Raw genomic sequence first — 57,671 nt, 5'->3', positions numbered from 1 at the left:
TAACCAGCATCTTTAGCCATCTTGATTGCAGCTAAAGTTTCAGTTAGAGAACCGATTTGGTTAAGCTTGATTAGGATTGAGTTAGTGATGCCTTTCTCAATACCTTCAGCGAAGATCTTAGTGTTTGTAACGAATAGATCGTCACCTACTAGTTGAATCTTATCACCTAGTAGTTCAGTTTGGTGCTTGAAGCCAGCCCAATCTGATTCGTCTAGGCCATCTTCGATAGAAACGATAGCTGGGAACTTCTCAGTAAGATCTTTCAGGAAGTAGTTAAACTCTTCTGAAGTGAATTGCTTACCTTCACCTTTAAGGTCGTAGATGCCTTGTTCTTTGTTGTAGAACTCAGAAGCAGCACAGTCCATAGCTAGAGTAATATCTGTACCTAGCTCGTAACCTGCAGCTTCAACAGCTTCTTGGATTGCTTTAAGAGCAGCTTCGTTTGACTCAAGGTTTGGAGCGAAACCACCTTCGTCACCTACAGCTGTGCTCATGCCCTTAGACTTAAGAACTTTAGCTAGGCTGTGGAATACTTCAGAACCCATACGTACAGCTTCACGAAGTGTCTTAGCACCTACTGGCTGAATCATGAACTCTTGAATATCAACAGTGTTATCTGCGTGCTCACCGCCATTGATGATGTTCATCATTGGTAGAGGCATAGAGAACTGACCAGCAGTACCGTTTAGCTCTGCAATGTGCTCGTATAAAGGCATGCCTTTAGATGCAGCAGCTGCTTTTGCGTTAGCAAGAGAAACAGCTAGGATTGCGTTAGCACCAAAGTTAGATTTGTTTTCAGTACCATCAAGGTCGATCATAAGTTGGTCGATTGCAGCTTGATCAGTCGCGTCTTTACCCATTAGTACTTCAGCGATTGGACCGTTAGCAGCAGCAACTGCTTTAAGAACACCTTTACCAAGGAAACGAGATTTATCGCCATCACGAAGTTCAAGAGCTTCACGAGAACCCGTAGATGCACCAGAAGGTGCAGCAGCCATACCAACGAAACCACCTTCTAGGTGAACTTCAGCTTCAATTGTTGGGTTGCCACGTGAGTCAATGATTTCACGAGCTAGAACTTTAACGATCTTAGACATTGTGTTTCCTCTGCTTTATCTTCAAATTAAAAGCTAAATAAAATAGCTGCAACAATAATTATTGCAGCCATCAGTAATCCTTACTTATCAGAATCGCCGCGGTGATGTACACCTGCAGCTTTAACAAAACCTTCAAATAATGGGTGACCATCACGAGGTGTTGAAGTGAATTCTGGGTGGAACTGTGCAGCAACGAACCAAGGGTGGTTCGGAATTTCAATAATCTCAACTAGCTTCTTATCAGCAGATAGACCTGATACTTTCAGACCAGCCTTCTCTAACTTTGGTAGCAAGTTGTTATTAACTTCGTAACGGTGACGGTGACGCTCATGGATTGACGCTTGAGCATACAATTCACGTGCTTTTGAACCGTCTTGAAGATGGCATAACTGAGAACCAAGGCGCATTGTGCCACCTAGATCAGATTTTTCAGTACGCTCTTCGACATTACCTTCACTATCAACCCACTCAGTGATAAGACCAACAACTGGGTGTTTAGTTTCAGTGTTAAATTCTGTTGAGTGCGCATCAGCCATATTTGCAACATTACGTGCAAATTCGATCAACGCAACTTGCATACCTAAACAAATACCTAGGTATGGAATCTTGTTTTCACGTGCATATTGAGCCGTCAGAATTTTACCTTCGATACCACGATGACCAAAGCCACCCGGAACTAAGATTGCATCAAGGTTAGCAAGCACTTCGGTGCCTTTAGACTCAACATCTTGAGAATCGATGTATTTGATCTTCACTGAGATACGGTTTTTCAGACCCGCGTGCTTAAGCGCTTCGTTAACTGATTTGTATGCATCCGGTAGTTCAGTGTATTTACCAACCAGACCAATAGTCACTTCTGCTGTCGGGTTAGCTTCTTCATAAATAACTTGTTCCCACTCAGATAGATCAGCTTCTGGCGCAGTAATACCAAAACGCTTACATACCAAGTCATCAAGGCCTTGAGCTTTAATAAGTTGTGGGATTTTGTAGATTGAATCTACGTCTTTCATTGAGATAACCGCTTTTTCCTGCACATTACAGAACAGAGCAATTTTTGCGCGCTCGTTTGCAGGAATAATACGATCACTACGGCAAACCAGAATATCTGGTTGAATACCGATAGAAAGTAATTCTTTTACTGAGTGTTGTGTTGGTTTAGTTTTCACTTCACCAGCAGCAGCAAGGTAAGGCACTAACGTCAAGTGCATAAACATGGTGTTTTCACGACCTTGTTGTACTGCAAGCTGACGAATAGCTTCCATAAATGGTAGTGATTCAATATCACCTACTGTACCGCCGACTTCAACAATCGCGATATCATGACCCGCAGCACCAGCAATCACACGATCTTTAATTTCGTTTGTGATATGTGGAATAACCTGAATCGTTGCACCTAGGTAATCACCACGACGTTCTTTACGTAGTACATCAGCGTACACACGACCAGCAGTAAAGTTATTACGCTTAGTCATTTTGGTACGAATGAAACGCTCGTAGTGACCTAAGTCAAGATCAGTCTCTGCACCGTCTTCCGTAACGAATACTTCACCGTGCTGAGTAGGGCTCATTGTGCCTGGATCAACGTTAATGTAAGGGTCTAACTTCATCATGGTCACATTAAGACCACGTGCTTCTAGAATAGCTGCCAAAGATGCTGCAGCAATGCCTTTACCTAGAGAGGATACTACTCCGCCCGTAACAAAAATATAATTCGTTGTCATGTTAAACCTGGAAGATTGGTGTAGAGGATAAAGTGTATCTGGACGGGAAATTAGTATACCAGACACCATTTATCGCCACAACGTGAAAAACTATCACACACCCCTAAGATTTTTTTTGTCTCAAATCAAGGAAGTGATATGCGCGTTATTTTCACCCCATTTCGATACTTTTAGCCACTAAAACACCATACCGTTATAGCATAAACATTCTAAATGGGAATAGTTATTTATTGCATTCGCACCGCTTTACTCTATCCCACTCAAGATCTAGCTCAGTTAATGAGCATTGGTCTAGTGACTTACCTTGTTCTAGCACATTTTTTTCAACTTGGCGAAAACGTCGCTCAAATTTTTTATTGGCTTGTTGCAGTGCATGTTCCGGTTTTACCTCAAGATGGCGGCTCAAATTAACCACAGAAAAAAGCAAATCTCCCATCTCTTCAGCTATCTTATGTTGATCTTGTGGCGTTTGAATGACCTCGGCCATAACTTCATCAAGCTCTTCAGTCACTTTATCTACCACGGGACCTAAACTATCCCAATCAAAACCCTGACTAGCACAACGCTGCTGAATTTTATTTGCTCGTGTCAGGGCTGGTAACGCCAACGGAATATTGGCAAGTAAACTATCGTCTTGTGCCTTTTCAGCCCGCTCTTTGGCTTTTTCTACTTCCCAATTTTGCTTTACTGCCGCTTCATCGGCAAACTCAGCCCCACCAAAAACATGTGGATGGCGACGGATTAATTTATCACTGATTCCTGACACTACATCATCAAAATTAAACAAGCCTTGTTCTTTAGCTAATTGGCTATAAAACACCACTTGAAACAGTAAATCACCCAATTCTTCTTTTACATCTATCCAATTTTTCTGTTCAATGGCATCTGCCACTTCATATGCTTCTTCAATGGTATGAGGCACAATTGAATCAAAGTCTTGTTTTAAATCCCACGGACATCCCGTTTGAGGATCGCGTAACTGACTCATAATTTGTAATAGCTGTTCTATCTGAGGGCGGATTTTATTATCCATATTATCTACTCTTTTAAATGGCGCTGTTAGATCACACTAGCAGCGCCATAACATTGATAGTTAATAGTAGAAAACTAATTCAACGATTCATAGTTACTATTATTGATTATGATGACAGCTTCGATGATGGTTTCCTTCATCACTGTCATGATGGCGGCACTCACTGTTATGACGGTGATTACCGTCTTCATTGTCATAGTGATTACAATCGCCATGGTGACTATGATGGTTACAGCCGCCATTATGATGGGGGTAACTATTATCATTATTACTATCGTGATAGCTGTTGTGATTGTGACGATGATTGCAATCGCTACTATTATGATGCTGACAGTGACTATCATGCTGATGAGTACCATTATTGCTTACAACATATTGAGAACACTGACCGTCGTTACAAACGTGATCAATCGTTGATTCAGCAAATACCGACGTTGACAATAAAAGGCTAACAGCCACTAACACCATCTTTAACATATGCATTTTTACAATGTAATTAAATGCTCGAAAATTCATAATTTATCCTAATAAATATTGATTGTTTAGTTATATTCAAAGACAGTTCAATTAAGAACAACTTAGCGTTATTTTATTTTCAAATCCTTTAATGCACTGAATACATAAAATAAAAAATATCAGCTGCTTTATTGCTTCTGTTGGAACATTCATAAAATCATTATCAGGAATAATAAATAAAGCACAAAGTAATATTATATTTAATATACTTTTCTTTGTTATTACATTGAATATCGTATTTTTCATTACAACTCTCCAATAGCTCTATGTAAATAGAACTATAAATATTACTTTAGTAATATCAGTCACACCTATAAGTTAGGATTGACGACATTAATATAAATAGCATTACTTAATCGAAAAATAATATGATATTTTTCGAATATACAGTAAGTAACATATTATTAGCTAATAGGAGGTCGATATATTGATGGTGCTATTGTAATTATCATTTCATCTTGAATGGCTTCAATTGGCGCTAGTTGACTCACGCTTGCTATTTTCAAAGGTAAAGCAGGTATAATATGTAACACACTACTAATATTGGTATGTGTGACTATTTGACAGCATTGGCAATGAGAACAACGAGAGCAATCTTTACAATTCAAGCAACAATCACTATTAGCAGCAATAGAGTCCGATAATATATCTTTGCTTGATATTGAGATACTTGATGATAATTCGGTTGTGATGCGTGGCACTTGATTTATAAATGCAGCATTTACACTGCTACTTAAAAAAAGCACAGTGGTAAACAATATAAGTATCAATTTATGTAATTTTAAAAAATACATAACACATCATCAAAAGTAAGATGGTTAAATATTATCCTGCCACTTTATATGAGTCAATGCTTTTAATTATTTTCATTTTTTATAATAATATCTATATTTATCGAATTATAAAATATCAACCCACAATTATATAAAAACAATATCTATTTAAACGCACTATAATGCCCCTAACCTTTATTTAAATATAAAAATGGGCAGCTAATGCTACCCATTTTTTTATATCTATATTATACAGTTAACCATATAAACGTTTAGCTTGTGCAACATCTTTTACTTGTTCAATTCGATTTAATACTCGCCCTAAAACATCTAAGTCTGTTAATTCAAGTTCAAAGTCCATAATCGACATTTGTTTTTTATAATCAACCCTGCTCTTCATGCCTGCAACTTTAACTTTTTCATTCATTAAGGTATTGGTCAACTCTTTAAGCAAACCGTTACGCTCAGAAGCCGTCACGCGCACAGTAATAGTATAATTACCAATAAAACCACCGCCCCACACCGTATCAATAATACGCTCTGGTGCATGGTGACGTAATTCTTCTAACTGCTCACAGTCATGACGATGAACAGAAATACCTCGTCCTTGCGTCACAAAACCTTGAATATCATCACCAGGGATTGGCTGACAACAACGCGCTAAGTGAGTCATTAAATTATCAACGCCTTCAACGACGACAGAATCACGGCGAGGCTTCTTGGTTGTATGTGACGCTTTTTCACTTGCTTCAGACAGCTTATCAAGCAGTTGTTGATCTTCTTCTTCCGCTGTAGGTTTGTTAATTAGTGCATTTATATGATTGATAATTTGATTAATCCGCAGATCACCACTACCAATACCTGCATACAATTCTTCAGGCGAATTAACATTAAAGCGTTTGCTGGCGTAAGAGTGTGCATCTTTTAGCGTTGCATGAATCTTACTCAGCTCTGCTTCAAGAATTTCTTTACCTGCAATAATATTTTTGTCTCGATCTTGCTTACGAAACCAAGCATGAACCTTGGCTCGCGCACGACTAGAGGTCACAAAACCTTGATTTGGATTTAGCCAATCACGAGAAGGGTTAGGTTCTTTTTGCGTGATAATTTCAACCTGATCCCCCATCTGTAAATGGTAAGTAAATGGAACAATACGCCCTTCTACTTTAGCTCCAATACAACGGTGCCCCACTTCAGAGTGAATATGATATGCAAAATCTAACGGCGTTGCATTTGATGGTAAATCAACCACGTCCCCTTTTGGAGTAAAGGCATAAACACGATCATCAAACACTTGGCTTCGAAGTTCATCAAGCATTTCGCCAGAATCTGACATCTCTTCTTGCCACACCAGTAACTTACGCAACCAATTTATTTTTTCATCATAAGCAGATTGAGCACCACCCGAGGCGGCAGGGCCTTCCTTGTACTTCCAGTGCGCGGCAACCCCTAACTCAGATTCTTCATGCATTTGTTTAGTACGAATCTGAATCTCTATCGTTTTGCCTTCAGGCCCCAATACAACCGTATGAATCGATTGATAACCGTTAGGTTTGGGGTTCGCGACATAATCATCAAATTCTTTAGGTAAATGGCGGTATTTGGTGTGCACAACCCCTAACGCGGCATAGCAATCTTGCAGCTCTTCAGCAACAATTCGTACTGCCCGCACATCAAAAAGCTCATCAAACTCCAAGCTTTTCTTCTGCATTTTACGCCAAATGCTGTAGATATGCTTAGGTCGACCTTGCACTTCTGCACGAATATTTGAAGCTCGCATTGCGTCAGATAAATCATCAACAAAATGCATGATGTAGCCTTCACGATCAATGCGGCGCTCTGAAAGCTGTTTGGCAATTTGCTTATAGACTTCGGGATGTTGATAACGGAAAGCGTAGTCTTCAATTTCCCATTTTAATTGCCCAATACCCAGTCTGTTTGCTAATGGCGCATAAATATTGGCACACTCTTGTGCCGCGACACGACGCACCGCATCAGGTTCATTTTTCACTTCGCGAAGATTACAAATACGCTCAGCTAACTTGATAACAACACAACGGAAATCATCAACCATTGATAACAACATTCGACGAATGCTATCAACTTGTGCTGATTGAGCCGCTTCTTCCGCTGTCGATTTAAGCTGGCTAATGGCACACATTTGTTCAACACCTTCAACCAAATGCAGAATAGTGCCGTTGTAATCTTCTTTTACTTGCTCATGGCTATAACAACCCGCTTCAACTAATGGATATAGCATTGCCGATATTAACGTATCGGCGTCCATGCTTAACGTTACCAGAATCTCAACCATTTCGCGGCCGCGCCATAACAGCAACGGACCATTATCGTGATCGATAACCAGTTCCTGACAACGTAGATAAGTTCCTTCTAAACGTCCAAACGTTTTTGCATCCAAACGTAAACTTTCGACCCATGAGGCTAGCTCAAATATCGTGTTTTCTTTTAGATGTGCTCCACGTACTGCGACCATGTCTCTGTCCTGTTTTCTATTTAATGGCAATAGCAGTAATTACTATAACTATTTTTTCTGCTTTTTTTGAGCCTTTACAAACAATGCCATAGATTCTAAATGCCCAGTGTGTGGGAACATATCCAACATACCAAGGCGCTCTAATTGATAACCTTTTTGCAATAACACTTGGCTATCACGAGCCAATGTTGCGGGATTACATGATACATAAACCACTTTATTCGGTGCTAGCTTAACCACATGATCCATCACTCCAGCAGCACCTGCACGCGCAGGATCGAGTAAAATTTTATCAAATTGCTCTTGTGCCCACACCAATTTAGTCACATCTTGTTCTAAATTCGCTTGATAGAAAGTGGCATTATATTGTGCATTAGCTTGAGCATTGTCTGTCGCGCGTAAAACCATGTCATCAATACCTTCAACCCCAACCACCGCTTTCGCTGATTTAGCTAATGGCAGGCTAAAGTTACCAAGACCACAGAATAAATCTAACACTCTATCCTGAGGCTGAACATCAAGCCATTTAATCGCTTGTGCTACCATTTTAATATTCACATCACGATTGACTTGAATAAAATCTTTAGGTGAAAACGTCAGTTTAAGATCATCAATTTCATAGTAAGGTTGTTCACCATGAGATTGAATAAGTTGATCGGTTTCTGGCGCTAAAAACAACATCACATTGTGTTGGATAGCAAATGCATCAATAAGTGCACTATCGTCAGCATTAAAAGGCGCAAGATGGCGAATTAATACCACGCAGCCATTATCTGCATGGGTCAATTCAATATGACCAACAAAACGACGGCCTTTTAAATTTTGCAATAACGCGCGTAATGACGGTAATAAATCATTCAGCGGCTGAGCTAATACTGGACACAGATTAACATTAACAATGTCATTACTTTGCTTTTTACGGAAACCAAATTGTAACTGACCGTTATTTTCAACACGTACCGCAAAACGAGCACAACGGCGATAATGCAGTGGCTCACTGATAATCGGTGGTTGTTGAATACAATCAGCCTGGTCAATAACAGCAAACTTTTCCATCAACTCACTCAGCGCTTGTTGTTTAGCCGCCACTTGGCCTTGATGCGATAAATGCTGCAAATTACAACCGCCACACTGGTCATAGATCGCACAATGGGGTTTAATACGGGCATTACTGTCTGAAAGACGCTTAATCACTTTAGCACGAGCATAATTTTTTTTATCTTCCGTTAACTGTACTACCGCCGTTTCAGTGGGAAGTAAGCCATCAACAAAGACAGATTTTCCCTGTAGATGACCAATACCAGCACCAAGGTGATCTAAGCGGCTAATCGTGATTTCTTTATGTTTGGTGTCAGTTGTACGTTTTTGAGGCTTAAAAAAGCGTGCCATAGTGTTTTGCTCACCGTTCAGACATTGAGTATTTGTTGCATAGCCCTAGTTTATTTAAACTAGGAATATAGATGGGTGCTAATTCTCCCACAGAATCGCTTGCTTGTAATTAAGAGAACCATGACCAAATATGGACTTCGTGCCAGGGTCTTTACCCTGACATTAGCACCAACACTGATAATCGGCCTGTTATTGAGCGCTTTTTTTACTATGAGCCGCTATCAAGACCTTGAACATCAATTGATTTCAACAGGCACCAGTATCATTGAGCCGTTGGCTATTTCAGCTGAATATGGCATGACCGAAAAAAATCGGGAGGCTATTCGACGCCTGATCGGTTACACCCATCGTAAACATTCCGACATTATTCGAAGCATTGCTGTTTTTACGGATCACAATAAAATTTTTGCGACCTCTAACTTTCACCGTAATTTTGCTTCTTTTATGTATCCAGACGATAAACCTATTCCACGTTTACTTGATACTCAGCTCAACGATAATACCCTTATTTTACGTACCCCTATTTTAACTGAAGGCCAATTTGGTTCAAATACGAGTGCTAGCTCATTAGGGAAACCATTGGGTTATATTGCCATTGAACTTGACCTCAGCTCATTGCGGTTACAACAATATCAAGAAGTGTTTACCGCTCTAATGGTATTACTGCTTGGACTCAGCCTATCGTCTTTGTTTGCTTATCGGTTAATGCAAGATGTGACTCGTCCCATTTCCCATATGATCAGTGTCGTTGATAGAATTCGACGCGGACACCTTGATGTTCGAATCGAAGGTCAGCTCCTTGGTGAACTTGATACCCTTAAAAACGGTATCAATGCGATGGCAATTTCACTGTCTGAATATCATATTGAAATGCAGCAAAGTATTGATCAGGCCACTTCCGATTTACGTGAAACTCTTGAGCAACTTGAAATTCAAAACGTTGAGTTAGACATTGCCAAAAAACGAGCTCAAGAGGCGGCACGGGTTAAGTCTGAATTCTTAGCCAACATGTCACACGAATTACGAACGCCACTGAATGGTGTTATCGGTTTTACGCGTCAAATGCTAAAAACCAAACTCAATACCAACCAACAAGATTATCTACTAACAATTGAAAATTCAGCCAACAACCTGCTCACTATCATCAATGATATTTTAGACTTCTCAAAACTAGAAGCAGGTAAATTATTATTAGAAAATATACCGTTTGATTTCACTGATGCACTTGATGATGTGATGCGTCTACTTGCGCCAAGTGCCCATGAAAAGGGCTTAGAATTAACCCTCAAAATCGACACTCGCATACCACCAAGCTTAATTGGTGATCCACTGCGTATACAGCAAGTGGTCACTAACTTAATCGGCAATGCGGTTAAGTTTACTGAGACGGGCAACATTGATGTGTCGGTTGAGCTTAAGTCTGAGCATGATAATAATATCGAACTGCAATTTATGGTGCGTGATACTGGTATTGGTATTTCAGAGCGCCAACAAGCACAACTTTTCCAAGCCTTTAGCCAAGCCGATGCGAGTATCTCTCGTCGTTATGGCGGCACTGGTTTAGGGCTAGTGATCACCCAAAAGCTGGTCAGCCAAATGGGTGGCCAAGTCAGCCTTACTAGTCGCCTTCACCAAGGTTCGACATTCTGGTTTAGCATTCGCATGCACAAAACAGATTTACCTGTATCACAACTTATTGATACAACCTCATTAGTGGGCAAAAAACTACTACTTATTGAACCCAATATGCAAGCGGCCTCGGTGGTACAGCAACGGTTAATCAATGCAGGGGTTCATGTAACTTATCGCTCAACCATGCCGGAAGATATTGAACACCATGATTTTGCTTTACTGTGTTTATCGCCGAGTGAGCAACCACCAACAGCAGTACTGTTTAATCACGTATTTAAAGCCGAACAAGTTGCCGATAAGGTACTGGTTTGTTTACCAACAACTGAACTTGCATTATCAGAAAAACTGGCGAATACCGGGGTTGAAACTTGTCTTGGTAAGCCGATTGCCTCACGTAAATTATTTGAAGCATTATGTGATAACAGCGATGACCATAATGAGCCTGAACTGCCAGCATTAACCACAACGCCAGAGCCGATTCAAGCATTAACAGTAATGGCAGTGGATGATAACCCTGCCAACTTAAAGTTAATTTCAGCCCTATTAGGTGAGCGTGTTGAGACCGTGATCACCGCAACAGGGGGCAAAAAAGCCGTCGAATACGCCCATCAAAAAACATTTGATCTGATCTTTATGGATATTCAAATGCCCGAAATGGATGGTGTGACTGCTTGCCAAGAAATACACAAAACCGATCTTAACCATAATACACCCATCATTGCTGTAACAGCTCATGCCATGGCGGGTGAGCGAGAGCGCCTAATCAGCGCAGGAATGGATGATTACCTTACAAAGCCCATTGAAGAGCATATTTTGCAGCAAATTTTGGCCAAGTGGATCACTCCAAGCGATCATCAAGGCGTGGTATCTATTTCATCATCACATGCAACGATTGATATTATTCAAACGCAACAAGAAACACCACAAACCATTGATAATAGCATTAATTTCGATTGGTCACTGGCACTTAAACAAGCTGCAGGTAAAGAGGATTTAGCCCGTGATATGTTGCAAATGCTATTGGATTATATGCCAGAGGTGGAATTATTAGTCAATGAAGCATTGGATGGTAAACAAGTTGAATTGTGGACATCAATCCATAAGCTTCACGGTAGTTGTGCTTATAGTGGTGTACCGCGCTTGAAATACCTCTGCCATACCATTGAGACCGAACTAAAAGCGAACGCTACAATCACTGATATTGAACCAGAGCTATTAGAGCTTATCGATGAAATGGATAATGTGGTTAAAGCCTCAAAGCAATACCGACATTAATACTAGCACCATTACATAACTGATTATTTTTAATCGCATTATTTTGCCATAAACAAGATGGCAACAAAAAAGCGCTAGTTGATAAGGCTAGCGCTTTTTATCATCCTATCATCACAATAAGATTAACTTTCAATGATCACCGTTGCTACCGCATAGCGACGCTCATCGGCAATAGTTAGGTGCACATGTAGCCCCCCCATTGCCGTCAGTAATAATAGAGCTTGACCAGAAAAAGCAACTAAAGGTTTACCACGCTCATCATTGGTTACGGTAAAATCTTGAAAAGACACGCCACACGCAATGCCCGTTCCTAATGCCTTAGAAGCCGCTTCTTTAACTGCAAACCGTTTTGCTACAAACCGAGCGCGTAACTTTAATCGATAGTATTGTTCAAGTTCAGAGGCTGATAACACCCGTTCAGCAAAACCATCACCAGCACGAGTGAGTACTTTTTCAATCCGTTCAATTTCAACGATATCAGTCCCTAAACCTAAAATAGCCATTAGCCACGCGCTTCCTGCATCAATGAACGCATATCTGTGACCGCTTTTTCAAGACCATCAAACATTGCACGTCCCATAATAGAATGACCAATATTAAGTTCATACAGTTCAGGTAACGCAGCGATAGCTTTAACGTTATGGTAAGTTAAACCGTGCCCGGCATTAACTTTAATTCCCAAACCAGCCGCATAAGTTGCTGCTTCAGCAATTTTAGCTAACTCTGCAGCTTGAATCTCTTCAGTGGTTGCATCTGCATAATGGCCGGTATGCAATTCAATGAATGGCGCACCTGTCGCTAACGCTGCATCGATCTGGCGTTTATCAGCATCAATAAACAGTGATACTTTAATCCCTGCTGCGGCTAATGCTGTGGTTGCTGCAGTAATTTTTTCACATTGTCCCGCAACATCTAAGCCACCTTCGGTCGTCAATTCCGCACGTTTTTCAGGCACTAGACAGACATATTCAGGTTGAGTCTCTAAAGCAATCGCCACCATTTCATCAGTGACCGCCATTTCTAGATTCATTCGCGTTTGTAATGTTTCGCGTAAGATGCGCACATCACGATCATTGATATGGCGACGATCTTCACGTAAATGCACCGTAATACCATCTGCACCTGCACGTTCTGCTACTTCTGCAGCATGAACAGGATCAGGGTATCGTGTGCCACGGGCATTACGTAATGTTGCGATATGATCAATATTGACACCCAGTAGAATGTTACTCATTTTCCGATGCTCCTTGCTCGAGGAATAAATAATTCCCGACTTTTTAGTGGTTTTGAACCAAGATACGGCTTTAAGGCTATGCGTGTAAAGCGTTTCGCAGCTCGAAGTTGTTCAGGGGTTTCAAAACACCTTGCAGCAATGGCTTTCAATTCATTACCACGAAAAGTTAATTGGCTGATTTTTATTGAGGCAATAAATCCTAATTGTTCGCGGTAGTTATAGGTCATATGATCGTCGACCGCTAACCCACTGCCAGCACAATGCAAAAAATCGATACCGTAACCAAGATGATGTAATAAGGCGAGTTCAAAACGACGCAATGCGGGCTCTGGATTATCCGCTTGTGCAAGCTCACGCAACACATTCAAATAATCGAGAAACAACACCGGATAAGGGGTATGGTTTTCTAATACTCGCGTTAACACTTCATTAACGTACATCGCGGAATATAAAATATAGCTGCGCAGTGGCAAGCCGATACTGATGGGTTCAGCATGGGTAAGGACAGGCATACTCCCTTTACCACTCCATTTTATAAACAATGGCGTGAAAGGTTGTAATGTACCTTTTAGATTAGAGCGCTTACGACGCGCGCCTTTAGCAAGCAGGGTAAGACGGCCATAATCCTCGCTAAACACATCGAGGATCAGGCTCGTCTCACTATAATGACGATAATGAAGGACAAAACAACGCTGTAAGCCCTCCATTACTATCCTTATAGATCGTCAATGTAACCTAAGCTGCGCAATGCACGTTCGTCATCTGCCCAACCTGATTTCACTTTAACCCAAAGTTCTAGATACACTTTGCGTTCAAATAGATCTTCCATATCTAAACGGGCTTCGCGGCCAATAACTTTGATCTTATCGCCGCCTTTACCGATCACCATTTTCTTCTGGCCTTTACGCTCAACCAGAATCAACCCATTGATATCAAAACCATTTGTTTCAGGGTTGAAATCAAAACGTTCAATTTCAACGGTAACTGAATATGGTAATTCTTCACCTGTAAAGCGCATTAGTTTTTCACGAATAATTTCTGACGCCATAAAGCGCTGTGAACGATCCGTTACATACTCTTCAGGGAAGTAGTATTCACATTCAGGTAAATGGTCATGAACAATTTTTTCAATTGCCGCAATGTTGGTGCCTTTCTTTGCCGACATTGGAATAACATCAACAAACGGCATTTTTTTCGCTAACTCCTGCAAATGCGGGAATAACTCATGCTTTTCTTTAATATTATCGACTTTGTTGATCAACAATACTGTTGGCAGCTCACTTTTCATAAGCTTATTCAGTACCATCTCATCATCAGCCGTCCACGTCGTGCCATCAACAAGGAATAGTACTAATTCAACGTCGGTTAATGAACTGCTAGCAGCACGGTTCATTAAACGGTTAATCACACGTTTTTCTTCAATGTGCAAACCTGGAGTATCAATATAAACAGCTTGATACCCATCACGAGTGTCAACACCCATAATACGGTGACGTGTCGTTTGAGGTTTACGTGAAGTGATAGACAGTTTTTGTCCCACTAAACGGTTAAGCAAGGTTGATTTTCCGACGTTCGGTCGACCAACGATGGCAATAAAGCCACAATGTTGTTTATCTGTCATGATTCCAACTGATTAAGTGCAATTTCTGCTGCTGCCTGCTCTGCCTTGCGCCGACTGCCGCCTTTACCGATTACAGGCTCATCCAAACCTGTGACATCACACTGTACAGTGAACTCTTGGTTATGAGCTTCACCTTGTACCTTAGTTACAGTATATGCAGGTAATGGTAAACGGCGACCTTGTAAGCATTCTTGCAGGCGTGTTTTTGGATCTTTTTGGTTGATGCCTGGTTCAATTGTATCAAGACGTGATTTATACCAAGCCAATACGACTTGACGCACTGTCTCAACATCACTATCTAGATAAACCGCGCCAATGATTGCTTCAACACAGTCAGCCAAAATAGAATCACGACGGAAACCGCCACTTTTCAGTTCGCCTGGGCCCAATAGTAAGTAATCGCCTAGTTCGAACTCACGTCCTAACTCTGCCAAGGTCTTACCACGAACTAGTGTTGCGCGCATTCGGCTCATATCACCTTCATCCACATTAGGAAAACGGTGATATAAGTCATCAGCAACAACAAAACTTAAAATAGAATCGCCTAGAAACTCTAGGCGCTCGTTGTGGGTGCCATTAGCACTGCGATGTGTCAGTGCTAATGTCATCAACTCACAATTATTAAACTGGTAGCCCAGCTTGCGCTGGAGCCTATTCGCTGGAGTTGTCATTTTCTCTCGATTATTTAATGCTACCGATACGATTAAAACGTACGCCGGTAGGGATCCAAGATGGAAGTAAACTATCAGGCTTGCGATCAAAATCAAAGCTCATCCAAATAGCTACCGCCTTGCCGACTAAGTTCGCTTCTGGTACAAAACCCCAGTAACGACTATCAGCACTATTGTCACGGTTGTCACCCATAACAAAATATTCACCTTTTGGTACAATCCACTCACCGATCCCTGGGCGAGGTACGTAAGCCATACGGTTATCACGTCGCGATGGATTGATCAAAATATGATGATTTACATCACCAAGGTGTTCGTTATATTCAATCAGACGTGTCATACCTTGGGTAAATTCACTGTCTTTCATGTTCGTTAATTTCACAGGCTTACAAACAGAAGTGCCTTGTGGCTGAATGCATAGTTTTTTGTCAACACTGTAACGAATTAAATCACCTGGTAAACCAACAACACGTTTAATGTAATCAATCTTTGGATTAGGTGGGTAACGGAATACAATCACATCACCACGTTTAGGCTCACCAGTATTTAAAAATTTATGATCAAAAACAGGATCACGTAACCCGTAAGCAAATTTTTGAACCAGAATGAAATCACCCACATACAAGGTTGGTAACATTGACTTTGATGGAATCTGGAACGGTTCATAAATAAATGAACGGAAGATCATGATCAATGCAATAACAGGAAACATTGAGCTTGCAGACTCAACCCAACTAGGCTGAGGTGCAACACGTGCAATTACTTCAGCATCAACTTGACTACCGGCTTTTTCAGCTGCGGCTGCAATTTTTAATTGTCGCTTCGGTGCCCATAGAAATTTATCTAGCGCCCAAATAATACCGGTAAAGATCGTCGCTAAGACCAGTATTATTGAAAATGTATTTGCCATGTTATCCCTTAGGTTTAACGCAATTAACCACAACCATTTGTTTATTGTGACTAATTTAAAACTTCTAAGTAAAAGAAAGTGCTATTTAACAGGTTAAATAAGCACTTTCTAATTACATCTAGACTGTTATAAACAAAGAACGGTTACTACTTATCTTTGCCCACATGAAGAATCGCTAAGAAAGCTTCTTGTGGTAATTCAACATTACCAATTTGCTTCATGCGCTTCTTACCGTCTTTCTGTTTCTGTAGTAGCTTCTTCTTACGGCTAATATCGCCACCATAACATTTTGCGATTACGTTTTTACGCAATTGCTTCACAGTTGAACGTGCAATGATATGGGCACCAATCGCTGCTTGAATAGCAATATCAAACATTTGACGAGGGATAAATTCTTTCATTTTCTCAACAACATCACGACCACGGGTCTGTGAGTTTTCTTTATGAGTAATGATAGCTAACGCATCAACACGCTCGCCGTTTAACAAAATATCGACTCGAACCATGTCTGATTCTTGGTAACGCTGGAAATTGTAATCTAACGACGCATAACCACGCGAGGTTGATTTCAAACGGTCAAAGAAATCCAGTACTACTTCTGACATCGGAATGTCATAAGTTAAGGCCACTTGATTACCGTGATAAACCATATCAACTTGCGTACCACGCTTTTCAATACATAGTGTAATAACATTACCTAGGTATTCGCTTGGTACCAGAATATTACAGCGAGCAATAGGCTCACCCATAATTTCAATGTCATTGACAGCAGGTAATTTTGACGGGCTATCAACATACAACATAGTACCGTCAGTTTTCTTCACTTCATATACTACTGTTGGTGCAGTAGTAATCAAGTTCAGATCATATTCACGCTCCAGACGCTCTTGAATAATCTCCATGTGGAGCATACCCAAGAAACCACAACGGAAACCAAAACCAAGTGCTGTCGAACTTTCTGGTTCATAAAACAATGACGCATCATTTAGGCTTAATTTACCTAACGCATCGCGGAAGTTCTCGTAGTCATCAGATGATACAGGGAACAAACCTGCGTATACCTGTGGTTTTACTTTCTTAAAGCCAGGTAATGCTGTCTCACAACCGCCTTTAGCTAGCGTTAATGTATCACCAACGGGTGCGCCTAGAATGTCTTTAATACCACAAACAACCCAGCCAACTTCGCCAGTATTTAGTTCAGTAGTATCAATTTGTTTTGGTGTAAAGATACCAAGACGATCAACACCCCAGATTTGACCTGTGGTCATCACTTTAATTTTGTCGTTTTTCTTTAGCTTACCGTTTTTAACACGCACTAAAGACACTACGCCTAAGTAATTATCAAACCATGAGTCAATAATTAGTGCTTGTAATGGCGCATCCGGATCACCTTCTGGTGCTGGAATTGCTTCAACGATTTTTTCTAAAACTTCGTCAACACCGACACCTGTTTTTGCTGAACAACGCACAGCATCAAGCGCATCAATACCCACAATGTCTTCAATTTCTTCGGCTACACGCTCAGGATCGGCGGCAGGAAGGTCGATTTTATTTAAAATCGGCACCACTTCCAAGTCCATTTCCATTGCAGTATAACAGTTTGCTAAAGTCTGAGCTTCTACGCCCTGGCCCGCATCAACCACCAGCAATGCACCTTCACAGGCTGCAAGTGAACGCGATACTTCATACGAGAAGTCAACGTGTCCAGGGGTGTCGATAAAGTTTAATTGATAAGTTTCACCATCTTTAGCCGTATAATCGAGCGTCACGCTCTGGGCTTTGATAGTGATACCGCGTTCGCGTTCAAGATCCATTGAATCTAAAACCTGTGCAGCCATTTCTCGATCAGAAAGGCCGCCACAGACTTGAATTAGACGGTCGGATAAAGTCGACTTACCATGGTCGATATGTGCGATAATCGAAAAGTTACGAATGTGCTTCATGAATGGCGTGACTAGCTCGTGATTAAAAATGAATGGGATCTTAAGATCAAGTTGACGGATTCTACCGAATTTAAACGCTACTCGCTATCTTTCGATGCGGCATTTATCAGCTTATCTGCTGAAATGGGTAATCCAAGCACTCGAATAAGGCTTGGTTTGTAGGCTGAATCCCCATCGAATTTCTTGGCATAATACCGTGCAATCATTAATCCTACCGTAGTAGCAACAGCAGCCGACACAATAACACCGAGTTGGTTACTGGCCGCTAAATCAATAAAAATGTACTGTCCAATTAAACTACCGCCCACTAAAAATAGCAGCGGTAGCATATAAACTAATAGTGCTGAACTCAACATACTACGCTCAGATAAGCCGATTTCAACGACTTGTCCGAGGGTTATTTTTTCATTGGTTGCAATATTTATCTGATGAGAACGCCCAGGCATCGCTTTTGTCACAATACCTGTGCCGCAACTGTCACTCGATGCGCAATGACCACAACTGGTTTGTTGTTGGCAACTCACGGTTATCTGACCGCTATCAACAGCGACAACAGTCGCTAATGTTCTCATCATGATTATTTACTCGTTTGGGTAACCTCAGCTTTAGTATTATCAAAGGTTACGTTTTCTGCAATACGTCGCGCTGTTTCTGGTGGAATATCACCGACAACCGTTATTTCTTTGTTGCCATCAACTCTGGTGGTTAAAGTACGACGCCCTTGACGAACTAATTGTCCTCGCCCAACAAAGTTATCAACATCAGAAACATACACAGAGAAACTAAATAAACCGTCACTGTACATTCGGCTTTCAACCGCACGTTCAGTTAATAATAAACGGTGGCGATTACCCGCAATTAATGTGAAACCATTAGGTAACCACTTCACAGCCCACTCAAGTTTTTTCTGTGGTTGTTGTGGCAATTGTACCACAGCTGGCAATTTAACTTGCTCAAGCTTACTGAGCATTTCAGCAACTTTAGGGTTCACAACAAATGATACCACTCGAAATTGTTCAAGTAGGTCGCCTTCACGATCCAACAAATCAGCCCGCATCACTAAATGTGTGGTCTGATCAATCCACAATAAATAAGAGTAGCGATTACCATCTTTAGGAGCGACACGCACTACATCACAAGCAACACCGGCTTCGCGAGCGCGTCCCATAGCGATAAAATCATAGAAATTAGCCAGTCGGTCTATATTTGCTTTCATTAAAGGCAATATTGGCGCGACCATTTTGTTACTTTTAATGGTGAAAGGATCAAGCCCAGGCTCAAAATAACTAACTTCATCGCCTCGTTGGATAACCTCTTGTGGTGGCCCACTAAGGAACAACAAGTGTGCATAACTTTGACCTTTCTCTAACGCATGCCGATAGCGTAAGGTATCAATGCTGTTTTTCTTTACCCAAATGTATGACATCTCATAACTAAGATCTCGACTGGCTTGGCCCATTTGATGCAACAAAGCCTCTGTTGAAGGTTTAACCGCTTCAGCAGAGGCTTGGAGTGGCAATAATAGGCTGACCAATGCAAGTGCACCGACCAGTATTTTTTTCATTAATCCGCCACTGAATTATTAGGATGTAATCGTGAGTGATCGATACTGCCATCTTCAGCATTAAACCGAAGTTGAAGCTCATAATCTTGTAACATCGAGTTAATACGACGTCGCTGTTCCATTAACTGTGACTCAGATGGTGTCTGATTATTATCAACCATACTGGTATTTAAGCTCACAGGTTCCGCTTTACCCGTAAATGGAATGGTTTGAAGTACAGGCACATCATTACTGGTTGTTGTCGCCAGGTTGCTACCATTACCGTCATATTGTTGAACGCCAACAATGACCGCTAATGAAACACATGCAGCCACTGCAACCTGACCAAACTGGGATAGCCAAGCGGGTAATGTCCGCTTCGCTTTAAATGGGGTCGGTTGTTCTTCAGTAATTATTGGCTGAGTAACAGTCTCAATATGAGTGATCACAGCACCTGTATGTGCCGGTTCAGCCTCTAACGCTAACGCGACATTTCCTGCAATATTCCATTCTTTGCATTGCGGCGCATCACCACGCATAACATCACCAATTAGGTTGAAGTCATGCCAGCTTTGCTCGCTATTTTTGTCAACGGTCAGCGCATTGATAATACTCTGATCCAAATCTTCGCCATCAAGCAATGCCGAAATTTTTTCTTTATCAGCCATTTTTTCCACCGTTCGGTGCAACATTATCATTGTTGCATAAGGGGATGAATACGTTTTTCAACTATCTCTCGAGCACGGAATATACGTGAGCGAACAGTACCTACTGGACATCCCATTACTTCAGCAATTTCCTCATAGCTTAGACCATCCAGTTCACGCAATGAGATCGCTGTTTTAAGATCATCGGGTAATGCTTCTATCGTACTAAAAACAACCCGCCTTAATTCTTCAGACAACATTTGGTTCTCAGGGTTCGAAATTTCTTTAAGCGCATTTCCACTTTCATAATATTCCGCGTCTTCAGCATCAACATCAGATGCTGGCGGACGACGCCCCTGAGCGACTAAATAATTTTTTGCCGTATTAACCGCGATGCGATAAAGCCATGTATAAAATGCACTTTCACCACGAAATGTGGGTAAGGCACGATATGCTTTAATGAACGCTTCTTGGGCAACATCTGGTACATCACCAGAATTGCTAACATAACGAGAAACAAGATTACAAACTTTATTCTGGTACTTAATAACCAGAAGGTTGAATGCTTGTTTATCTCCCCGCTGTACTCGCTCAATTAATACCTGATCAGTTTGCTGCTCGCTCATTCGAGCGTGTACTCCCATGTCTACGGTTAGTAATATTGCATTCATCTCACGATAACTTACCCAATAATGGCGTAGATTCGTTATTGATACACAATGATTTATTTAGATTATCCTGCCACTATAAGCGTTAGTCTCACCGTAAATAAAACACTGACTTATGAAATATTTATGAGCATGAGCACTACTTAAGACCGATGGATAATGGCAAAGTTCCACCGTTAAAAAAATAATTTTATTTTTTGGTTACCATGACGTTATTCACTGTAACAAAAATACATAAAAAGCAGATCTAATTACAGCAGTCATTTTACCTGAAATAATAACACTGACGAGGATCTGTAGCTGAAAAAAGTAAAAAATCACAAAGACATGAATTAATTACGCTGTTACCTGTTAACAATAACACAGCCAAAGTTCCGTATATCAGTGATATTTATGCTACCAAAATCCAAACAAACATGCGTTTTAATAACAAATTTGGTAGCATGAAACAAGATTATCACATGGACATGTAATCACTATGAATCAACCTCATCAACAAGATAGCGACATATTAGTCATAGGTAGTGGCGCGGCAGGATTATCGCTCGCACTCCATTTAGCACACCTTGGTAAAGTTACCATTTTATGCAAAGGACCACTCAGTGAAGGAGCAACTTATTATGCTCAAGGAGGTATCGCTGCCGTTTTTGATGAATCAGACAGTATTGCATCCCATGTTGAAGATACCTTAATAGCAGGTGCTCACCTTTGTAATCAAGACGTCGTACAATTTATTGCAGAAAATGCCAAACAATGTGTGCAGTGGCTCATTGATGGAGGCGTACCCTTTGATCGTGAAGAATCAGATTCTGATGATGATCCTCGCTACCACCTGACACTAGAAGGTGGACACAGCCATCGTCGTATCCTTCATGCTGCTGACGCCACAGGAATGGCAATGCAAACTTCACTTCAAGAACAAGCCCGCAACCACCCTAACATTACTATCCTTGAACGTCATAATGCACTTGATATTATCACCGAGAAAAAGATAAACCCACACTCAGAGACCAACCGCGCACTTGGTGCCTATGTGTGGAACCGTGATAAAGAATGTGTTGAAACCCTTGCGGCTAAATTTGTGGTCTTAGCTACAGGCGGCGCATCAAAAGTGTACCAATATACTTCTAACCCTGATGTTTCATCGGGGGACGGCATTGCAATGGCATGGCGCGCAGGTTGCCGCGTTGCTAACCTTGAATTTAATCAATTCCATCCTACGTGTTTATTTCATCCAAAAGCACAAACCTTCTTATTAAGTGAAGCTTTACGTGGCGAAGGGGCTTATTTACGTCGCCCTGATGGTAGCCGTTTTATGCTTGATTTTGATGAACGAGCAGAGTTGGCTCCTCGTGATGTGGTGGCACGTGCGATCGATTACGAAATGAAGCGACTTGGTGCCGATTGTATGTACCTAGATATTAGCCATAAGCCAGCTGATTTTGTCAGAAACCACTTTCCAATGATCGCTGAAAAATTACAAGGTTATGGCATTGATATCACCACCGATATGATTCCAATTGTGCCAGCTGCGCACTACACCTGTGGCGGAGTTATGGTTGATAAATCAGGTAAAACGGATATTGAAGGTTTATATGCCATTGGTGAGGTAAGCTATACCGGTTTGCACGGAGCTAACCGTATGGCATCAAACTCCCTACTTGAATGTGTGGTTTACGCATGGTCAGCGTCACAGAATATAGAACAACAATTTAATGCCATCTTACAACCGCAACAATTACCTTGTTGGGATGACAGCCAAGTGACCAATTCAGATGAAGAAGTGGTGATCCAACATAACTGGCATGAATTACGATTATTTATGTGGGATTACGTAGGTATTGTACGCTCAACCAAACGTTTAGAACGCGCAATGCATCGAATTGAATTACTGAAACATGAAATCGATGAGTATTACAGTCATTTCCGTGTTTCAAATAACCTGTTGGAATTACGTAATTTATTACAAGTTGCTGAACTTATTGTTCGGTGTGCGATGGCCCGTAAAGAGAGTCGTGGGTTGCATTATACGCTTGATTATCCTGAACTTGATGAACAAGCAACAGCAACAATTTTAGTACCTAATAATCATTAATCGTAGTAAATAACTATTTTTTACTATCAAAACCGTGATGCTAATTTAATGATTAGCATCATAGTTTATTATGGGCGGAATCAGGCTTTAACAATCCTAAATGAATCATCATTTTTAATTGTCGATACTGAACTGCATCACAACCGTCATAGCAAATAATTAACCATTGATTTCTATGATGTGTAATCGACAACACCACCAACCAGCGCGTAACCAGTTTAACCGCTATCACCTTTCCAGCCTGATCATACCAACGAAGATTACCATCACTATAAAGCCGTAAAGGGCCTTGTTGACGTAAATAATATTGATAAGTTCGTTGCCACTCAAACAGCAAGGCTTCGATAAAAAAATAACTTAAGGGTAAAAATACAGGTGGGACAGTCCATAATAATAGCACTGCACTTAAGTAAGATAGACTCAGTGCAGTGTTCAGTCGCGGGGATAAGTTAAGCTTTAAATCAACGTAACTTGCTGTTGTTATGGGCAACAATTTTATCAACCATCATCGCGTGAGCCGTGTTATCACTACGACCATGCTGCATCATCCATTTAAATAAATCAGGGTCATCACATGTTAATAGAGAAATAAAATCACGTTGCTCTTGTTCTGATAAATCATCAAAACATTCTTCAAAAAATGGCATCACTAACACGTCTAATTCAAGCATACCACGACGACATGCCCATTTAACGCGAGCTTTTTCTTCTGCACCTAACATACATAACCTCTATTGCGTGCCTAACGGCTCACTGATAATCGAATACTGTGCGTATTTCCGTTGCAAACAGAGTAACAGCCAAGCCCAATAACGACCATGCGTTAGCACAAATAATCCCTCAAGATGAGACCTAGCCCACCATAATTGCATCGAACAAAAACATCCAATTAACCCATCATGTAACCAGAGTTAATTATTTTGTTCAGTTGGTATAACATAGCGTAATAATTACAGCATTTGTGGATACCATTATGAGCACTTGGTCAACTCAACACACCTTTACTCCGTTCGCATTAAACACAACTGATTCGCTACCTGATTTAGCGATGATCAACCTCAGTGACTGGGGAATGGTGACTCTCGTTGGCCCTGACACTAAATCTTACTTACAAGGCCAGTTAACTTGTGATGTGGTGTCATTAAGCGCCGATAAATCGACCTTTGCTGGTCACTGTGATGCCAAAGGGAAATTACGTACCGTTATGCGCGTTTTCCATTACCAAAATGGTTATGGTTTACTACAACGTCAAAGTGTAATGGCAAGCCAACTACCTGAATTAAAAAAATATGCAGTATTTTCCAAAACAGAAATAACGCAAAGTTCAGCGATTATTTTAGGGCTTACAGGCCCCCAAGCTCAAGCCACCATTGATAACCATTTCAGTGGCGATGCCGATGTTCGTCATAACGATACCACCACAGTGGTAAAAGTAGATAACGCACGCTGGCTGGTCATTACAACCGCAGAAGATGCAGATGCGGTTATTACTACATTGGCACCTAATGCTGTTTACGCCACTACTGAGTTATGGAACCTCTACGATATTAAGGCAGCACAACCTCGCATTGATAACGCCACCGAGCTTGAATTCATTCCTCAAGCGGTAAACTTACAAGCAGTTGATGGTATTAGCTTTAAGAAAGGCTGTTATACCGGCCAAGAAACAGTCGCCCGTGCGAAGTACCGTGGTATCAATAAACGTGCGATGTACATCGTGGCAGGTATGGCCTCACAATGCCCACAAGCTGGCGATGCCTTAGAGCGCAGTGTGGGTGAGAATTGGCGTAAAGGTGGCACTGTTATTTGCGGCTATCACTATGCTGATGACCAAGCTATTGCTCTGGTAGTGCTACCTAACGATCTCGACGATGACAGTCAATTCCGCTTTGCCGCAACACCTGACGCACTTTGGCACAAACTCGATTTACCGTATGATCTTAATGCAGAATAATTTAATTGATACCGTTGTAACACAGTTACTTGATAACGAAGGGGTTGATTACCGCTTGTTGCCGCATAGTAAACCTGCGAAAACTATTACCGAAGCGGCAGCTGAGCGCGGCGTTGATCCACACCACATGGTTAAATCGATATTATTAAAAGATATGTCAGGTTTTCATGTTCTTGCATGTGTTCCTGGGCCACAATCGGTTGATCCTAAAAAAGTACGGGCACTGTTGGGTTGCCAGCGTATGACTTGTACTGATGCAACTGAAGTGGAAAAAGTAACTGGGTTAGTTATCGGTACCGTAGCACCCATAGGACTAAAGCGTCCATTAGTGATTGTCTTTGATAGCGCTATTACCACCATTGAACGGGTCAATATCAGTAGTGGTGATCGTATGGCTGGAATAGAAATTGCCACCGATGATTTATTGATATTGTGTGATCCGATGGTCGCTGATATTTGTAGAGATAACGCTTAATTAGTGATAATTACCCTCCTAAATCTACGGTATTTCATTTTCCAAAAATACCGTAGGTTTAATCAACAGCTAAAGGGAATAGGCTATGGCTAACCATCACCACCATGATATTAATTGGCGCGGTGTCGATCTTAATTTATTAATTGCCTTTGCCGCATTAATGGACACCCGTAGTGTTACCAAAGCCGCCAATCAATTAGCCATTGGCCAATCAGCAATGAGCCATAATTTATCGCGCTTACGTAGCTTATTAAATGATCCCTTATTTGAACGGCATGGCCACCAAATGTTGCCAACTCAAGCCGCTTTAGAACACGCAACAACTGTCGATACGATCTTGTCATTAGTCACCAATGAACTGCTTAGACCGAGCACATTTATTCCTGCTGACTTTTGTGGCACTTTTAAAATAGGATTAACCGATTATGCCGAGTTGCTATTTGCCCCTGCGCTGTATGATGCAATTCACCATCAAGCGCCGCAATGCCAACTGAGTTTCTTTAATGTTGATCGACATAGTTATCACACTGATTTTAATCAACATCGAATGGATGTAGTTATCGGTTCAATGACAGATATGGGCAAGGATATTGAACATCAATATTTATATACCGAAGATCATGTTTGTCTTTATGATCAACGCGCAACCGGACTTAATGCTAACGTCACACTCGATCAATACAGTCACCACCCCCATGCACTTGTAAGTCCGGATGGTAAATTAATCACACAGGTTGATGATCAATTACAGCGACAAGGGTTTCAACGTCAGGTCGCAGTAGGATCGCATAACTTTCTTACCATTCGACATTTACTAAGTGGCCGTGATTTAATTTGCGTAGTGTCACGTTTGATGGCGCAGCTGGATATTTTCAATGACCAATTAACTCAATGCCCTCCCCCTGTTGCGATTGCTGATTTTGATATTCGATTACTATGGCTGCATCGCAACAGCAATCACCCTCGCAATCAATGGCTACGCCACCTTGTAGCCCAAACAGTGATAACCCAAGTAGAACAACTTCGAGCGGGTCAATAATCGAATAAAAAGAAGGTGGCAGAGTATGTTTACTCTGCCAATGGCTGTTATTTCTATACAAATGCGATTACTGCGCGCGACTATTTGGCTCTTGAATTTGATAAAGTTTATGTTCATCGCAAGGTTCGTCGCAGTTACATTCTTTATTGACGCCAACATTGGCTAACCCACCACAACTACCACTGATCGTTTGACGTTTGACAAACCACCCAATCGCCATCGCTAATATCACCACCAAGAAAATTCCTAACGTCAGGAAAAATGTAGTCATAATTTCAACCCTCCAATTTTTCCTAACTGATTAAAGCTGGTCACGAACATACCGACTTTAGCCACGACAGGCACCGTTTTTTTAGTGCTGCAACCACAGCCACATGCACCTTTTTCACGTTTACAAGCACGACCTTGATCGGCAGTCACTAATGCTTCTTTGCTAATTCCACCCGCTAAAAAAGCCGCGAGTGATGTTCTCGGCGGCACACGACTCACACTAAAACCAGCTTGCAGCAAACGAGCTAAAGAGCGTGTACCAATGTTTCCCAGAACAATTTCATTGACGTTCAACGCCGTAAGTTGTCGCTGAAGTATTTTCTTATGTTTGCATCCCAGCTCTCGACTACCACTATTTTCAATACGATCCACCAGCAGGCCCTGTTGATCATAAATAGCAAATATTGCTGCTTTACCAAAATGACCAGCAATCTGATCTCTTGGCGTTAACGCTATCGCTGTTAACATACATTATTCCTCTGTATTTTTAGGGTTGTCGGTTACCAATTCTAATGCCATTCCCATCACTAATGCCTGCGCTACTTTATGTCGCCCTCGTGCCACAATATTGCCTAATGTTTGACGAGAAACACCTAACTGTTGAGCTGCTTCAAGTTGTTGTAAACCCAGCATATCAACTAATCTTAGTGCCTCTAATTCATCACTGGCTAAAACAAGTCGAGGTAATTGCTTCATCGGAACCCCATTGGGTTTAAAGCAACTATAAGCAGGGCGGCAACTGATTTTTCTTACAATTTTAGGTCTTGCCATGGTGATGATAACCTCGATCAATAAGGCTTATTATTGGCATACGCCAAAAACCTAGTATTGATCTAGGATCATAAATGATGATCTAAGTCGCTATTTTAATAAAAAACACTAAACAACTATCAACTTCAAATTTTAAAAATCAGCATAAAATATCGTAACCAACACCAATTTATTATTAACACTATTGCTTATAAGTTATCCATAAAGTTCAAACGATACGTCACTTGTGTTCATTTAACACTAATATCGTTAAACAGGTAGCGATCATCATTCATAAACCACTTTTATGTGAGAATTAGTGATAATAAGAAACACCAAAAAGCCATCATAATCAGAATATTATTCTGAATACGTTATTTAAACTTATTCAATTCGCCAATAAATGAAATTTATCGTTAAATTTATGCTAATAATGTCACAGAAGTGTCATAAAAATTAGCGTATACTTAGTACCGTTAATCGCCAGGAAGGTCGGAGTTAAACTGTATTATGCGGATGTTCAAACGCTACTTGCCGAAACTAATTGCCAAGCATGTTAGTCGTATATTTAATGGAAGAATTTATATTGATGGCCGTGGCGGCTATCATTTTGAGAAAGGAATATTGTTGGTGCCATTAAAAGCACAACAACATCATTATGATACAGTGAATGAAGTAAACTTAGAAATTAAACGCCTTCGTGAAATTTACTAAGTCGATATTCAATAGTTAACGTAACGCGAACAAAGCCCACTCAAACATGTGGGCTTTAATGTTTTATGCTATTCATCATCAATAATCGTCGCTAAATAGTCCTCAGCATCAAGTAACTCATCTACATCAGCGTCAGTATCGATACGAATTTGAAATAACCACCCATCACCATAAGGATCATTATTGACCAATTCAGGCGTAGTCTCGAGATCGCCATTAATTGTGATAATTGTTCCCGTACACGGTGCATAAATATCAGATGCTGCTTTTACAGACTCAATAATGGCACATTCTTCTCCACCATCAATGGCTGTACCACTATCGGGAAGATCAATAAACACCATGTCACCGAGCAGAGCTTGAGCATGATCACTAATACCAACGGTATAGATTCCATCACCTTCATCACGTAGCCATTCATGAGTATGGGTAAATTTTAATTCTGAGGGCACATAGCTCATTATCACATCCTTTTTAAGCTCACAATTAATCGATAATAAATACTCTATTTACTGTAGGTGAAAAAATATCTTTTGCTCAATTTGAGAACAAAAAAACCGTAACAAAAAATGCTACGGTTTAATAAGTTATAACTCAATTAATCATCTAAAGACGCTTTATTCATAACGCGCTAACTTCGGCAGCTCACCACTTAAGCCTAATGCATGTCGCATAAACTCATCTTTGACTCCTGGAGCATTATTAGCAAACAACATTCCTAAATCACGCACCAGCTTTTTCGCTGGATGAGCGCCATCAAACAAGGATTTAAAACCTTGCATTGCGGTGATCATTTTAGCCGCTTCCGCTTTACGCCAGCGTTCGTAATGACGTAAATTAACCTGCTTACCAATATCTTTTTCCGCTTGCCACAAGCCAATAATCTCTTGTGCTAGAGCAGCTGCATCTAATAAGCCGAGGTTAACACCTTGCCCAGCTAGAGGATGAATGGTGTGAGCCGCATCTCCAACTAAAGCTACCCGTTCACGTACAAAATCTTGAGCATAACGCATTTTGAGCGGAAATGATCGACGCTCTCCCTCAACTCGGCACAAACCTAAACGGTGATCAAAAGCAGTGGTGAGATGTTGATTAAATTCTTCATCACTAACATCACAAAGTTTCAATGCTTGCTCAGGTGGTAATGACCACACAATCGAACATAAATCCTTTTCAGCTAAAGGTAAAAAAGCCAATGGGCCATCAGGGCGGAAAATTTGACGTGCGGTTTGTAAGTGAGGTTCATCACAGCGAATATTTGCTACCAATGCGCTGTGGCCATAATCCCAATGTGTTAATGGAATATCCACATGCTGCCGTAACCATGAATTCGCACCATCAGCCCCCACGACTAACTTAGCGGTTAAATTTTTACCAGACGCTAAAGTCAACCAAGCTTCAGTCTCACCAAAGGCAATATTTTGGCATCGGTCAGGCGCAAAAAGAATGACATTATGCTGTTTTTTAACTTGCTCTAACAACGCTAGTTGCACTACTCGATTTTCAACAATATGACCTAAATCAGGTTGTGATAACCGTTCCGCGTCAAAATCAATATGGGCAAAACTGTCTTGTTCCCATACTTCCATTTTGCTGTAAGGACTCATTCGACGACAGCAAATCCCTTCCCACGCACCCACTCGACGTAAGATACGCTCACTAGCACGGCTTAATGCCGAAACACGTATATCGGGCAAGGCTGCTAATTCAGGGTCAGGTAATTGACCTTCAATTACCGCCACTCGTAATTCAGTGTCGGCTAACGCTGTAGCCAGTGTTAAACCAACCATTCCACCACCGATAATGGCGACATCAACATTTTGCATCATAGCTATCGTTTTACCTGTCCCATGGCACGGCGTAACAGCGGTGCTTGAAGTGTGTTAGAAAGGCTCATTGTCATCAAGCCCAGATTACGTCCAGCAACCAGTGCCGGATTATCGTTTGCAAATAAGCTTACCAGTCCTGCTGTCATTGATACTGTCGCTTGGCGATCAGGTAAACGACGCTCACGGTAACGGCCTAATACGGAGGGTAAACCAATATCAGCGCCACATTGAACACCTGCAGCAATTTCTTCAGCTAGCGTCATTACATCACGTAAACCAAGGTTAAATCCCTGTCCCGCAATGGGGTGAAGCGTTTGAGCTGCATTGCCAACTACCGCTGTACGATGTGAAACTAGCCGCTGTGATTGCCGTAAAATTAGAGGGTAACAATGACGCTCACCAATAACGGTGAATGCGCCTAAACGCCAGCCAAATACAGCCTGCAATTCCGTTAAAAATTGCTGATCAGTCAACGTCATTATCCGTGCTTGCTGCTGAGGTTCAATACACCACACCAATGAGCTCCGTCCTTGAGACATCGGTAATAATGCTACAGGGCCATGCTTAGTAAAACGTTCAAAAGCTTGACCTTGATGTGGCTCAGCTGTGGTAATGTTAGCAATAACAGCGACTTGCTCAAAATCATGTTCATCACGACCAATATGCAATAAATCACAACAATGTGACGTCGCACCATCAGCAGCAATCACTAATTTAGTCCGTAATCGTTTACCTGTATTTAAACGCACTAACGCCTCAGCCTGAGTGCGTTCAATATGTTCAACTTTGGCGGGACAAAACAGATCAATCTGAGGGCGAGTCGCTAACTGGTGGTGAAAAATTTTACCCGCATCCGCTAATTCGATGACATAGCCTAGCGCATCAACCGCTAATTGTTGCGCTGACAACTCAACCATTCCCGCATGACCACGATCCGACACATGAATATGTTCAATGGCCGTCGCAACTTTTGCCAAGGCAGGCCAAAGCTGAATCGCATCTAATAATCGACTTGAACCATGAGACAACGCAATACTGCGTGCATCATACCCAGGGTGCCCATGCTGATCAGCCGCTACCGCCTCAACAACCGCGATATGTAATTGATGCTGAGTTAATTCATCCAGTGCAATTGCTAGACATGCACCCACCATTGCGCCACCCGCAATCACCACATCATATTGCTTCACATTTTGTCCCTTTCGCCATCGAAATAATTAGTGAAGAGTTGGCATTTCGTCAGCGTTATCATCATTGACAAGACGTTGACCTAATTCAGAATGACAACTCAAGACACACATACGTACATGCTCTAGCACTTGTTCAAATAAAGCCGCTTGATCTTCAAGATCTTCGTCTTCATCAATACCAAGTTGTGAGATCTCTTGTAAATCGGCCAGTGCTTCGGTTATTTCCTCAGATAATTGATTTTTTTGCAAATCCATTAATCCTAAACCTGAAATAAAACTACTGACCCACTCTGTTAATGCTTCAGCACGAGTCGCTAATGGCTCGTCATCATCAGGCATCAATAATGAAAACTCAAACCCACCACCAATGAGCTCATCAGCCGTCGTTGTAAATAGCGTTCTTACCATCATTTTAGCGCCATCAGTCATCGGCTCGCCTTCATTGGCATAGTCACAAACAGGGCCGGCCCAGCTCTCATCATCAACAGCTAAACCACCACAAATCATTCCACTGAGTAAACCATGTAATTCAGCAGGCATAGCAGCTAAGCCTTGTTCTTTTAATTCAGCTTCAACAGCTTGGTATGTTGGCAGGGTTATTTCACTCATGGCTTATCACCTTTTTAATTGGCGCGATTTAAAATAAATAGTTTTGTGACCATTACTGCATTAATCATGATGTCAGTAATTAACGTTACACTTTTGAAATTGTACCAAACAATAATCAAACTCATGGCTTAGTTAGTATAATAAATAGCGATGAGCGAATGACGGCACTGTGTTATGCTAACACTTAAGCCTAGTTCGGCAAATGATAACACTGGCGAGAACGTTCAATCCTTAATCAACTCTATGATGAGTGTGATTAATATCTGTTTAGTCAGAGGCTATTGAACCGAAACCGAGACATAGCCGCTTGCATCTTAGGTAGGGTTTTTCTATATTGACTCTAGTCGCAAGCGGAATGAATACCCATTCTGGCACGGAGCAAATCGAAGGTTTATGAGTACTCAGGCTGTAGAAATTCAAGTATTGGGCAGAAAATTAAAAGTAAATTGCCCAATAGGTCAAGAAGAAGCATTACGTGCCGCGGCGGCAGATTTTGACCAGCGCTTGAAAGATATGTCTGCGCGTAGTAGTGTATCCGTAGAACAATTATTGATCTTTACTGGTCTCAACATCAGTAACGAGTTGCATTTAGAGCGACAAGAACATAATCGCAATGCTGAATTAATATCCAATAAAATCAATTCACTAGAAGAAAATTTGGATAAAGTATTGCAATATCAGCCAAAGCGTTGATAATGAATTGACCCTGGGGTGTACGTCAGTGAATGAACGTCCCCGAGCCGATAAGCAAATACCCAGGATTGGCTTTTTTATTAGCTATTGAGCATGCTCAGCCCGACTGAGAAGCCTACGGTTAATGTTGCTAATCCACCTTGAACATCTGGTTCAAGGGCCTTATTTCGCAACGGCACCTTGGGGACATCCCTCTTAGTGTATTTCACTTTCTTTGTTAGTATTCTCACTCTACAATCTTTAGACTCTCATTGTTCATGGATTGGATACTCAAGTGATAACGCCCCCCATTTCCAACTCACAATCATTACGCCAACAGCTACGACAACACATTCGTCACGCTAGGCGTCAGTTATCTTCTCAACAACAACAACATGCTGCTCAACAATTATCCCAACGTTTACAAGCCTTACCTTTAATTCAGCAAAGCCAACACATTGCACTTTATCTCGCGACAGATGGTGAAATAGATCCACAGCCGTTTATTGATTGGTTATGGCAGCAAGGAAAATCCGTTTACTTGCCAGTGTTGCACCCTTTTAGTAAAGGCCATTTATTGTTTTTACATTACGACGCAACCACGCCAATGACCACTAACCGCTACCATATTCGTGAGCCTAAATTAGATCTGCGTCAAGTTAAACCTATTGCTGAGCTTGATATCATCTGCACGCCATTAGTTGCCTTTGATAATTCAGGTCAACGGCTTGGTATGGGCGGGGGTTATTATGATAGAACCTTGAGCCAGTGGCACCAACGCCGACAAGGGCCTTTCCCTATTGGCATTGGTCATGATTGCCAATATATACCGCAATTACCTAACGAAGAATGGGATGTACCATTACCCCTTATCATTACGCCCCATCATCAATTTAACGAGTGATCACTCATACAACGCAAACGTTTGGCTTTTGGTTAAAAAAAACTGAATGTAATTGTATGTTATTCATAAAGTTATATTTTTAGTTTTAAGTTTGCAGCCTTTAACCATAGAATCCAACTGACGAAATCACTTCGGTTAGCTATAATCACCTCTCGCATAATTGAGGTCATTACGAGGAGAACGGCATGACACAAGATGAAATGAAAAAAGCAGCGGGTTGGGCAGCACTTGAGTACGTAACGAAAAACAGTATTGTTGGTGTAGGTACTGGTTCAACCGTTAATCACTTCATCGATGCCTTGGCAACTCGTAAAGAAGAGATCAAAGGGGCGGTTTCAAGCTCTGTTGCTTCAACTGAGCGCTTAGAGCAAATTGGTATTAAAGTCTTTGATGCTAACGATGTTGCTAGCCTTGATATCTATGTTGATGGCGCAGATGAAATTAATGCTGAGTTTGACATGATCAAAGGTGGCGGCGCAGCATTAACTCGTGAAAAAATTGTCGCGGCTATTGCTGAAAAATTTATTTGTATTGTTGATAATACCAAACAAGTTGATGTCTTAGGTCAGTTCCCATTACCCGTTGAAGTGATTCCAATGGCGCGATCTTTCATTGGTCGAGAATTGGTAAAACTTGGAGGTGATCCTGTTTACCGTGAAGGTGTAATCACGGATAATGGCAATATCATTCTTGATGTTTACAACATGGCTATCACTGATCCTAAAGCAATGGAAGACAGCATCAACGCCTTACCCGGTGTAGTGACTGTCGGTCTATTTGCTCATCGTGGTGCTGATGTATTACTTGTTGGCTCACCAGAAGGCACGAAAATCATCCAAAAATAATGATTGCTTCGTTATTTGATTACAAAACGGCAGCTATTGATCGCTCGTGAATCATTAGCTGCCGTTTTTTATTGGCTTTTTTGTAATATTCTTACCCATACTGGTTATTTTTTGATACTTTATTAAACAGACCTCATCAAACATTTAACCATTTAGCTACTGAAAGGCAATATTTACCACAGCTAAGCTAAGGCAAGATTGTCATTATCAGTCGCCACGTTTTTAAGGATAAGAACTTATGGCAACCGTATCACTCAATAAAGAAAAGATAAAAATCCTGCTTCTGGAAGGACTCCATCCTTCAACAGTAGAAGTGTTGCAGCAAGCAGGTTATAGCAATATTGATTACCACAAAGGCTCTCTTGAGGGTGAACAACTATTAGACGCAATCAAGGATGTTCATTTTATTGGTATTCGTTCACGTACTCAATTAACACCAGAAGTCTTTGCCGCAGCGAAAAAACTAACCGCTGTTGGTTGTTTCTGTATTGGTACCAACCAAGTTGATCTCAATGAAGCAATGATACGCGGTATCCCTGTTTTCAATGCCCCTTTTTCAAATACGCGTAGTGTTGCTGAACTTGTTCTTGGTGAGATCTTATTATTGTTACGTGGCGTTCCTGAAAAAAATGCCAAAGCTCATCGTGGTGAATGGTTTAAATCTGCCGACAATGCATTTGAAGCGCGAGGCAAAACCCTTGGCATCATTGGTTATGGTCATATTGGAACTCAACTCGGTATTCTTGCTGAAAACTTAGGTATGCGAGTCTGCTTCTACGATATTGAAACCAAGCTGTCACTTGGTAATGCTTCTCAAGTTAACTCATTATCAGAATTACTTAATAAATCTGATGTAGTGAGCTTACATGTGCCAGAAACAAAAGGAACCGCTAATCTCATGGGTGTTGAAGAATTCGCACGCATGAAACCTGGTTCTATTTTTATCAACGCTGCTCGTGGCACAGTGGTCGATATTGATGCGTTATGTAGTGCTTTAGAAAGTAAACACATTGCAGGCGCTGCCATTGATGTGTTCCCTGTTGAACCGCAAACCAATAATAATCCCTTTGAATCCCCGCTAATGCAGTTTGATAACGTGCTTTTGACACCACACATTGGTGGTTCAACTCACGAAGCTCAAGAGAATATCGGTATTGAAGTCGCAGGAAAACTGGTGAAATACTCTGACAATGGCTCAACATTATCTGCAGTAGGCTTTCCTGAAGTATCATTACCAGAACATCACAGTGGTTGTTCGCGTTTACTGCATATTCACCACAACCGCCCTGGAGTATTAAATCAAATCACCACTATTTTTGCATCGGAAGGCATAAATATCGCCGCTCAGTTCTTGCAAACAGGTGCAGAAGTTGGCTATGTGGTTATTGATGTAGAAACAGAACGTTCAAAAGAAGCATTGCAGCAATTGAAATCAATTGAAGGCACGATTCGCGCCCGTATTTTGCATTAAAATATCGCTTAAAAATGACAAAGGAGAGCATAGTGCTCTCCTTTTTTATTGCCATTTAATCTGTATTTTAATTATTTTTATCGTCAAATTATTTTTCAGCTAATTTAAAAATCACATTAACGCGATCTTTAATCACAATGCTGTTATCAGTATAGCTTTGATCGATAGACCCTTTGCTCATACTGCTATACATCACCGCATCATTGCTTTGACGGTATGGCATTGGCTGACTATTAGTGTTGTAGTCAATCTGCCACACACCATCAATTTTATTGTCAAATCCTTGCGCTAATGAAACCGCTACTTGCTTAGCGTTCTCAATTGCTTTTTGACGTGCTTGCTGTTGATATTTTTCAACATCAGACACTTTTAAATCAATATTGTTTATTTGATTAATCCCATCACCCAACGCGTCATCCAAATAAGTATTCAGCTTCGTTAGTTGATGTACCGTCACCTCAATATTGCGACTCGCTTTAAAGCCTGAGAGTTGCGGTTTTTGATCTTTTGGATAAGTGTAACTTGCTGATAATGAAATATTGGCACTATTAATATCTTTTTTATCCACACCGGCTGCTTGTAAGCGCTCAATAAACTTAGTGACAGCTTGATCGACAGCCGTCTTAGCGTCAACCGCTGTTTTCTTAGTTTCAACCACATTAACAGAAAAAACCGCCATATCAGGTTTAACCGTAACTTCGCCACGGCCCGTTGTTTCTAAATGAGGAAATGGAATATCTGCTGCCATTGCAGCAGTTGAAACAAACGCACTAGCGCCAAGTACTATCGCTAACAATTGTTTTTTCATTATTCATCCTTTTATTGATCGCACAACAGGGTTATTTATTGATACCAATATTAATAAATACATTGCTGTTTATCTGTAAATGAGAAGGCTATGCTAACAAAACCTCGATATAATGAACAGTGTTTTTTAATTGTGCTTCAGAAATCATTCAGTAATGATATCGTTTTATCGCTGCTATTAATGCGACGGTTAGCTTTTATTTTAATAAAAAAAAGAAGCCCGTAGGCTTCTTTTTTAACGTCATATAATTAAAACTTGGGCAAATTAAGCGCCAACTTTATTTACATGTACATCCATCTGTGGGAATGGAATTTCGATACCTTCTTTATCAAGCTCTTCTTTAATCGCTTGGTTTAGATCGAAATATACAGCCCAGTAATCTGGAGTGTTAACCCATGGACGTACTACAAAGTTAACTGAAGAATCTGCAAGTGCAACCACACCAATCGTTGGTTCAGGATCTTGAAGCACACGAGTATCAGCGGTTACTACGCGACGTAATACTTCTTTGGTTTTTTGTAAGTCAGCATTGTAAGAAACGCCAATCACTAAATCGATACGACGAGTGTCATTACGAGAGTAGTTAGTAATTGGGTTACCAATAATGTGTGCGTTTGGCACGATAACTGTTTTGTTATCAGGCGTACGTAATTCAGTAGAGAAGATCTGAATAGATTCAACGGCACCAGCAACACCAGCAACTTCAACATAATCGCCAGATTTGAATGGGCGGAAACCAACAATCAACACACCAGCTGCAAAGTTTGATAATGACCCTTGAAGTGCAAGACCAATAGCAAGACCTGCGGCACCAATAACAGCAACCACTGATGCAGTTTGAACGCCAATACGGCTAAGAGCTGCAATTAGAACAATCACAAATAGTACATAACGCACTAGGCCATGGATAAACTCAACAACTGCATTATCCATGTCTTTTTTACGTAGAATTTTAGCAATTGAACCTGCAATAAGTTTAACAATGATATTACCAATAAATAAAATCAGTAATGCTGAAACAATGTTCACTGCATATTGAACTAATAGGTCTTGGTTCTTACTGATCCAATTACCCGCGTGCAATACACCATTAGTCAGTGAATTATCGGATATATTCTCAACAACCTTGTCAGTAACGCTCTCTGTCATGAAGGTATCTCTCTCAAAGTATAACAATAGTAAAATGTTGCTAATGTGTAAATCATACCGTAATGGGTAAAAAATAACACTATTGCAACAAATGTGATATTAGACAAAAATCGCTAACAATGCTGCGATTAGTATAATTATCAGCATTGAATATTCTAACATCAAAGAAACGGTGCATTATTAATCCTTTATTAACCAAATGGCTAGTAAAAAAAATCGAACAATCATAAAAAAATATAAATTATCGACACATAAAGAATAATGCTAACTACTTATTAGATACAAAAAAAAGCCCACCGTAGTGGGCTTTTTCACATTTTATGTAGCTGATATTCTATTAAAGAACGTCAACTGCATTTAGGTCAGAGAATGCTTTCTCTAGACGCTCAACCATTGATACTTGACCTGCACGTAACCATACGCGTGGATCATAGTATTTCTTGTTTGGCGCTGACTCACCCGTTGGGTTGCCAATTTGACCTTGTAGGTAATCGTGGTTTTCAGCTTCGTAGCGACGGATACCGTCCCATGCCGCCCACTGTGTATCAGTATCGATGTTCATTTTGATAACACCGTAACCGATAGACTCTTGGATTTCAGCTTCAGAAGAACCAGAACCACCGTGGAATACGAAGTTTAGAGAGTTAGTTGGAAGACCAAACTTCTCTGAAACGTATGTTTGAGAATCACGTAGGATAGTAGGAGTAAGTACTACGTTACCCGCTTGGTAAACACCGTGTACGTTACCGAAAGATGCAGCGATAGTGAAACGAGGGCTAACTGCGTTTAGTTGCTCGTATGCGTATGCAACATCTTCAGGAGAAGTGTATAGCTCAGAAGAATCCATATCTGAGTTATCAACACCGTCTTCTTCGCCACCAGTACAACCTAGTTCGATTTCTAGTGTCATGTTCATCTTAGCCATACGTGCAAGGTATTTAGCTGAGATTGCGATGTTATCTTCTAGAGACTCTTCAGAAAGGTCGATCATGTGAGAAGAGAACAATGGCTTACCAGTTTGTGCGAAGAACTCTTCACCAGCGTCTAGTAGACCGTCGATCCAAGGAAGAAGTTTCTTAGCAGCGTGGTCAGTGTGAAGAATTACAGGAACGCCGTAAGACTCAGCAACCGCGTGAACGTACTTAGCACCAGCAACAGCACCAAGAATTTGAGGGCCTTGACCTTCAAGCTTCAGGCCTTTACCAGCGAAGAATTGTGCGCCACCGTTAGAGAACTGAACGATAACTGGTGCTTTAGCTTTAGCAGCAGCTTCAAGAACAGCGTTTACTGAATCTGTACCGATACAGTTAACAGCAGGTAGAGCAAAGTTGTTTTCTTTAGCTACAGCAAAAACTTTCTGTAGGTCGTCGCCAGAAATAACACCAGGTTTTACAAAATCGAAGATCTTAGACATAACAATAGTCCTATATTTTACTTTGTTGTCTGTGGAAAAATTCTTGTGCAAACGTTTGCGATAAGCTTTTATTTTACTGAAATATAACGTCTATCACAAACATTTAAACGTGGAAACTAAGACTATTATTATAAATACACCCAGTTTCCACGCCAAATAAATTATGCTTTAGCGCGAGCTTCTAGCATTTCAACTGCTGGTAATTTCTTACCTTCAACGAACTCAAGGAAAGCACCGCCACCAGTAGAGATGTAAGATACTTTATCTTTGATGCCGTACTTGTCGATAGCTGCTAGTGTGTCACCGCCGCCTGCAACAGAGAAACCAGCTGATGCTGCGATTGCGTTAGCAACAACTTCAGTACCTTTACCGAATTGCTCAATCTCAAATACGCCAACTGGACCATTCCAAAGAATAGTTTTTGCGTTCATGATGATGTCAGCAAGTGCTTGAGCTGAATCAGGACCTAGGTCAAGAACCATGTCGTCAGCAGCAATATCAGTTGCAGCTTTAATAGTTGCTTCTGCAGAGTCAGAGAACTCTTTAGCACATACAACATCAGTTGCTACTGGAATATCAGTGTGTGCCATTAGCGCTTTAGCAGTAGGGATAAGGTCTGCTTCGTAAAGTGACTTACCTACATCGTTGCCTTCAGCTGCGATGAATGTGTTAGCAATACCACCACCAACAACGATTTGGTCAGCAATCTTAGATAGTGACTCAAGAACAGTTAGTTTAGTTGATACTTTAGAACCACCAACGATAGCAACCATTGGACGTGCTGGGTTATCCATTGCTTTACCTAGCGCTTCTAGTTCGCCAGCAAGTAGTGGACCTGCACATGCTACAGGTGCAAACATACCTACACCGTAAGTAGATGCTTGTGCACGGTGAGCCGTACCAAATGCATCCATTACGAATACGTCACAAAGTGCAGCGTATTGCTTAGATAGTTCGTCTTCGTTCTTCTTCTCGCCCTTGTTGAAACGTACGTTCTCAAGAACAACAAGCTCGCCTGCGTTTAGCTCAAGACCATCAAGGTAATCTTTTGCTAATTTAACGTCACAATCTAGTGCGTCGTTTAAGTAGTTAACTACAGGCTGTAGAGAGAATTCTTCTGCGTATTCGCCTTCCGTTGGACGACCTAGGTGAGAAGTAACCATTACTTTAGCACCCGCTTCTAGGCAGCGCTGAATAGTAGGTAGAGATGCAAGGATACGTGCATCTGAAGTTACTTTACCGTCTTTTACTGGCACGTTTAGGTCAGCACGAATAAATACACGCTTACCAGCTAGATCCAGATCAGTCATCTTGATTACAGACATGTTTTGCCCTCTCAACATTATTTAAAATAAAAGTTCATAAATTTCATGGCCCGGCGTCACTGCCAAACCTAATAATTCTTACTACTTATTTTGACGGCATGACAACAGAATGACCTGTTGCAGCCATTGCTAACGCAGTATCTAACATACGATTTGCAAATCCCCATTCGTTATCACACCACACCAACATTTTGATTAAATGCTGCCCACTGACGCGGGTTTGGGTGCCATCAACAATCGCGCTATGAGGATCGTGATTGAAGTCAATCGACACCAAGGGTGCTTCGGTATAAGTCACTATACCCTTTAATGTACAACGAGACGCATTCAATAATGCTTGATTTACGTCATTAACTTTCACGTTTGTTGTAACAGTAACCGTTAAATCCATGGCGGTGACATTTATTGTGGGCACCCTCACAGAAATAGCTTCAAATTTGTCAGAAAACTTCGGAAAAATACGACCAATACCTAAATGTAATTTGGTATCTACTGGAATAATGGATTGGCTAGCAGCACGCGTTCGGCGTAAATCAGGATGATAAGCATCAATAACTTGCTGATCATTCATTGCAGAGTGAATTGAGGTTATAGCACCCGTTTCAATACTGAAACAATCATCCAACACTTGAATGATGGGCACGATGCAATTCGTCGTACAAGAGCCATTAGAAACAATCGTGTGTTGCTGGGTTAACTGTTGATGGTTAACGCCATATATCACAGTAAAGTCAATATCGTTGGCAGCAGGATGGGAAAATAACACTTTGTTAGCACCAGCATCAATGTGGGCTAAACCATCAGCACGAGAACCAAACTTACCGGTACAATCAAGAACAATATCGACGTCCAAATCGTGCCAAGGTAACAATTTAAGTTCCGGTTGATGAAGCAGGCGAATTTGATCGCGGTGACCATTTTCATGGGCAATAAAAAGATGCTCCTGATCATGACTGACAGGCTTACCGAATCGTCCATGGCTTGAATCATACTGAAGCAGATGAGCCATTGCTTCCGGCTCTGCTAATTCATTGATTGCCACGACGTTAATCTGGTGATGTTTACCACTCTCGTACAGTGCACGTAACACACTGCGACCGATGCGGCCGAATCCATTTATTGCGACTTTTAGTGTCATATCCGTGCTACAAAAAAACCAAGCGGCGTTAGTGTATACCAACCAAGTTTGAGAATCACCATAATTGTGACAACTCTCACTGCGTTTAATTAAATATGTTCATAATCAAACATATCATCACATAAACAACCTTAATAAAAAGATAAAATATGAATAATTAACCACCATAAACCATTATTCATGTAAAAGTTTTATCATCAAAATTGGCTTGTTTAGGGTGTTTTCCACCAATAACCACTACCAAACAAAATAAAAACAGCGACAGATTTATCAGATAAATAATGACAAGTGCTATAGGATAAAACGATATATAAATATCGCTATGTCTTTGCAGTATCCCCTCTATCAATGTACAGCCATGTATACGGCTTATTTATTTTAAAATAACATTGGGCATATCTATTTATAGCGGCTATTTTCGTAACACGATAAAGCAAAACCTCGTTCTATTGATTACGACTAACAAAACAATCAATGCGGTTAAGATTGCAAAAATCCACTGAGCCATTCAATGGGATCACACATACTCCTTTACAACCCTGCATTTTAAATAAATAATCGTCACGCGCTGTTGCTCTGCGTTATTAATGAAACATCAAGTAAAAGTAAAACCCTTAGAATATCTTCGTCAATGTTGTCATCCTCTGTGTTTCCCTTAGCTTCATCGTCGCATTTAATAGTTACGCTTATCAGCACTCACATTTTTTATCTTTTGAATATTAAGGGTTACACATGTCGCATAAAGCAACAGGTTTAGTGAAGTGGTTTAGCGAAGAAAAAGGCTTTGGCTTTCTAACTCAAGACACAGGCAATGCTGACGTGTTTGTTCACAGCAGCGGCATTGCTGATAAAACATTAACCAAACTACCAGAAGGCAAAAAAGTGTCTTTTGATGTCGAGCAAGGTCAAAAAGGCCTACAAGCAATCAATGTTATCATTTTATAACGGCGAAGAAACATAACTAATGACGATCAATAAGACCACGGTTATGTCCTGTGGTCTTTTTTTTATCTTTTACTATCGATAACACAAATTAGACATTATCTTCAAAGCCCTCTCGGTCTTATTCAAAACATCAATCAAAGAAAGCTTACAAAAATGTAAACTACAGGCAAGGTCGGTGTATAGATCGTTAGTTATTATTCTCACATCAAAACACAACAGAGAATTTTACAATGTCTAATAAACGCTTTGCTATGCTACTTGTTCCTGCGGTACTGTTATCAACATCTGTATTTGCGACAACAACACCAGCATCTTCAACAGTGCAACCAATCAATGCCGTAGCAACTCAACAACAAGGCTTTAGTGGCCCAAGTGTTGGTCTAAAAACAGTAAAAGCTGTTCTTGATGCCGGCATGTTCAGTGATGATACCCCTGTCACATTAACCGGACACATTACAAATTCATTAGGTGATGAACATTATCAATTTACCGATGGTACTGGTTCAATTACGATCGATATTGATCATGATAAATGGTTTGGTGCGCAAGTAACCCCACAAACAAAGATCACTATTCAAGGTGAAATTGATCAAGAGTTTAACCATACTGCAATTGACGTGAATCATGTCCGTGTTGTGGGATAATCCCTTTATCACCATCATTAGGCTGCGAGTGCATCAATCACTCGCCGTCTTATCATCTATAGCGTATTAATCTTGCCGACATAACGATAAACTTTATTGTCACACTGTTTACCAACGTCTAATTAAATGCAGGTCATATCACCTCGCATAAAAAATACGCGTTTACACTCTAATAACGTAATAAGTTGTTAGATGCTAAAAAACACCAATATTTACGCCTTTTTAGCACATCAACGAGTTATTCAAATTTTCATCAATAGATTTTATCTGATTGTAAGGCTGCCATTATGCAAATACTGCTTGTCGAAGACGATATTAGTTTAAGTCGTTATATTGAAAAGGGACTCACAGAAGCGGGACATCATGTGCAGTGTATTGATAATGGGAAATTTGCCCTTTCAATATGCATGTCAGAACAATTTGATATCGCCATTGTTGATCGCATGTTACCGGGGTTAGATGGATTATCGTTTGTAAAAGCACTTCGAGCATCTAAAATCTCAATGCCAATTATCTTTCTCACTTCATTAGGCGGCATTGATGATCGCGTTGATGGCTTAGAAGCAGGCGGAGATGACTACTTAACTAAACCCTTTGCCTTTTCAGAATTACTGGCTCGCATATCAGCCTTATCTCGTCGCTCATCAACACTCTCTGAAGCAAAACCCAGTGAATTAGTTTATGGCGATCTCAGTCTTAATTTATTTGATCATACCGCGATCCGCCAAGGACAAGTCTTAACTCTGCAACCAAAAGAGTTTCGTATTCTTGAACTCTTTCTGCGTCATCCAGGACGCGTCATTACTCGAACCATGTTATTAGAGCACGTTTGGGATATCTATTTTGATCCCCAAACCAGTGTGGTGGAAACTCACATTAGCCGTTTACGTAATAAGCTTGAAAAACCGTTTGGTGATCAACTTATTCATACCGTTCGAGGGGCTGGCTACAAGTTAGAACACAAACTTGGGAAAAACGCCTAATGCATCCTTTTATCACGCAACTTCAACAACGATTGCCGACCCCTGTATGGTTACGCAGTTCTGCTATGCAGCAAGGGCTGATGTTTATCATGGTGTCAGTGGTGAGTTTAATTTTGATGTCGAGCCTCACTATTGCGTATGTTGACTATCATCTTGATGAAGTAAATAACAACATTGAACATAACGTTGAAGCCTTTATGCTTGGCACCACCACCGAGATCAACAAAGAACCTATTGATGAAGATGATGTTATCGACGTTTTGGCAACAGGTTTTATCCTATCCGGTATTCTAGTTATACTTTGCAGCTCAGCTATCGTGATTTATATGACGCGACGCAACCAAGCAAAAATTGATCGCATTGAAACGGTATTACGCGCCGCCGCTGATGGTGAGTTATCAGCCAGAACCATGATGTCGAGCCAAACAAATGATCTCACTCGTATCGGCTCAACCGTTGACGAAATGTTGTCACGCTTACAAAGTGTAGTCGCTGCAATGAGCGATATATCCTCCAATATTGCTCATGAATTAAAAACCCCGATTACGCGCTTACAATATAATTTACAAACCTTAAGTGAGATGGCTGACGCTCACGGTGATAAGCTTGATGATGATTTTTCAGAACAACTACAACTGTCACTCAAAGAATCAAACCGGTTAGCAAATATCTTTGATGCTTTACTGCGTATATCTCAAATTGAATCCGGTAATAGACGCCAACGTTTTGAAACCATAAATGTGGTTGACCTCGTCCACACCATTGCTGAAATTTATACCGATGTAGCTGAAGATGCAGACATGAGCTTGGTTCTTGATGCTCAAAAAGAGCCTATTTTCATTCAAGGCGATAAAGAGTTACTGATTCAACAATTTGCTAATTTGGTAGAAAATTCACTGCGTTATTGCCCACAAGCAAGTCAATTAATACTCTCGTGCCACACTGAGCAAGATGATAATGTGGTGATCACCATGGCAGACAATGGCCCCGGAATTGATGACCAAGAAAAACAGCGCGTATTTGAGCGTCTTTATCGAATTAACAAATCCCGCAATGATGGCGGCTTAGGTATCGGGTTAACCTTAGTTAAAGCGGTGACAGATTTACACCAAGGCGAAATCAAACTTTATGATTGTCATCCCGGACTTGGGGTCGAGATTCGTTATCACTGTTAGTCACTTTTGCTATCGCATAGAAATATGAGATGACAGCACCAAATGAATAAAAATACCGCCTTTGAGGCGGTATTTAACAGTATGTCTATTTATGTGCACTAAGCATGTAAACCCAATATAGTAATGTCACTTTTTACCAACTTAGAGATGTCACATTTTGGTATACCTAAAATTACGATAAGAATAACAGATCAAAGTCATATAACTAATTTTTATAGGGTGGACGACACTTGTTACCAAGTGCCGTCTCCCTAAGAACCCAACGTGTAGCTTTCACTGCACTAGGCTTTATTGCAATACTCCAAGTACGTTGTCTTTTTATATGACTAGGATGCTACATCCAATTAATATTTATTGTTGCTGATTGTTGAACTTTCTACAGTATAACTTGGGACCTATTATTTTCTTGTAACGTTGCATCGCCATTTCAACCATAAAGATGGATAACTTTGTGACAGAGCCGCCTAATATTGATGGGTAAAAATCTTTCAGATTCTTACCTATTAAAAAGACTTTTCTAAAGGGTCAAGATGAGACTTCATATATTGTTTAATGGATACATTGAACAATATATGAAATTGTCTATCGGCGGCGATAAAACTTTTAAAACCTGCTTGAATTGCTAAATATTCGAAATTATAATATATATTATTATCTAATAATATTTTTAGAGAAAAACATCTTTTTGTTTGTAAGTAAGAATAAAATTTTATGTTATATTTATTTAATATATTTTGTATTGTCTTTGGTGTGACACCAATTTTTGCTGATAACGATGTTAGAGAAAAATTATTATCTTTATGATTAGAATTGATTACATTTAATATCGTATCAAACATTTCTATTTTTTTTGTTTTTTGATGAATATCTTTCTCTATAGAGAGTGCAATTGTTGAACCTATAATGTTTTTTATTTTCTCCTTTTTTTTATCATTATTTTTTTGATATAAATCATTCATAAACCTATCAACTAAAGATCCAAAAGGTATTTTCATGGAATTCTGCCAAAGGACACAATTAAGATATTTCCTATCGTCATAATCTATATAATTAGTTGTATCTAATATTATAGATACTGATTTTCGCCTAAAAGGAGAAATTACTCTAAACTTAGAATCAGACGATAAAATATTGGATATCCCATTTTTAGATTGTAGAGTAACAGTAGTATTGGTCAGATATAAATCTGACAAGGAGTTAACAATAAAGATAGTATGATCTTTATTATTTAATAATTTCAAATCACTTGTATATGGTTCAGAATCAATTGAAATAATTTTACTTTTATCGTTACATTCATAAAATGAAATTTCATTTTTTCCCTCAGAATCAAAAATGCTCTTTGAATTAAAATCTAACTGTTTCTTTAAAAAGAAATCCCATTCTTTTTCTTTTAAAGTACTCATCATTTTACCTTTAACCTGACGCGCTTTTCATCAATAAACCGCAGGAGCATGAACCCAACAGCCAACGAGAACGGCATGAGTTAGCTCACACCCCTTTATGTAAGTAGCCTGAATAACCTTCTAAAAAATTGACAGGATGATAACCATGCCAACTTGGCTGATAATCATATAATACAATACCCTGAAGGATATTTGTGCTTGGTGTATCACTGCCTGAGCAATAGACCCACTATGTACACGTCTATTTTTCAACATCCAACACCTTCATCGTGGTTTCATCACAATGTAAAGCGAGTTGCTCTAGCATAATACAACGTAACTCGTCGTACAAAGGGATAAAAAGTACTGCACACTTTATTAACCAATCTGCCATTGTGCGTCGACCGATGATAATGCCCCATTGCTGAAATAAGGTTTCCTGACGATAAAGAGGAAGACTATATTGATATTTAGCTGTAATGGTTTGAGTGAGTAGGCTTGAGGTCGCAATCCCTTTAGGGATTGGCGACGCAGGGATGGAGCTTGCTTTATGATTGTTAGGCGTGGTTCCGCTTACGTTATCTGAGTACAAAGAGCGTCAACAATTTGGTCCATTCATAACATTTCTATGGGTCAACACCGCGCTTTGAATAAGATGATTACTTGCTACCGCTAGATTCGCTTTGTGCCAACTTCGTTTAGCGTTAACCTTATGTTTTTCTTGATGCCACTCATCTTTACCAAATCATTTCAATCCCGTAGAGTCAATGGCTATAGCAACAATATCATCGTCTACTTTTTCATCTTTTTTGAATTTTGGCGTCTTAAAACCTAACTGGCTGAGACGCTTAGACAGCAGCATATAGTCTGGACATTGAAGTATCTCTAACCCTAACATTTCAAGAATGTTTTCGATAAAACCTTGCGTTTGACGTAATGGAAATTTGAATACCATTATTAATGGGAGTATAATGATATATATAAATAATCATTTATATCGTATGGCCTCAACGGTTTGAATTATTACAAGCGCATCAGCAATCCATCATGTTTTCTGGTTTTGAAAAATAAAAGCCTTGATAATAGTTAATCCCTAATTGTTTTAATAAGCAAAGTTCTTTCAATTTTTCCACACCTTCACAAACAATTATCACTTTATTATTAATAAAATATATATCATCAATTATTTTTTTAATTTGTTTAAAATCATCACTTTTAATTATCGTTTTGTCTAATTTTACCACATCAAAATCTAATTCCTTTAACCGATAAAGTGTAGAATATTCAACACCGAAGTCATCTATGGCAATTTTAAAACCTAATTCATGAAGTCGTTTAAAGTTTAATTTAGTCTTAATTTTATCTTTAAAATAATCACGTTCTGATATTTCAATAGTAATATTAGTGAGATTAATGCCCTGAGCATTTATTTTCCTCATATCAAAAATATGATTTGATATAAATGAACAGGAAACGTTAATAGAAACTCTTGCATCTTGCAGTTTCTTTGATGTTCTTATATCAGAAAACAGCTTATTAAATAAATAATATTGCGCATTATTATCATTTTTTATATCTTCTAATAGCTGTATTGGTAAACAAATCTTTGATTCTATGTTTGCTCTCAATAATGCTTCATATCCGTATATTTCATCACAATGATAACAAGCCTGATATTGAAAGAAGGAGTCCTTTAACTTCATTTGTTAACCTTAGTAAAGGGAATATTGATAACATTAAATAAATAATATTTAGAGCTATAAATAACCATATTATTAAATTGCATCGGCTTTATGAATGAGCAAATCCGAAAATGGCCCGCTAAACAGCGGGCCCGTCGTATGATGCATTATTCAACTAAATAGGATAGTTGGAAGAACAATACACGGTATGCAATTACGAATATGTCACCACTGCTGGTACTGTTGCGGTCCAAGAGTCAGGAACCGATGCTGTAGGGAACGTGAGCGAGAAATTTCCAAGATCAGTCGCGATCGCAGCATATATGTCGCGTGGGTCATGAGTCTGGGTATTTAATAGCTTATCGATCGATTCTACTGAGAACTCGGGTCTATTCGCTACCGAGGTGCCCTCGATCGCGTTCTTGCCTATCAACGCCCACGCGACACTGCCTAACGCGGAATTGTCGCGTACATTTGCAGGTTTGTTTTGGTCGTAAAATGATGCTCCCGCTGCTGAACTCACCACCATCTGTAGCGATCCCTTCTCGCCTGATCTTCCGCCTGTCGCTTGTACCGTTATATCTTGCTTGCCTTTCGTGATCGTGACGCCCGCGATCTTCACGGTTGGTGCCATTCCTAGGTTACGGGAAGCAACGGACTGTGTTGTGTATCCCTGTAAGAAAGCGATATTTGCTTTCTGTATAGTGTACGTGGTGTTCGTCCCAGTAATTACGCCGCTGTCTTTTTTCATTGTCCACCCCTTGGCTAACGCTTGCGACGCCGTTGGGATTTCCCACTTCCATACTGGCGTTGTACTCGTGATAACACCACTAAAATCTAATTGTCCATTGAACGGGGCTGGCGCTGCTGCATTAGCCGCGCCTGCCGCTAGCATGGTCGATACCGCAACCAGAGATAATACTAATTTTTTCATTTTTTATTCCTTTTTATTATGATATGAACTCTCACGCGTCTGTCTTGTGTGACCGGACGTGCGCGATGAGTATCGTCGCTTCTTGGTACTGCTATACTGCCTCCCCGTCCTAATAATGAATAAAGGACAGGATTTACTGTATTCTTCTTATTAACACCAGCCGGTGATGTCTAACGTCGCATTTAAAGGACCGCGATAGGACATCGGTAACTGTATTCGTAATGGTCGTTCAACGTTAACCGCTAACTGCTTAAATGCTGTGGGAATAATAAATCGAACCGTTGTCCCTTTTTGCTCGCCCACCATATTGACGTGCTGACCATTTAACCTTAAGCCCAATACCGCTCGTATCGTCATTACGCCTGTTCCTAAGGGTTTGGTTATAGTAATAGTTACGTTACCGTCATTATTTTCATTTAATGTGGCATTCTCTATTTCTAGATACTGTAAGATGGTCTTTATATCCTGTTGTCTCACCGTCAATAATGTAGCGTTACTTAATGATTTAGTTATCTCAATATACTGATTATTAATCACCTTACCATTTACCGTCCCAAGTAAAATAGGTGAACGATTGAGACTCAGCGGGTGAGCATTAACAACATGACTGGTAATCAGTAGTACACTGATGGCAGTTAATAAAACAAACGTTGTTTTAATAAACCGGGTAATCATCACCTGCATACTGTCTTTCCTTTGTAGTTAACCAGAATATACTCATAAATAACGTCATCATTGTTACTAATCTCTATTTGTTACATTTTCTTTTCAGTAGCATTAACGTTATTATCTGACGTCTTTAATACATAGGTATTTAAATTACCGTAATCATTTAACGCCTTAACTGCCTTCACTGTTTTACCCGTAATATTCACTTTATCACCCGGCATAAACATCGTTAATTCTTTTGTTTCAGCGGCATTTAAAACAACTGGTTTATTTTTATTATTTAATAACTCACCAATGGAGAAAATATAGGGAGTACTATTAACTAAGTATTTCTCACCCGGTAAATACTCAATCGTCATTCGAGACTCGGCGTCTTTACGTCCTTTCATTAAGGACTGAGGACGATAAATAAGTTTAACGCGCGTTCTAATCGCCATCGATATACCATTACCTTTAAGTAACGGTGGGATTTCTTGTAAATTTAACCAATAAACGGATTCTTTATTTTTAGGCATATAATCGGTCATTTTCATGATACGAAAAACTTGTTTCCCATGGCCTTTTATTTTAAAGAACGAAGGTGTCGCAATAAAGACAGGCCGAGTATCACTTTTATCCATATTTGCCACCCACACTTGGGCGCCATACATTTTATCGGAGGCGTTATTTACAATCGCCGAGATAGACGTAGCGTCTCCATCATAAATATAGCGAGTTGAATCCAATGCCAGCGCGGCTGAGGCAGTATTCACTACCATGAAAGAGCAGACCAAAGCTAATAATGTGCGTTTAATTTTCACAGGTAACCTCTTGTAATTCATGTGTATCTTTAATCTCTGAGCCGTTGATTTTACAACCGCCTAATATCAACGAGTTGGGCTTTTCTATGGCATTAATAAATAACACCTTATTATTAGTAATAAAGCCTAAAGGCGCGCCAGACGCTGAGGTCGCCCACGTACCACTGGGCACAAAATTGCCTTTATTGTCATCCGTTGATGCAATAGCGATACGAATATTATTATCCGCTCCCTTTGTAATTACACCTCGCTCATCAAGTTGAGTTAAGGAATGATTACCAAAAGAAAAAGCCACACGATTATCCCCAGCTAAAAAAGCACTACAGCCGGGTACGGTCGATTGTTTTTCATAAAACTTAATGGTGAAGGGTTTATTTACAACACCTTGATGATTGACACCATTTTTATTATATACACCAAAATCAATCAACCCTTGATGAGATGAACCACCATCAATAACAATAGAGCACGTTGAAGCTACAACCGTACATTAATATTAACTCTACTTTTTAGTGCTAATATTGGAGATGCTATTGCCACAACTGGAAATAAATACAATATAAAAAAGCATATCTTCTTTGTCATAATTAATTCTTTGCTTATCTGAATGATGATGATTTTCGCATATACCTTATGCTTCTTTATTTTTTGTGATTTTATATTAATTAACGAGTGACTATGCATAAAAAGCGAATTATTTACACAAAAAAGCGAATCCCCAACGTTCGGGGTAGTTGGAGCTGGTTTTTCTGTTTGGGTTGTTTATAAAGGTTCTGTCGCAAAGTTATCCATATTTATGGTTAAATAGGCATTATCATTATCTATTCGTTGATCACCATGAACTTTAAAGGTTGCCAGTTTCCATCCTCTCTCATCTTAATGGCTGTTCGTTATTATATTTCTTATAAGCTTAGTTATCGTGAAATTGAAGAAATTCTGGCTGAGCGAGGTATTAATGTTGACCATTCCACATTAAATCGTTGGGTGATTAGATTTGCTCTTTTGTTAGAAATAAGAGCAAGACAATTGAAACGCCCAGTATCTTCTTCATGGCGAATGGATGAAACATATATCAATATTAAAGGGGAATGGTGCTATTACTACCGTGCCGTTGATAAACATGGCGATATTGTCGACTTTTACCTTAGTCGTCAACGTGATGAAAAGTGAAGTGGCATAGTTAATTTGGCCACCTAGTTAGAGGTGATATCATCACCTCATAATTTAATAGGTGACACAATGACTAAAAGAATATGTCCTAATTTTACACCCGAATTTCGATTAGAATCTGCACAACTCGTTTTAGACCAAGGCTACTCGGTAAAAGAAGCTGCTGAAGCAATGAATGTCGGTAAATCAACAATGGATAAGTGGGTTCGACAGCTTAAAGATGAACGTGGTGGGATTACACCTAAAGCAACACCAATGACACCTGACCAGCTTAAAATTCGTGAATTAGAAAAGAAGATTAAACGGATTGAAATGGAGAAAGAAATACTAAAAAAGCAACCGCTCTTTTGGTATCGGACTCATTCAAAACTTCATATTAGTTGATGAATTAAAAGCTTATTATCCTGTATCTATCATTTACAATGTCTTTAATATTCATCGCAGTAGCTATAAATATTGGACGAAACGGCCTAAAACGCAGTCAAAAGAGCAAGTACTATTATCTAGTGAAGTGAAGGCTGCACATCGTGCAAGTGGTGGCTCTGCAGGAGCCAGAACGATTGCAGGTATCGTTACAACTAAAGGCGTACCATTAAGTCGATATAAAGCCACTAACATCATGAAACAACTAGGATTAGTAAGTTGTCAGGTTAAGACACACCGTTATAAAAAAGCAGAAAATGAACATCTAAATATCCCAAATACATTAGATCGCCAGTTTGCAGTTACTGAGCCTAATCAGGTTTGGTGTGGCGATGTGACATATATTTGGTCAGGACAACGTTGGTTGTACCTTGCTGTTGTGATTAATTTATTTGCCCGTAAAGTGATTGGTTGGGCAACGTCAGGCTCACCCAATACAGATCTAACAGGTAAAGCCCTTTCGATGGCTTATGAAGTTCGCGGAGCCCCTAAAGGTGTCATGTTTCATTCAGATCAAGGCTGTCATTATACAAGTAAACAATTTCGCCGATTACTTTGGCGGTATCAAATTACACAAAGTATGAGTCGACGTGGAAATTGTTGGGATAATGCCCTAATGGAACGCTTTTTTAGAAGTTTTAAAACAGAATGGATGCCAACTGCGGGTTATCGCTCATCGAATGAAGCTAAAGTGGCGATCACTAAATACATTATCCGATATTACAACCAAATCAGGCCCCATCAATATAACGGTGGCTTGACGCCTAATGAATCAGAACGCCGATTTAATAATGAATACAAATCAGTGGCCAATTTTACTTGACCACTTCAAACTTTGCGACAGAACCACCACTTTTATCCATATTTGCCACCCACACTTGGGCGCCATACATTTTATCGGAGGCGTTATTTACAATCGCCGAGATAGACGTAGCGTCTCCATCATAAATATAGCGAGTTGAATCCAATGCCAGCGCGGCTGAGGTAGTATTCACTACCATGAAAGAGCAGACCAAAGCTAATAATGTGTGTTTAATTTTCACAGGTAACATCTTGTAATTCATGTGTATCTTTAATCTCTGAGCCGTTGATTTTACAACCGCCTAATATCAACGAGTTGGGCTTTTCTATGGCATTAATAAATAACACCCCATTATTAGTAATAAAGCCTAAAGGCGCGCCAGACGCTGAGGTCGCCCACGTACCACTGGGCACAAAATTACCTTTCTTATCTTTTATTTGTAATAAATAACGTTTTACTGTTACTGAACTAAAAGGAACATAGACAACCGCCCCTCCTGTGGGAACTACTTCTTTATTGGTGGTTAATAACTCTTGGTTAATCGGTAACGTTGAACCATCCAATGTAATACTGTTCACGTTATAGCTACTCACAGGAATAACCGCATTCCCTTTACTGTCTGTGGGATAAGGAGAAGAGGTAAACTTCACTCCTTTAGTATCTTTTACATTCGCAATAACAATGGTGTCTGTTGTATTTCGGGTGAAAATAATATCTTTCTTCGTTGGTAATATAATCGCCGATCCAGATATTGAGGCAGAGCCCGTTATATTTGCCCCAGACTGCGAAATCTGACCATTCAATAATGCACGGTCACCTCGGTAATTAGATTGCAAAGAATACATTTGACTACCATCAGGATAATCCCCTCCCACACTTGCAGAATAATCCAGATTATCCCCTATTGTTGACGAGATACCGGTTGTCATGCTTGTGTTTCCTGTGTTGGAAAGGTTAACACTGGCATAAGAATTATAATCACCAAAGGGAATAGAAACAGACATGGAGACCCCATAGCCAGTATCACTGCCCGTTTTTGAATAAGTCCCCCCAAAATTAAGACTAAAGGCTTTAAAGTTCGCTGACATATTGCCCGTGATACCTAAACTTGTATCACTGTTTCCCCAATACTGTCGCTGCCAACCCGATAACCCCATATCAATATCATTGGTTAATGTCTGCGTCAGACTTAATTGATACTGACTTTTCTGCTGCTGAGAGGTGGTCGCATCCCAAGGCTTAAAATCAGAAAATTCTGTGTAATCTTCATCGGTATACTGTGCCCCCATTAATTGTAAGCTCGTATTCTGACTAAATGTTTTAGCATACGTTAATGAGACCTTTCCTCCGCTATGTATACTGTTATCATCGTATTTTCCATAAGAGTAAGCACCTTGTGCAGCAAGGGTGCCCCAGTTGCCTAATCCACGGACAATCCCAACGCCAGCATTCATATATTTAGGGTATAACAGCGCACTTGACTTTAGAGTGTAATTATCAAAACCATAGCCATAAGAGGCAGCAGCAAAAAGTCCTTTTAATTGAGTCCCTTCATCACCACTCACCCCCGCAAATACACCATACTCTGACTCACCAGGACTCAACATATTGGGCACAATCGTTAGCGGAAACAAATGCGTCGATACGGCGCCATTTGTTTCCGTTATCGTCATGGTAACGTCACCACTATTAAGTAAATTAACGTTCTTAATTTCAAACGGTCCTGGCGGCATCATTTCTGAATAAATGACACTGCCATTCTGCGTTAACGTTACCCGCGCATGAGTCAGCGCGACACCAGAGAATACCGGGGTGTAGCCAATTTTATTGGGTGACATATTGTTATTACTCACAATACTGACCCCCAATAAACTCGGGCTGCCGACTAATGAGTTACTGACAAACGTTTTACCTAAGGTTAAATCTGCATGAATCCCTTGCAATGCACGGGTGACAGACCCCATAGGAACATCAACTTTTTGTTGGCTGACGTTCATGGACGTTGTGGCTATCCATTTGCCGATATTCGCCGTTATCCCTGTTGCACCATAAATTTCCGTGCCCACATTATTAACATTGGTATTGGCATTGTAATCAAGTCGAATTGCACCAATACCATAATCCCAGTTAGGCTTATCCGTCGACTGTTGAGAAAGCCCTTGCTGAGGTATGCCAAAATTAATATTTTGCGTTGAAAAATCAAAATCCACATGACTATTAGGTTCGTTACTTAAAACATAACATTGACGCTGTTGATTAAATTCCTTTGCATAAAAGGTTTTATTAATATTAATACCCGCATTACGTAACCATTCATCACTTAAGCACAGTGCATCTTTATCTTTGGGGGTAACACTCAACACCTGCTTACCCAAATCATTATTATTCAATGCCACATCCACAAGATAACGACCAGGAACATATTTATTATTTAAATTATTCCACGCGGCGGCATCTATTTTCGCCCCTCCTTGTAGAAAATCTAAATTCAACGCTTCAGCATTTACCGAGGTATAATGCAAAGCGAGTATGACGCTTACCGCGATAAGTGACTTTTTATTTATCATTGGTACGTCACCACCAAAGATAACGCTCCGCGATATGTCCCTGCATCAGCCTTATTAAGACCTTCTGCTGTTGCCATAAACCCAAACACACCTTTAGATGCAAAATCTCGAGGGTACGTTAACACCGCATTATTCGACGTTATCTTATTATGGTTACTCACTACATTGTCATCTGTTGATGCAATAGCGATACGAATATTATTACCCGCTCCTTTTGTAATTACACCTCGCTCATCAAGTTGAGTTAAGGAATGATTACCAAAAGAAAAAGCCACACGATTATCCCCAGCTAAAAAAGCACTACAGCCGGGTACGGTCGATTGTTTTTCATAAAACTTAATGGTGAAGGGTTTATTTACAACACCTTGCTGATTGACACCATTTTTATTATATACACCAAAATCAATCAACCCTTGATGAGATGAACCACCATCAATAACAATAGAGCACGTTGAAGCTACAACCGTACCATTGATATTAACTCTACTTTTTAGTGCTAATATTGGAGATGCTATTGCCACAACTGGAAATAAATACAATATAAAAAAGCATATCTTCTTTGTCATAATTAATTCTTTGCTTATCTGAATGATGATTTTCGCATATACCTTATGCTTCTTTATTTTTTGTAATCTTATATTAATTAATATTTTTTGTGATCTTATATTAATTAACGAGTGGCCATGCATAAAAAGCGAATTATTTACACAAAAAAGCGAATCCCCAACGTTCAGGGTAGTTGGAGCTGGTTTTTCTGTTTGGGTTGTTTATAAAGCCACTGATTTTAAAAAGAAAAATGTAAATAAAATATTGGATCTACTTGATAACTGAACAGCTTAAAGGCTTATTGATGGGATGGTGGGTAATATTTGCATCTATTCTGGCTTTTATCGGAGGGGCGTGGATTGTTAATTATATTTATATAACCCCGCTTGCTAATGTGAATGTCAATAAATTAATTGCCGATCCATTTATGTTCATATCGTTTGTCAGTGGTTCAACAATTGGTTTTCTTGTAGTGATTACTCTCTTGAATACTATTTCTAGGCTATTTAGAAGTGGATAGCTACACATTAAAACTATAGTCATCTTACTTTGCATATTTGGAGTGGGCGGTGTCGGAGCTAACGCTGCTCTTTATCATCTTGTCATAACCCCTAATCACATAACCGAATGCTCCAAAAAGATTGGCTACAAGAAAAACTTAATGCGTGAATATGTTTCTGATCTTTCCTTGTGCGAGAAGTTCTAGAGCCTGTCGATTTTGTTTGTCTATTTTCTGAGGTTGAAGTTATTTCAATTTGGAATGATTATCGATGTGATTATGATTTAAGCTATCCTTATTATTTATTTGAAGTAGTTGATAGTAATAATACGTTATTACTAAATAAGTTTATTGATAAAAAAGTGCATGTGATTATATTTTTAAAATTCATCAAACTATACTATAAAGTATGGGGTGCTTAGGTCTACCTTTTTGTATCTAGCTATTACTGTATATTTGTTAGTGCACATAAATAGATTAACTGTTAAATACCGTCCATAGTGACGGTACCCATCAAATCGCCCCTTAAAACGATTCTAAGACCACAAATACCGATCATTCAGCTCGTAGTATGACTTTGCGCTAAAAACGCCTGTATTTAACATATGGCATCTAACATGTACTACCGG

General features: G+C 40.1%; 56 protein-coding genes, 1 other RNA gene and 2 pseudogenes (1 of these 59 running past the window's edge). 17 read left to right on the top strand and 42 right to left on the bottom strand.

Annotation, left to right across the window (positions count from 1 at the left end; genetic code table 11):
- The 6 genes from eno to rlmD form a co-directional block, all read right to left on the bottom strand.
- Positions 1 to 1,097, bottom strand: the 5' portion of a protein-coding gene (gene eno, locus VXS03_RS18215) for a phosphopyruvate hydratase (protein ID WP_080158207.1). The gene continues 208 nt to the left of window position 1, outside the view; 1,097 of the gene's 1,305 nt are visible here — the first part of the coding sequence; it begins with the start codon at positions 1,095 to 1,097; its stop codon lies beyond the left edge, outside the window.
- Between the two features lie 80 nt (positions 1,098 to 1,177).
- The gene (locus VXS03_RS18210; RefSeq protein ID WP_327765288.1) at positions 1,178 to 2,818 is read right to left on the bottom strand and encodes a CTP synthase; all 1,641 of its coding nucleotides are present in this window, start codon (positions 2,816 to 2,818) and stop codon (positions 1,178 to 1,180) included.
- Positions 2,819 to 3,041: 223 nt separating this feature from the next.
- Positions 3,042 to 3,851 (bottom strand): nucleoside triphosphate pyrophosphohydrolase, encoded by an 810-nt coding sequence (gene mazG / locus VXS03_RS18205; RefSeq protein ID WP_327765287.1) that lies wholly within the window; start codon positions 3,849 to 3,851, stop codon positions 3,042 to 3,044.
- Between the two features lie 99 nt (positions 3,852 to 3,950).
- Positions 3,951 to 4,367: a hypothetical protein gene (locus tag VXS03_RS18200; RefSeq protein ID WP_327765286.1), complete on the bottom strand. Its 417-nt coding sequence runs from the start codon at positions 4,365 to 4,367 to the stop codon at positions 3,951 to 3,953.
- Between the two features lie 1,029 nt (positions 4,368 to 5,396).
- Positions 5,397 to 7,634, bottom strand: coding sequence for a GTP diphosphokinase (relA, locus tag VXS03_RS18195; RefSeq protein ID WP_327765285.1), 2,238 nt, complete (start codon positions 7,632 to 7,634; stop codon positions 5,397 to 5,399).
- Between the two features lie 48 nt (positions 7,635 to 7,682).
- Positions 7,683 to 9,023 (bottom strand): 23S rRNA (uracil(1939)-C(5))-methyltransferase RlmD, encoded by a 1,341-nt coding sequence (gene rlmD / locus VXS03_RS18190; protein ID WP_327765284.1) that lies wholly within the window; start codon positions 9,021 to 9,023, stop codon positions 7,683 to 7,685.
- Between the two features lie 120 nt (positions 9,024 to 9,143).
- On the opposite strand from rlmD, the gene barA reads away from it, so the two are divergent.
- Entirely contained in the window at positions 9,144 to 11,930 is a 2,787-nt protein-coding gene (gene barA, locus VXS03_RS18185; protein WP_327765283.1) for a two-component sensor histidine kinase BarA, read from the top strand.
- Between the two features lie 122 nt (positions 11,931 to 12,052).
- On the opposite strand, the gene acpS is transcribed toward barA, so the two are convergent.
- The 11 genes from acpS to rpoE form a co-directional block, all read right to left on the bottom strand.
- Positions 12,053 to 12,433 carry a holo-ACP synthase gene (gene acpS / locus VXS03_RS18180; RefSeq protein WP_327765282.1) on the bottom strand — a complete coding sequence of 127 codons (381 nt, stop codon included), beginning with the start codon at positions 12,431 to 12,433 and terminating at the stop codon, positions 12,053 to 12,055.
- Positions 12,433 to 13,164, bottom strand: a complete 732-nt coding sequence (pdxJ, locus tag VXS03_RS18175) for a pyridoxine 5'-phosphate synthase (RefSeq protein ID WP_327765281.1) — start codon at positions 13,162 to 13,164, stop codon at positions 12,433 to 12,435. The genes acpS and pdxJ overlap by 1 nt, the downstream gene beginning before the upstream one ends.
- Entirely contained in the window at positions 13,161 to 13,871 is a 711-nt protein-coding gene (gene recO, locus VXS03_RS18170) for a DNA repair protein RecO (protein WP_327765280.1), read from the bottom strand. The genes pdxJ and recO overlap by 4 nt, the downstream gene beginning before the upstream one ends.
- 8 nt (positions 13,872 to 13,879) lie before the next feature.
- On the bottom strand, positions 13,880 to 14,785 hold the full coding sequence (era, locus tag VXS03_RS18165) for a GTPase Era (protein ID WP_080158218.1): 906 nt from the start codon (positions 14,783 to 14,785) through the stop codon (positions 13,880 to 13,882).
- Positions 14,782 to 15,456, bottom strand: a complete 675-nt coding sequence (rnc, locus tag VXS03_RS18160; RefSeq protein ID WP_080158219.1) for a ribonuclease III — start codon at positions 15,454 to 15,456, stop codon at positions 14,782 to 14,784. Before rnc ends, era begins: the two co-directional genes overlap by 4 nt.
- Positions 15,457 to 15,466: 10 nt before the next feature.
- Complete coding sequence (gene lepB, locus VXS03_RS18155) at positions 15,467 to 16,366, bottom strand: signal peptidase I (RefSeq protein WP_080158220.1); 900 nt, start codon at positions 16,364 to 16,366, stop codon at positions 15,467 to 15,469.
- 146 nt (positions 16,367 to 16,512) lie between these two features.
- Positions 16,513 to 18,309 carry a translation elongation factor 4 gene (gene lepA, locus VXS03_RS18150; protein ID WP_107276738.1) on the bottom strand — a complete coding sequence of 599 codons (1,797 nt, stop codon included), beginning with the start codon at positions 18,307 to 18,309 and terminating at the stop codon, positions 16,513 to 16,515.
- A 77-nt stretch (positions 18,310 to 18,386) separates the two neighbouring features.
- Positions 18,387 to 18,884, bottom strand: coding sequence for a SoxR reducing system RseC family protein (locus VXS03_RS18145; RefSeq protein WP_327765279.1), 498 nt, complete (start codon positions 18,882 to 18,884; stop codon positions 18,387 to 18,389).
- 2 nt (positions 18,885 to 18,886) lie between these two features.
- The gene (gene rseB, locus VXS03_RS18140) at positions 18,887 to 19,873 is read right to left on the bottom strand and encodes a sigma-E factor regulatory protein RseB (protein ID WP_327765278.1); all 987 of its coding nucleotides are present in this window, start codon (positions 19,871 to 19,873) and stop codon (positions 18,887 to 18,889) included.
- A complete protein-coding gene (locus VXS03_RS18135; RefSeq protein ID WP_327765277.1) occupies positions 19,873 to 20,520 on the bottom strand; it encodes an RseA family anti-sigma factor in 648 nt (215 codons plus the stop codon). Before VXS03_RS18135 ends, rseB begins: the two co-directional genes overlap by 1 nt.
- 26 nt (positions 20,521 to 20,546) lie before the next feature.
- On the bottom strand, positions 20,547 to 21,125 hold the full coding sequence (gene rpoE, locus VXS03_RS18130; RefSeq protein ID WP_327765276.1) for an RNA polymerase sigma factor RpoE: 579 nt from the start codon (positions 21,123 to 21,125) through the stop codon (positions 20,547 to 20,549).
- Between the two features lie 520 nt (positions 21,126 to 21,645).
- Between rpoE and nadB the strand changes: the two genes are divergently transcribed.
- The gene (gene nadB / locus VXS03_RS18125) at positions 21,646 to 23,262 is read left to right on the top strand and encodes an L-aspartate oxidase (protein WP_327765275.1); all 1,617 of its coding nucleotides are present in this window, start codon (positions 21,646 to 21,648) and stop codon (positions 23,260 to 23,262) included.
- Positions 23,263 to 23,320: 58 nt separating this feature from the next.
- Here the strand turns inward: nadB and VXS03_RS18120 are convergent, their stop codons facing one another.
- A complete protein-coding gene (locus tag VXS03_RS18120) occupies positions 23,321 to 23,755 on the bottom strand; it encodes a protein YgfX (protein WP_327765274.1) in 435 nt (144 codons plus the stop codon).
- The gene (locus VXS03_RS18115) at positions 23,724 to 23,984 is read right to left on the bottom strand and encodes an FAD assembly factor SdhE (RefSeq protein WP_327765273.1); all 261 of its coding nucleotides are present in this window, start codon (positions 23,982 to 23,984) and stop codon (positions 23,724 to 23,726) included. Before VXS03_RS18115 ends, VXS03_RS18120 begins: the two co-directional genes overlap by 32 nt.
- Before the next feature lie 248 nt (positions 23,985 to 24,232).
- Here VXS03_RS18115 and ygfZ point away from each other — a divergent pair, with 248 nt between their 5' ends.
- From ygfZ to VXS03_RS18100, 3 genes are all read left to right on the top strand, one after another.
- Positions 24,233 to 25,216 (top strand): tRNA-modifying protein YgfZ, encoded by a 984-nt coding sequence (gene ygfZ, locus VXS03_RS18110; protein ID WP_442957465.1) that lies wholly within the window; start codon positions 24,233 to 24,235, stop codon positions 25,214 to 25,216.
- Entirely contained in the window at positions 25,206 to 25,691 is a 486-nt protein-coding gene (locus tag VXS03_RS18105) for an aminoacyl-tRNA deacylase (protein ID WP_327765271.1), read from the top strand. Before ygfZ ends, VXS03_RS18105 begins: the two co-directional genes overlap by 11 nt.
- A gap of 85 nt (positions 25,692 to 25,776) precedes the next feature.
- Positions 25,777 to 26,730: a LysR family transcriptional regulator gene (locus VXS03_RS18100; protein WP_327765270.1), complete on the top strand. Its 954-nt coding sequence runs from the start codon at positions 25,777 to 25,779 to the stop codon at positions 26,728 to 26,730.
- Positions 26,731 to 26,797: 67 nt separating this feature from the next.
- Here VXS03_RS18100 and nqrM read toward each other — a convergent pair whose 3' ends face one another.
- The 3 genes from nqrM to VXS03_RS18085 are packed head-to-tail and all read right to left on the bottom strand — an operon-like array spanning position 26,798 to position 27,771.
- A complete protein-coding gene (nqrM, locus tag VXS03_RS18095; protein ID WP_080158392.1) occupies positions 26,798 to 27,001 on the bottom strand; it encodes a (Na+)-NQR maturation NqrM in 204 nt (67 codons plus the stop codon).
- Positions 26,998 to 27,468, bottom strand: coding sequence for a NifB/NifX family molybdenum-iron cluster-binding protein (locus VXS03_RS18090; protein WP_327765269.1), 471 nt, complete (start codon positions 27,466 to 27,468; stop codon positions 26,998 to 27,000). Before VXS03_RS18090 ends, nqrM begins: the two co-directional genes overlap by 4 nt.
- 3 nt (positions 27,469 to 27,471) lie before the next feature.
- Positions 27,472 to 27,771, bottom strand: a complete 300-nt coding sequence (locus VXS03_RS18085) for a DUF134 domain-containing protein (protein WP_327765268.1) — start codon at positions 27,769 to 27,771, stop codon at positions 27,472 to 27,474.
- Positions 27,772 to 28,260: 489 nt separating this feature from the next.
- Between VXS03_RS18085 and VXS03_RS18080 the strand changes: the two genes are divergently transcribed.
- Entirely contained in the window at positions 28,261 to 28,464 is a 204-nt protein-coding gene (locus VXS03_RS18080) for a DUF1107 domain-containing protein (protein WP_327765267.1), read from the top strand.
- A 68-nt stretch (positions 28,465 to 28,532) separates the two neighbouring features.
- On the opposite strand, the gene gcvH is transcribed toward VXS03_RS18080, so the two are convergent.
- The 4 genes from gcvH to VXS03_RS18060 all read right to left on the bottom strand — a co-directional run bounded on the left by gcvH (position 28,533) and on the right by VXS03_RS18060 (position 32,092).
- Positions 28,533 to 28,925, bottom strand: coding sequence for a glycine cleavage system protein GcvH (gene gcvH, locus VXS03_RS18075; protein WP_327765266.1), 393 nt, complete (start codon positions 28,923 to 28,925; stop codon positions 28,533 to 28,535).
- A 156-nt stretch (positions 28,926 to 29,081) separates the two neighbouring features.
- Entirely contained in the window at positions 29,082 to 30,293 is a 1,212-nt protein-coding gene (locus VXS03_RS18070; RefSeq protein ID WP_327765265.1) for an FAD-dependent 2-octaprenylphenol hydroxylase, read from the bottom strand.
- Positions 30,294 to 30,295: 2 nt separating this feature from the next.
- Positions 30,296 to 31,483, bottom strand: coding sequence for a 2-octaprenyl-6-methoxyphenyl hydroxylase (gene ubiH / locus VXS03_RS18065; protein ID WP_327765264.1), 1,188 nt, complete (start codon positions 31,481 to 31,483; stop codon positions 30,296 to 30,298).
- 27 nt (positions 31,484 to 31,510) lie between these two features.
- On the bottom strand, positions 31,511 to 32,092 hold the full coding sequence (locus VXS03_RS18060) for a YecA/YgfB family protein (protein ID WP_327765263.1): 582 nt from the start codon (positions 32,090 to 32,092) through the stop codon (positions 31,511 to 31,513).
- 393 nt (positions 32,093 to 32,485) lie between these two features.
- Between VXS03_RS18060 and VXS03_RS18055 the strand changes: the two genes are divergently transcribed.
- The 5 genes from VXS03_RS18055 (at position 32,486) to serA (ending at position 35,984) form a co-directional block, all read left to right on the top strand.
- Positions 32,486 to 32,785: a cell division protein ZapA gene (locus tag VXS03_RS18055; RefSeq protein WP_327765262.1), complete on the top strand. Its 300-nt coding sequence runs from the start codon at positions 32,486 to 32,488 to the stop codon at positions 32,783 to 32,785.
- A 7-nt stretch (positions 32,786 to 32,792) separates the two neighbouring features.
- Positions 32,793 to 32,976, top strand: a non-coding RNA gene (gene ssrS / locus VXS03_RS18050) — 6S RNA.
- An 86-nt stretch (positions 32,977 to 33,062) separates the two neighbouring features.
- On the top strand, positions 33,063 to 33,668 hold the full coding sequence (locus VXS03_RS18045) for a 5-formyltetrahydrofolate cyclo-ligase (protein WP_442957464.1): 606 nt from the start codon (positions 33,063 to 33,065) through the stop codon (positions 33,666 to 33,668).
- A gap of 185 nt (positions 33,669 to 33,853) precedes the next feature.
- Positions 33,854 to 34,513 (top strand): ribose-5-phosphate isomerase RpiA, encoded by a 660-nt coding sequence (gene rpiA, locus VXS03_RS18040; protein WP_327765260.1) that lies wholly within the window; start codon positions 33,854 to 33,856, stop codon positions 34,511 to 34,513.
- 238 nt (positions 34,514 to 34,751) lie between these two features.
- Positions 34,752 to 35,984 (top strand): phosphoglycerate dehydrogenase, encoded by a 1,233-nt coding sequence (serA, locus tag VXS03_RS18035; RefSeq protein ID WP_327765259.1) that lies wholly within the window; start codon positions 34,752 to 34,754, stop codon positions 35,982 to 35,984.
- 88 nt (positions 35,985 to 36,072) lie between these two features.
- Here the strand turns inward: serA and VXS03_RS18030 are convergent, their stop codons facing one another.
- The 5 genes from VXS03_RS18030 to epd all read right to left on the bottom strand — a co-directional run bounded on the left by VXS03_RS18030 (position 36,073) and on the right by epd (position 41,818).
- Entirely contained in the window at positions 36,073 to 36,792 is a 720-nt protein-coding gene (locus VXS03_RS18030) for an oxidative stress defense protein (protein WP_327765258.1), read from the bottom strand.
- A 264-nt stretch (positions 36,793 to 37,056) separates the two neighbouring features.
- Positions 37,057 to 37,941 (bottom strand): small-conductance mechanosensitive channel MscS, encoded by an 885-nt coding sequence (gene mscS / locus VXS03_RS18025; protein WP_327765257.1) that lies wholly within the window; start codon positions 37,939 to 37,941, stop codon positions 37,057 to 37,059.
- 337 nt (positions 37,942 to 38,278) lie between these two features.
- Positions 38,279 to 39,355 carry a class II fructose-bisphosphate aldolase gene (gene fbaA / locus VXS03_RS18020; RefSeq protein WP_327765256.1) on the bottom strand — a complete coding sequence of 359 codons (1,077 nt, stop codon included), beginning with the start codon at positions 39,353 to 39,355 and terminating at the stop codon, positions 38,279 to 38,281.
- A 161-nt stretch (positions 39,356 to 39,516) separates the two neighbouring features.
- On the bottom strand, positions 39,517 to 40,680 hold the full coding sequence (locus tag VXS03_RS18015; protein WP_327765255.1) for a phosphoglycerate kinase: 1,164 nt from the start codon (positions 40,678 to 40,680) through the stop codon (positions 39,517 to 39,519).
- 85 nt (positions 40,681 to 40,765) lie between these two features.
- Entirely contained in the window at positions 40,766 to 41,818 is a 1,053-nt protein-coding gene (epd, locus tag VXS03_RS18010) for an erythrose-4-phosphate dehydrogenase (RefSeq protein ID WP_327765254.1), read from the bottom strand.
- Between the two features lie 732 nt (positions 41,819 to 42,550).
- Here epd and VXS03_RS18005 point away from each other — a divergent pair.
- The 4 genes from VXS03_RS18005 (at position 42,551) to VXS03_RS17990 (ending at position 45,565) form a co-directional block, all read left to right on the top strand.
- Entirely contained in the window at positions 42,551 to 42,763 is a 213-nt protein-coding gene (locus tag VXS03_RS18005; RefSeq protein ID WP_327765253.1) for a cold-shock protein, read from the top strand.
- 230 nt (positions 42,764 to 42,993) lie between these two features.
- Positions 42,994 to 43,407, top strand: a complete 414-nt coding sequence (locus VXS03_RS18000) for a NirD/YgiW/YdeI family stress tolerance protein (protein WP_327765252.1) — start codon at positions 42,994 to 42,996, stop codon at positions 43,405 to 43,407.
- 287 nt (positions 43,408 to 43,694) lie between these two features.
- Entirely contained in the window at positions 43,695 to 44,390 is a 696-nt protein-coding gene (locus VXS03_RS17995) for a response regulator transcription factor (RefSeq protein ID WP_327765251.1), read from the top strand.
- Positions 44,390 to 45,565 (top strand): sensor histidine kinase, encoded by a 1,176-nt coding sequence (locus VXS03_RS17990; RefSeq protein WP_327765250.1) that lies wholly within the window; start codon positions 44,390 to 44,392, stop codon positions 45,563 to 45,565. Before VXS03_RS17995 ends, VXS03_RS17990 begins: the two co-directional genes overlap by 1 nt.
- Before the next feature lie 503 nt (positions 45,566 to 46,068).
- On the opposite strand, the gene VXS03_RS17985 is transcribed toward VXS03_RS17990, so the two are convergent.
- From VXS03_RS17985 to VXS03_RS17950, 8 genes and pseudogenes are all read right to left on the bottom strand, one after another.
- Positions 46,069 to 46,971, bottom strand: coding sequence for a hypothetical protein (locus tag VXS03_RS17985; RefSeq protein WP_327765249.1), 903 nt, complete (start codon positions 46,969 to 46,971; stop codon positions 46,069 to 46,071).
- Positions 46,972 to 46,973: 2 nt separating this feature from the next.
- Positions 46,974 to 47,500: pseudogene (locus tag VXS03_RS17980) on the bottom strand (IS66 family transposase); the annotation flags it as partial.
- Positions 47,501 to 47,695: 195 nt separating this feature from the next.
- Positions 47,696 to 47,905: a transposase gene (locus VXS03_RS17975; protein ID WP_327765248.1), complete on the bottom strand. Its 210-nt coding sequence runs from the start codon at positions 47,903 to 47,905 to the stop codon at positions 47,696 to 47,698.
- A gap of 79 nt (positions 47,906 to 47,984) precedes the next feature.
- Positions 47,985 to 48,653, bottom strand: a complete 669-nt coding sequence (locus VXS03_RS17970; RefSeq protein WP_327765247.1) for an EAL domain-containing protein — start codon at positions 48,651 to 48,653, stop codon at positions 47,985 to 47,987.
- A gap of 193 nt (positions 48,654 to 48,846) precedes the next feature.
- Positions 48,847 to 49,566: a hypothetical protein gene (locus VXS03_RS17965; protein ID WP_327765246.1), complete on the bottom strand. Its 720-nt coding sequence runs from the start codon at positions 49,564 to 49,566 to the stop codon at positions 48,847 to 48,849.
- Positions 49,567 to 49,716: 150 nt separating this feature from the next.
- A complete protein-coding gene (locus tag VXS03_RS17960) occupies positions 49,717 to 50,250 on the bottom strand; it encodes a DUF5462 family protein (protein ID WP_327765245.1) in 534 nt (177 codons plus the stop codon).
- A 71-nt stretch (positions 50,251 to 50,321) separates the two neighbouring features.
- Positions 50,322 to 51,035: a fimbria/pilus periplasmic chaperone gene (locus tag VXS03_RS17955; protein ID WP_327765244.1), complete on the bottom strand. Its 714-nt coding sequence runs from the start codon at positions 51,033 to 51,035 to the stop codon at positions 50,322 to 50,324.
- Positions 51,025 to 51,330 carry a hypothetical protein gene (locus VXS03_RS17950; RefSeq protein ID WP_327765243.1) on the bottom strand — a complete coding sequence of 102 codons (306 nt, stop codon included), beginning with the start codon at positions 51,328 to 51,330 and terminating at the stop codon, positions 51,025 to 51,027. The genes VXS03_RS17955 and VXS03_RS17950 overlap by 11 nt, the downstream gene beginning before the upstream one ends.
- A 536-nt stretch (positions 51,331 to 51,866) precedes the next feature.
- On the opposite strand from VXS03_RS17950, the pseudogene VXS03_RS17945 reads away from it, so the two are divergent.
- Together VXS03_RS17945 and VXS03_RS17940 are read left to right on the top strand one after the other, a co-directional pair.
- Positions 51,867 to 52,199: pseudogene (locus tag VXS03_RS17945) on the top strand (IS6 family transposase); the annotation flags it as partial.
- Positions 52,200 to 52,274: 75 nt separating this feature from the next.
- Positions 52,275 to 53,451 (top strand): IS3 family transposase gene (locus tag VXS03_RS17940; protein ID WP_327765242.1). Its coding sequence is split into 2 segments (ribosomal slippage): positions 52,275 to 52,543 and positions 52,542 to 53,451, totalling 1,179 coding nucleotides; the frame shifts between segments, so codons are not numbered across the junction.
- Here the strand turns inward: VXS03_RS17940 and VXS03_RS17935 are convergent.
- From VXS03_RS17935 to VXS03_RS17925, 3 genes are read right to left on the bottom strand one after another with little or no spacing between them, the layout of a single operon-like run.
- Positions 53,444 to 53,692: a fimbria/pilus periplasmic chaperone gene (locus VXS03_RS17935; RefSeq protein WP_327765241.1), complete on the bottom strand. Its 249-nt coding sequence runs from the start codon at positions 53,690 to 53,692 to the stop codon at positions 53,444 to 53,446. The two genes, VXS03_RS17940 and VXS03_RS17935, sit on opposite strands and share 8 nt — an antisense overlap.
- Positions 53,661 to 55,997, bottom strand: coding sequence for a PefC/AfrB family outer membrane usher protein (gene pefC / locus VXS03_RS17930; protein WP_327765240.1), 2,337 nt, complete (start codon positions 55,995 to 55,997; stop codon positions 53,661 to 53,663). The genes VXS03_RS17935 and pefC overlap by 32 nt, the downstream gene beginning before the upstream one ends.
- Positions 55,994 to 56,563 (bottom strand): fimbrial protein, encoded by a 570-nt coding sequence (locus VXS03_RS17925; RefSeq protein WP_327765239.1) that lies wholly within the window; start codon positions 56,561 to 56,563, stop codon positions 55,994 to 55,996. Before VXS03_RS17925 ends, pefC begins: the two co-directional genes overlap by 4 nt.
- Positions 56,564 to 57,671: the final 1,108 nt, after the last annotated feature.

This window comes from Photobacterium sp. S4TG1 (genome assembly GCF_036040035.1).
GTDB lineage: Bacteria > Pseudomonadota > Gammaproteobacteria > Enterobacterales > Vibrionaceae > Photobacterium.
The sequence above is the reverse complement of the archived record's forward strand: the minus strand, read 5'-3'. Positions and strand labels throughout refer to the sequence as shown.

Bases quoted from the DNA above. Each gene is read 5' to 3' on its own strand.
- VXS03_RS18210 (WP_327765288.1), bottom strand. From the start codon at position 2,818: ATGACAACGAATTATATTTTTGTTACGGGCGGAGTAGTATCCTCTCTA.
- mazG (WP_327765287.1), bottom strand. From the start codon at position 3,851: ATGGATAATAAAATCCGCCCTCAGATAGAACAGCTATTACAAATTATG.
- VXS03_RS18200 (WP_327765286.1), bottom strand. From the start codon at position 4,367: ATGAATTTTCGAGCATTTAATTACATTGTAAAAATGCATATGTTAAAG.
- relA (WP_327765285.1), bottom strand. From the start codon at position 7,634: ATGGTCGCAGTACGTGGAGCACATCTAAAAGAAAACACGATATTTGAG.
- rlmD (WP_327765284.1), bottom strand. From the start codon at position 9,023: ATGGCACGCTTTTTTAAGCCTCAAAAACGTACAACTGACACCAAACAT.
- barA (WP_327765283.1), top strand. From the start codon at position 9,144: ATGACCAAATATGGACTTCGTGCCAGGGTCTTTACCCTGACATTAGCA.
- acpS (WP_327765282.1), bottom strand. From the start codon at position 12,433: ATGGCTATTTTAGGTTTAGGGACTGATATCGTTGAAATTGAACGGATT.
- pdxJ (WP_327765281.1), bottom strand. From the start codon at position 13,164: ATGAGTAACATTCTACTGGGTGTCAATATTGATCATATCGCAACATTA.
- recO (WP_327765280.1), bottom strand. From the start codon at position 13,871: ATGGAGGGCTTACAGCGTTGTTTTGTCCTTCATTATCGTCATTATAGT.
- era (WP_080158218.1), bottom strand. From the start codon at position 14,785: ATGACAGATAAACAACATTGTGGCTTTATTGCCATCGTTGGTCGACCG.
- rnc (WP_080158219.1), bottom strand. From the start codon at position 15,456: ATGACAACTCCAGCGAATAGGCTCCAGCGCAAGCTGGGCTACCAGTTT.
- lepB (WP_080158220.1), bottom strand. From the start codon at position 16,366: ATGGCAAATACATTTTCAATAATACTGGTCTTAGCGACGATCTTTACC.
- lepA (WP_107276738.1), bottom strand. From the start codon at position 18,309: ATGAAGCACATTCGTAACTTTTCGATTATCGCACATATCGACCATGGT.
- VXS03_RS18145 (WP_327765279.1), bottom strand. From the start codon at position 18,884: ATGATGAGAACATTAGCGACTGTTGTCGCTGTTGATAGCGGTCAGATA.
- rseB (WP_327765278.1), bottom strand. From the start codon at position 19,873: ATGAAAAAAATACTGGTCGGTGCACTTGCATTGGTCAGCCTATTATTG.
- VXS03_RS18135 (WP_327765277.1), bottom strand. From the start codon at position 20,520: ATGGCTGATAAAGAAAAAATTTCGGCATTGCTTGATGGCGAAGATTTG.
- rpoE (WP_327765276.1), bottom strand. From the start codon at position 21,125: ATGAGCGAGCAGCAAACTGATCAGGTATTAATTGAGCGAGTACAGCGG.
- nadB (WP_327765275.1), top strand. From the start codon at position 21,646: ATGAATCAACCTCATCAACAAGATAGCGACATATTAGTCATAGGTAGT.
- VXS03_RS18115 (WP_327765273.1), bottom strand. From the start codon at position 23,984: ATGTTAGGTGCAGAAGAAAAAGCTCGCGTTAAATGGGCATGTCGTCGT.
- VXS03_RS18105 (WP_327765271.1), top strand. From the start codon at position 25,206: ATGCAGAATAATTTAATTGATACCGTTGTAACACAGTTACTTGATAAC.
- VXS03_RS18100 (WP_327765270.1), top strand. From the start codon at position 25,777: ATGGCTAACCATCACCACCATGATATTAATTGGCGCGGTGTCGATCTT.
- nqrM (WP_080158392.1), bottom strand. From the start codon at position 27,001: ATGACTACATTTTTCCTGACGTTAGGAATTTTCTTGGTGGTGATATTA.
- VXS03_RS18090 (WP_327765269.1), bottom strand. From the start codon at position 27,468: ATGTTAACAGCGATAGCGTTAACGCCAAGAGATCAGATTGCTGGTCAT.
- VXS03_RS18085 (WP_327765268.1), bottom strand. From the start codon at position 27,771: ATGGCAAGACCTAAAATTGTAAGAAAAATCAGTTGCCGCCCTGCTTAT.
- VXS03_RS18080 (WP_327765267.1), top strand. From the start codon at position 28,261: ATGCGGATGTTCAAACGCTACTTGCCGAAACTAATTGCCAAGCATGTT.
- gcvH (WP_327765266.1), bottom strand. From the start codon at position 28,925: ATGAGCTATGTGCCCTCAGAATTAAAATTTACCCATACTCATGAATGG.
- VXS03_RS18070 (WP_327765265.1), bottom strand. From the start codon at position 30,293: ATGATGCAAAATGTTGATGTCGCCATTATCGGTGGTGGAATGGTTGGT.
- VXS03_RS18060 (WP_327765263.1), bottom strand. From the start codon at position 32,092: ATGAGTGAAATAACCCTGCCAACATACCAAGCTGTTGAAGCTGAATTA.
- VXS03_RS18055 (WP_327765262.1), top strand. From the start codon at position 32,486: ATGAGTACTCAGGCTGTAGAAATTCAAGTATTGGGCAGAAAATTAAAA.
- rpiA (WP_327765260.1), top strand. From the start codon at position 33,854: ATGACACAAGATGAAATGAAAAAAGCAGCGGGTTGGGCAGCACTTGAG.
- serA (WP_327765259.1), top strand. From the start codon at position 34,752: ATGGCAACCGTATCACTCAATAAAGAAAAGATAAAAATCCTGCTTCTG.
- VXS03_RS18030 (WP_327765258.1), bottom strand. From the start codon at position 36,792: ATGAAAAAACAATTGTTAGCGATAGTACTTGGCGCTAGTGCGTTTGTT.
- mscS (WP_327765257.1), bottom strand. From the start codon at position 37,941: ATGACAGAGAGCGTTACTGACAAGGTTGTTGAGAATATATCCGATAAT.
- fbaA (WP_327765256.1), bottom strand. From the start codon at position 39,355: ATGTCTAAGATCTTCGATTTTGTAAAACCTGGTGTTATTTCTGGCGAC.
- VXS03_RS18015 (WP_327765255.1), bottom strand. From the start codon at position 40,680: ATGTCTGTAATCAAGATGACTGATCTGGATCTAGCTGGTAAGCGTGTA.
- epd (WP_327765254.1), bottom strand. From the start codon at position 41,818: ATGACACTAAAAGTCGCAATAAATGGATTCGGCCGCATCGGTCGCAGT.
- VXS03_RS18005 (WP_327765253.1), top strand. From the start codon at position 42,551: ATGTCGCATAAAGCAACAGGTTTAGTGAAGTGGTTTAGCGAAGAAAAA.
- VXS03_RS18000 (WP_327765252.1), top strand. From the start codon at position 42,994: ATGTCTAATAAACGCTTTGCTATGCTACTTGTTCCTGCGGTACTGTTA.
- VXS03_RS17995 (WP_327765251.1), top strand. From the start codon at position 43,695: ATGCAAATACTGCTTGTCGAAGACGATATTAGTTTAAGTCGTTATATT.
- VXS03_RS17990 (WP_327765250.1), top strand. From the start codon at position 44,390: ATGCATCCTTTTATCACGCAACTTCAACAACGATTGCCGACCCCTGTA.
- VXS03_RS17985 (WP_327765249.1), bottom strand. From the start codon at position 46,971: ATGAGTACTTTAAAAGAAAAAGAATGGGATTTCTTTTTAAAGAAACAG.
- VXS03_RS17975 (WP_327765248.1), bottom strand. From the start codon at position 47,905: ATGGTATTCAAATTTCCATTACGTCAAACGCAAGGTTTTATCGAAAAC.
- VXS03_RS17970 (WP_327765247.1), bottom strand. From the start codon at position 48,653: ATGAAGTTAAAGGACTCCTTCTTTCAATATCAGGCTTGTTATCATTGT.
- VXS03_RS17965 (WP_327765246.1), bottom strand. From the start codon at position 49,566: ATGAAAAAATTAGTATTATCTCTGGTTGCGGTATCGACCATGCTAGCG.
- VXS03_RS17960 (WP_327765245.1), bottom strand. From the start codon at position 50,250: ATGCAGGTGATGATTACCCGGTTTATTAAAACAACGTTTGTTTTATTA.
- VXS03_RS17935 (WP_327765241.1), bottom strand. From the start codon at position 53,692: ATGAATTACAAGATGTTACCTGTGAAAATTAAACACACATTATTAGCT.
- pefC (WP_327765240.1), bottom strand. From the start codon at position 55,997: ATGATAAATAAAAAGTCACTTATCGCGGTAAGCGTCATACTCGCTTTG.
- VXS03_RS17925 (WP_327765239.1), bottom strand. From the start codon at position 56,563: ATGACAAAGAAGATATGCTTTTTTATATTGTATTTATTTCCAGTTGTG.